The organism is Cytobacillus gottheilii, from assembly GCF_001636345.1.
GTDB classification, from domain to species: domain Bacteria; phylum Bacillota; class Bacilli; order Bacillales; family Cytobacillaceae; genus Cytobacillus; species Cytobacillus gottheilii.
In genome coordinates this window covers 3,603,647-3,660,232 of sequence record NZ_KV440945.1, presented here as the reverse complement: position 1 = coordinate 3,660,232, position 56,586 = coordinate 3,603,647, and the positions used below count along the sequence as shown (strand labels likewise).

Annotated in this window: 63 protein-coding genes and 4 pseudogenes (1 of these 67 running past the window's edge); 50 read left to right on the top strand and 17 right to left on the bottom strand. The window is 37.2% G+C overall.

Annotated features, from left to right (window positions below; all coding sequences use genetic code 11):
- Window positions 1-342 precede the first annotated feature (342 nt).
- Window positions 343-1,182, bottom strand: a complete 840-nt coding sequence (locus A6754_RS17720) for a YitT family protein (RefSeq protein ID WP_066448928.1) — start codon at window positions 1,180-1,182, stop codon at window positions 343-345.
- Window positions 1,183-1,526: 344 nt separating this feature from the next.
- Between A6754_RS17720 and A6754_RS17715 the strand changes: the two genes are divergently transcribed.
- The 6 genes from A6754_RS17715 to A6754_RS17690 all read left to right on the top strand — a co-directional run bounded on the left by A6754_RS17715 (window position 1,527) and on the right by A6754_RS17690 (window position 7,105).
- Window positions 1,527-2,516, top strand: coding sequence for a ZinT family metal-binding protein (locus A6754_RS17715; protein ID WP_066448924.1), 990 nt, complete (start codon window positions 1,527-1,529; stop codon window positions 2,514-2,516).
- A 105-nt stretch (window positions 2,517-2,621) separates the two neighbouring features.
- Window positions 2,622-4,280: a metal ABC transporter solute-binding protein, Zn/Mn family gene (locus A6754_RS17710; RefSeq protein WP_066448921.1), complete on the top strand. Its 1,659-nt coding sequence runs from the start codon at window positions 2,622-2,624 to the stop codon at window positions 4,278-4,280.
- A 392-nt stretch (window positions 4,281-4,672) separates the two neighbouring features.
- Entirely contained in the window at window positions 4,673-5,386 is a 714-nt protein-coding gene (locus A6754_RS17705; protein ID WP_371806968.1) for a metal ABC transporter ATP-binding protein, read from the top strand.
- Window positions 5,332-6,165 (top strand): metal ABC transporter permease, encoded by an 834-nt coding sequence (locus tag A6754_RS17700; protein ID WP_066448918.1) that lies wholly within the window; start codon window positions 5,332-5,334, stop codon window positions 6,163-6,165. Before A6754_RS17705 ends, A6754_RS17700 begins: the two co-directional genes overlap by 55 nt.
- A 264-nt stretch (window positions 6,166-6,429) precedes the next feature.
- A complete protein-coding gene (locus tag A6754_RS17695) occupies window positions 6,430-6,765 on the top strand; it encodes a PadR family transcriptional regulator (protein ID WP_066448915.1) in 336 nt (111 codons plus the stop codon).
- Window position 6,766: 1 nt separating this feature from the next.
- A complete protein-coding gene (locus A6754_RS17690) occupies window positions 6,767-7,105 on the top strand; it encodes a DUF1048 domain-containing protein (RefSeq protein WP_066448912.1) in 339 nt (112 codons plus the stop codon).
- Between the two features lie 258 nt (window positions 7,106-7,363).
- On the opposite strand, the gene A6754_RS17685 is transcribed toward A6754_RS17690, so the two are convergent.
- On the bottom strand, window positions 7,364-8,611 hold the full coding sequence (locus A6754_RS17685) for an IS4 family transposase (RefSeq protein WP_066442575.1): 1,248 nt from the start codon (window positions 8,609-8,611) through the stop codon (window positions 7,364-7,366).
- A gap of 423 nt (window positions 8,612-9,034) precedes the next feature.
- Between A6754_RS17685 and A6754_RS17680 the strand changes: the two genes are divergently transcribed.
- Window positions 9,035-9,547, top strand: a complete 513-nt coding sequence (locus A6754_RS17680; protein WP_257298470.1) for an AAA family ATPase — start codon at window positions 9,035-9,037, stop codon at window positions 9,545-9,547.
- 334 nt (window positions 9,548-9,881) lie between these two features.
- On the opposite strand, the gene A6754_RS17675 is transcribed toward A6754_RS17680, so the two are convergent.
- On the bottom strand, window positions 9,882-10,493 hold the full coding sequence (locus A6754_RS17675; protein WP_066448908.1) for a YdhK family protein: 612 nt from the start codon (window positions 10,491-10,493) through the stop codon (window positions 9,882-9,884).
- 301 nt (window positions 10,494-10,794) lie between these two features.
- Between A6754_RS17675 and A6754_RS17670 the strand changes: the two are divergent.
- A pseudogene (locus tag A6754_RS17670) lies at window positions 10,795-11,274 on the top strand (GyrI-like domain-containing protein); the annotation flags it as partial.
- 128 nt (window positions 11,275-11,402) lie between these two features.
- Window positions 11,403-11,828: pseudogene (locus A6754_RS17665) on the top strand (cupin domain-containing protein); the annotation flags it as partial.
- Between the two features lie 47 nt (window positions 11,829-11,875).
- On the opposite strand, the gene A6754_RS17660 reads toward A6754_RS17665, so the two are convergent.
- Entirely contained in the window at window positions 11,876-12,505 is a 630-nt protein-coding gene (locus A6754_RS17660; protein WP_066451714.1) for a homoserine/threonine efflux transporter, read from the bottom strand.
- Window positions 12,506-12,644: 139 nt separating this feature from the next.
- On the opposite strand from A6754_RS17660, the gene A6754_RS17655 reads away from it, so the two are divergent.
- The 6 genes from A6754_RS17655 (at window position 12,645) to A6754_RS17630 (ending at window position 16,448) form a co-directional block, all read left to right on the top strand.
- A complete protein-coding gene (locus tag A6754_RS17655; RefSeq protein WP_066448899.1) occupies window positions 12,645-13,472 on the top strand; it encodes a TrmB family transcriptional regulator in 828 nt (275 codons plus the stop codon).
- A gap of 424 nt (window positions 13,473-13,896) precedes the next feature.
- Window positions 13,897-14,277 (top strand): DUF4181 domain-containing protein, encoded by a 381-nt coding sequence (locus A6754_RS17650; RefSeq protein ID WP_066448895.1) that lies wholly within the window; start codon window positions 13,897-13,899, stop codon window positions 14,275-14,277.
- Between the two features lie 72 nt (window positions 14,278-14,349).
- Window positions 14,350-14,820, top strand: a complete 471-nt coding sequence (locus A6754_RS17645; protein WP_066448888.1) for an SRPBCC family protein — start codon at window positions 14,350-14,352, stop codon at window positions 14,818-14,820.
- Between the two features lie 225 nt (window positions 14,821-15,045).
- A complete protein-coding gene (locus A6754_RS17640) occupies window positions 15,046-15,513 on the top strand; it encodes a MarR family winged helix-turn-helix transcriptional regulator (RefSeq protein ID WP_180320245.1) in 468 nt (155 codons plus the stop codon).
- On the top strand, window positions 15,506-16,141 hold the full coding sequence (locus A6754_RS17635) for a nitroreductase family protein (protein ID WP_257299215.1): 636 nt from the start codon (window positions 15,506-15,508) through the stop codon (window positions 16,139-16,141). Before A6754_RS17640 ends, A6754_RS17635 begins: the two co-directional genes overlap by 8 nt.
- Before the next feature lie 13 nt (window positions 16,142-16,154).
- Window positions 16,155-16,448, top strand: a complete 294-nt coding sequence (locus tag A6754_RS17630; protein ID WP_066448868.1) for a putative quinol monooxygenase — start codon at window positions 16,155-16,157, stop codon at window positions 16,446-16,448.
- Window positions 16,449-16,528: 80 nt separating this feature from the next.
- On the opposite strand, the gene A6754_RS17625 is transcribed toward A6754_RS17630, so the two are convergent.
- Window positions 16,529-17,488 carry an arsenic resistance protein gene (locus A6754_RS17625; RefSeq protein ID WP_066448863.1) on the bottom strand — a complete coding sequence of 320 codons (960 nt, stop codon included), beginning with the start codon at window positions 17,486-17,488 and terminating at the stop codon, window positions 16,529-16,531.
- A gap of 385 nt (window positions 17,489-17,873) precedes the next feature.
- Here A6754_RS17625 and A6754_RS17620 point away from each other — a divergent pair, with 385 nt between their 5' ends.
- The 5 genes from A6754_RS17620 to A6754_RS17600 all read left to right on the top strand — a co-directional run bounded on the left by A6754_RS17620 (window position 17,874) and on the right by A6754_RS17600 (window position 20,688).
- Window positions 17,874-18,284: a DUF4275 family protein gene (locus A6754_RS17620; protein ID WP_066448860.1), complete on the top strand. Its 411-nt coding sequence runs from the start codon at window positions 17,874-17,876 to the stop codon at window positions 18,282-18,284.
- Window positions 18,285-18,567: 283 nt separating this feature from the next.
- Window positions 18,568-19,032, top strand: coding sequence for a hypothetical protein (locus A6754_RS17615; RefSeq protein WP_066448856.1), 465 nt, complete (start codon window positions 18,568-18,570; stop codon window positions 19,030-19,032).
- A gap of 161 nt (window positions 19,033-19,193) precedes the next feature.
- Complete coding sequence (locus A6754_RS17610; RefSeq protein WP_066448853.1) at window positions 19,194-19,376, top strand: hypothetical protein; 183 nt, start codon at window positions 19,194-19,196, stop codon at window positions 19,374-19,376.
- A gap of 241 nt (window positions 19,377-19,617) precedes the next feature.
- Entirely contained in the window at window positions 19,618-20,124 is a 507-nt protein-coding gene (locus A6754_RS17605) for a DUF1648 domain-containing protein (RefSeq protein ID WP_066448850.1), read from the top strand.
- A 90-nt stretch (window positions 20,125-20,214) separates the two neighbouring features.
- Window positions 20,215-20,688: an SRPBCC family protein gene (locus A6754_RS17600; protein WP_066448849.1), complete on the top strand. Its 474-nt coding sequence runs from the start codon at window positions 20,215-20,217 to the stop codon at window positions 20,686-20,688.
- Window positions 20,689-20,752: 64 nt separating this feature from the next.
- Here the strand turns inward: A6754_RS17600 and A6754_RS17595 are convergent, their stop codons facing one another.
- Window positions 20,753-21,832, bottom strand: coding sequence for an aldo/keto reductase (locus A6754_RS17595; RefSeq protein ID WP_066448848.1), 1,080 nt, complete (start codon window positions 21,830-21,832; stop codon window positions 20,753-20,755).
- 195 nt (window positions 21,833-22,027) lie between these two features.
- Window positions 22,028-22,774, bottom strand: a complete 747-nt coding sequence (locus tag A6754_RS17590) for an SDR family oxidoreductase (protein WP_066448846.1) — start codon at window positions 22,772-22,774, stop codon at window positions 22,028-22,030.
- A 187-nt stretch (window positions 22,775-22,961) separates the two neighbouring features.
- Here A6754_RS17590 and A6754_RS17585 point away from each other — a divergent pair, with 187 nt between their 5' ends.
- On the top strand, window positions 22,962-23,507 hold the full coding sequence (locus A6754_RS17585) for a TetR/AcrR family transcriptional regulator (RefSeq protein WP_066448844.1): 546 nt from the start codon (window positions 22,962-22,964) through the stop codon (window positions 23,505-23,507).
- Window positions 23,508-23,683: 176 nt separating this feature from the next.
- Here the strand turns inward: A6754_RS17585 and A6754_RS17580 are convergent, their stop codons facing one another.
- Window positions 23,684-24,166 carry a hypothetical protein gene (locus A6754_RS17580; RefSeq protein ID WP_066448842.1) on the bottom strand — a complete coding sequence of 161 codons (483 nt, stop codon included), beginning with the start codon at window positions 24,164-24,166 and terminating at the stop codon, window positions 23,684-23,686.
- A gap of 276 nt (window positions 24,167-24,442) precedes the next feature.
- Here A6754_RS17580 and A6754_RS17575 point away from each other — a divergent pair, with 276 nt between their 5' ends.
- The 3 genes from A6754_RS17575 to A6754_RS17565 all read left to right on the top strand — a co-directional run bounded on the left by A6754_RS17575 (window position 24,443) and on the right by A6754_RS17565 (window position 25,847).
- Complete coding sequence (locus A6754_RS17575; protein WP_066448836.1) at window positions 24,443-24,820, top strand: SET domain-containing protein; 378 nt, start codon at window positions 24,443-24,445, stop codon at window positions 24,818-24,820.
- A 339-nt stretch (window positions 24,821-25,159) separates the two neighbouring features.
- Window positions 25,160-25,423, top strand: coding sequence for a CPCC family cysteine-rich protein (locus A6754_RS17570; RefSeq protein WP_066448833.1), 264 nt, complete (start codon window positions 25,160-25,162; stop codon window positions 25,421-25,423).
- A gap of 211 nt (window positions 25,424-25,634) precedes the next feature.
- Entirely contained in the window at window positions 25,635-25,847 is a 213-nt protein-coding gene (locus A6754_RS17565; RefSeq protein ID WP_066448830.1) for a hypothetical protein, read from the top strand.
- A gap of 204 nt (window positions 25,848-26,051) precedes the next feature.
- Here A6754_RS17565 and A6754_RS17560 read toward each other — a convergent pair whose 3' ends face one another.
- On the bottom strand, window positions 26,052-26,861 hold the full coding sequence (locus tag A6754_RS17560; RefSeq protein ID WP_066448827.1) for an AAA family ATPase: 810 nt from the start codon (window positions 26,859-26,861) through the stop codon (window positions 26,052-26,054).
- 185 nt (window positions 26,862-27,046) lie between these two features.
- On the opposite strand from A6754_RS17560, the gene A6754_RS17555 reads away from it, so the two are divergent.
- The 3 genes from A6754_RS17555 to A6754_RS17545 all read left to right on the top strand — a co-directional run bounded on the left by A6754_RS17555 (window position 27,047) and on the right by A6754_RS17545 (window position 29,367).
- Window positions 27,047-27,487 (top strand): YfmQ family protein, encoded by a 441-nt coding sequence (locus A6754_RS17555; protein ID WP_066448823.1) that lies wholly within the window; start codon window positions 27,047-27,049, stop codon window positions 27,485-27,487.
- A 610-nt stretch (window positions 27,488-28,097) separates the two neighbouring features.
- Complete coding sequence (locus tag A6754_RS17550) at window positions 28,098-28,712, top strand: TetR/AcrR family transcriptional regulator (RefSeq protein WP_066448817.1); 615 nt, start codon at window positions 28,098-28,100, stop codon at window positions 28,710-28,712.
- Between the two features lies 1 nt (window position 28,713).
- Window positions 28,714-29,367, top strand: a complete 654-nt coding sequence (locus A6754_RS17545) for a CPBP family intramembrane glutamic endopeptidase (protein ID WP_066448814.1) — start codon at window positions 28,714-28,716, stop codon at window positions 29,365-29,367.
- Window positions 29,368-29,575: 208 nt separating this feature from the next.
- On the opposite strand, the gene A6754_RS17540 is transcribed toward A6754_RS17545, so the two are convergent.
- Window positions 29,576-30,715, bottom strand: a complete 1,140-nt coding sequence (locus A6754_RS17540) for a zinc-dependent alcohol dehydrogenase (protein ID WP_066448811.1) — start codon at window positions 30,713-30,715, stop codon at window positions 29,576-29,578.
- 433 nt (window positions 30,716-31,148) lie between these two features.
- Here A6754_RS17540 and A6754_RS17535 point away from each other — a divergent pair, with 433 nt between their 5' ends.
- A complete protein-coding gene (locus A6754_RS17535) occupies window positions 31,149-32,021 on the top strand; it encodes a cation diffusion facilitator family transporter (protein WP_066448809.1) in 873 nt (290 codons plus the stop codon).
- An 88-nt stretch (window positions 32,022-32,109) separates the two neighbouring features.
- On the opposite strand, the gene A6754_RS17530 is transcribed toward A6754_RS17535, so the two are convergent.
- A complete protein-coding gene (locus A6754_RS17530; protein ID WP_066448807.1) occupies window positions 32,110-32,547 on the bottom strand; it encodes an Rrf2 family transcriptional regulator in 438 nt (145 codons plus the stop codon).
- A 185-nt stretch (window positions 32,548-32,732) separates the two neighbouring features.
- Here A6754_RS17530 and A6754_RS17525 point away from each other — a divergent pair, with 185 nt between their 5' ends.
- A complete protein-coding gene (locus A6754_RS17525; protein WP_066448799.1) occupies window positions 32,733-33,596 on the top strand; it encodes an SDR family oxidoreductase in 864 nt (287 codons plus the stop codon).
- Between the two features lie 117 nt (window positions 33,597-33,713).
- On the opposite strand, the gene A6754_RS17520 is transcribed toward A6754_RS17525, so the two are convergent.
- Window positions 33,714-34,160, bottom strand: coding sequence for a hypothetical protein (locus tag A6754_RS17520; protein ID WP_066451712.1), 447 nt, complete (start codon window positions 34,158-34,160; stop codon window positions 33,714-33,716).
- A gap of 350 nt (window positions 34,161-34,510) precedes the next feature.
- On the opposite strand from A6754_RS17520, the gene A6754_RS17515 reads away from it, so the two are divergent.
- The 6 genes from A6754_RS17515 (at window position 34,511) to A6754_RS17495 (ending at window position 39,034) form a co-directional block, all read left to right on the top strand.
- Window positions 34,511-34,720, top strand: a complete 210-nt coding sequence (locus A6754_RS17515) for a hypothetical protein (protein WP_066448796.1) — start codon at window positions 34,511-34,513, stop codon at window positions 34,718-34,720.
- Between the two features lie 792 nt (window positions 34,721-35,512).
- A complete protein-coding gene (locus A6754_RS17510; RefSeq protein WP_066448793.1) occupies window positions 35,513-36,193 on the top strand; it encodes a response regulator transcription factor in 681 nt (226 codons plus the stop codon).
- Window positions 36,194-36,439: 246 nt separating this feature from the next.
- Entirely contained in the window at window positions 36,440-37,357 is a 918-nt protein-coding gene (locus tag A6754_RS17505) for an ATP-binding cassette domain-containing protein (protein WP_066448790.1), read from the top strand.
- Window positions 37,350-38,099, top strand: a complete 750-nt coding sequence (locus tag A6754_RS17500; protein WP_066448781.1) for an ABC transporter permease — start codon at window positions 37,350-37,352, stop codon at window positions 38,097-38,099. The genes A6754_RS17505 and A6754_RS17500 overlap by 8 nt, the downstream gene beginning before the upstream one ends.
- Window positions 38,077-38,256, top strand: a complete 180-nt coding sequence (locus tag A6754_RS23260; protein ID WP_257298437.1) for a hypothetical protein — start codon at window positions 38,077-38,079, stop codon at window positions 38,254-38,256. Before A6754_RS17500 ends, A6754_RS23260 begins: the two co-directional genes overlap by 23 nt.
- On the top strand, window positions 38,210-39,034 hold the full coding sequence (locus A6754_RS17495; RefSeq protein ID WP_257298435.1) for a sensor histidine kinase: 825 nt from the start codon (window positions 38,210-38,212) through the stop codon (window positions 39,032-39,034). The genes A6754_RS23260 and A6754_RS17495 overlap by 47 nt, the downstream gene beginning before the upstream one ends.
- 206 nt (window positions 39,035-39,240) lie before the next feature.
- On the opposite strand, the gene A6754_RS17490 is transcribed toward A6754_RS17495, so the two are convergent.
- The gene (locus tag A6754_RS17490; protein WP_066448779.1) at window positions 39,241-40,203 is read right to left on the bottom strand and encodes a helix-turn-helix transcriptional regulator; all 963 of its coding nucleotides are present in this window, start codon (window positions 40,201-40,203) and stop codon (window positions 39,241-39,243) included.
- Between the two features lie 100 nt (window positions 40,204-40,303).
- On the opposite strand from A6754_RS17490, the gene A6754_RS17485 reads away from it, so the two are divergent.
- Window positions 40,304-40,783 (top strand): GyrI-like domain-containing protein, encoded by a 480-nt coding sequence (locus A6754_RS17485; RefSeq protein ID WP_066448777.1) that lies wholly within the window; start codon window positions 40,304-40,306, stop codon window positions 40,781-40,783.
- Between the two features lie 326 nt (window positions 40,784-41,109).
- Window positions 41,110-42,024 (top strand): Mph(B) family macrolide 2'-phosphotransferase, encoded by a 915-nt coding sequence (locus A6754_RS17480; protein ID WP_066448775.1) that lies wholly within the window; start codon window positions 41,110-41,112, stop codon window positions 42,022-42,024.
- A 225-nt stretch (window positions 42,025-42,249) separates the two neighbouring features.
- Here A6754_RS17480 and A6754_RS17475 read toward each other — a convergent pair whose 3' ends face one another.
- The 3 genes from A6754_RS17475 to A6754_RS17465 form a co-directional block, all read right to left on the bottom strand.
- The gene (locus A6754_RS17475; protein ID WP_066448771.1) at window positions 42,250-42,723 is read right to left on the bottom strand and encodes a DMT family transporter; all 474 of its coding nucleotides are present in this window, start codon (window positions 42,721-42,723) and stop codon (window positions 42,250-42,252) included.
- A 13-nt stretch (window positions 42,724-42,736) separates the two neighbouring features.
- Entirely contained in the window at window positions 42,737-43,165 is a 429-nt protein-coding gene (locus tag A6754_RS17470; protein ID WP_066448768.1) for a DMT family transporter, read from the bottom strand.
- Between the two features lie 78 nt (window positions 43,166-43,243).
- A complete protein-coding gene (locus A6754_RS17465) occupies window positions 43,244-43,558 on the bottom strand; it encodes an ArsR/SmtB family transcription factor (protein ID WP_066448763.1) in 315 nt (104 codons plus the stop codon).
- 226 nt (window positions 43,559-43,784) lie between these two features.
- Between A6754_RS17465 and A6754_RS17460 the strand changes: the two genes are divergently transcribed.
- The 12 genes and pseudogenes from A6754_RS17460 to A6754_RS17405 all read left to right on the top strand — a co-directional run bounded on the left by A6754_RS17460 (window position 43,785) and on the right by A6754_RS17405 (window position 54,328).
- Window positions 43,785-44,063: an ArsR/SmtB family transcription factor gene (locus A6754_RS17460; protein ID WP_066451709.1), complete on the top strand. Its 279-nt coding sequence runs from the start codon at window positions 43,785-43,787 to the stop codon at window positions 44,061-44,063.
- A 60-nt stretch (window positions 44,064-44,123) separates the two neighbouring features.
- The gene (gene glxB, locus A6754_RS17455; RefSeq protein ID WP_066448758.1) at window positions 44,124-44,513 is read left to right on the top strand and encodes a methylglyoxalase; all 390 of its coding nucleotides are present in this window, start codon (window positions 44,124-44,126) and stop codon (window positions 44,511-44,513) included.
- Window positions 44,514-44,522: 9 nt separating this feature from the next.
- Complete coding sequence (locus A6754_RS17450) at window positions 44,523-45,068, top strand: hypothetical protein (protein ID WP_066448756.1); 546 nt, start codon at window positions 44,523-44,525, stop codon at window positions 45,066-45,068.
- Between the two features lie 592 nt (window positions 45,069-45,660).
- Complete coding sequence (gene ltrA, locus A6754_RS17445) at window positions 45,661-46,923, top strand: group II intron reverse transcriptase/maturase (protein ID WP_066441994.1); 1,263 nt, start codon at window positions 45,661-45,663, stop codon at window positions 46,921-46,923.
- Between the two features lie 275 nt (window positions 46,924-47,198).
- On the top strand, window positions 47,199-47,546 hold the full coding sequence (locus A6754_RS17440; protein WP_066448754.1) for a hypothetical protein: 348 nt from the start codon (window positions 47,199-47,201) through the stop codon (window positions 47,544-47,546).
- Between the two features lie 164 nt (window positions 47,547-47,710).
- A complete protein-coding gene (locus tag A6754_RS17435; protein WP_066448750.1) occupies window positions 47,711-47,986 on the top strand; it encodes a hypothetical protein in 276 nt (91 codons plus the stop codon).
- Between the two features lie 180 nt (window positions 47,987-48,166).
- Window positions 48,167-48,451, top strand: coding sequence for a hypothetical protein (locus tag A6754_RS17430; protein ID WP_066448746.1), 285 nt, complete (start codon window positions 48,167-48,169; stop codon window positions 48,449-48,451).
- A gap of 250 nt (window positions 48,452-48,701) precedes the next feature.
- Window positions 48,702-49,247: a DUF5412 family protein gene (locus A6754_RS17425; RefSeq protein ID WP_257298426.1), complete on the top strand. Its 546-nt coding sequence runs from the start codon at window positions 48,702-48,704 to the stop codon at window positions 49,245-49,247.
- A gap of 355 nt (window positions 49,248-49,602) precedes the next feature.
- Window positions 49,603-50,405, top strand: a pseudogene (locus A6754_RS17420) (MBL fold metallo-hydrolase).
- Between the two features lie 215 nt (window positions 50,406-50,620).
- Complete coding sequence (locus A6754_RS17415; protein WP_180320244.1) at window positions 50,621-51,448, top strand: dihydrodipicolinate synthase family protein; 828 nt, start codon at window positions 50,621-50,623, stop codon at window positions 51,446-51,448.
- A gap of 190 nt (window positions 51,449-51,638) precedes the next feature.
- Window positions 51,639-52,934, top strand: coding sequence for an IS110 family RNA-guided transposase (locus A6754_RS17410; RefSeq protein ID WP_066448737.1), 1,296 nt, complete (start codon window positions 51,639-51,641; stop codon window positions 52,932-52,934).
- Window positions 52,935-53,482: 548 nt separating this feature from the next.
- A complete protein-coding gene (locus A6754_RS17405) occupies window positions 53,483-54,328 on the top strand; it encodes an AraC family transcriptional regulator (protein ID WP_066448735.1) in 846 nt (281 codons plus the stop codon).
- 270 nt (window positions 54,329-54,598) lie between these two features.
- Here the strand turns inward: A6754_RS17405 and A6754_RS17400 are convergent, their stop codons facing one another.
- On the bottom strand, window positions 54,599-55,834 hold the full coding sequence (locus tag A6754_RS17400) for an IS110 family RNA-guided transposase (RefSeq protein WP_066448733.1): 1,236 nt from the start codon (window positions 55,832-55,834) through the stop codon (window positions 54,599-54,601).
- 368 nt (window positions 55,835-56,202) lie between these two features.
- Between A6754_RS17400 and A6754_RS22495 the strand changes: the two are divergent.
- Window positions 56,203-56,586: pseudogene (locus tag A6754_RS22495) on the top strand (IS256 family transposase); it runs 753 nt beyond the window's last position.

The following is a 56,586-nucleotide window of genomic DNA, read 5'->3' as shown; positions in this document are numbered from 1 at the left end:
GAGATCAAGTGTATTTTCATAATGTCAAAATTGATTATGTAAAAGGATTTTTTGGAGGCGGGCAATTTAAAGTTATTAACCTTTAAATCTGTAAAACGTCTTTTAAGAGATTCATGCATAAATAAAAATCCCGGAACAAATATCGGCTTCCCGATATGTTCCGGGATTTTTATTTGTCTTCATGGATTCTGTTCGTCTGCTAATATTCGGGTTCTTTGCAGGGGAAGAACTATAGGAGGATTTTAGTAACAAAGATTCTAGCAATGATTTAATTGCAAGTACCAGTGAACATTGCCATAGAAAAAACTGCCTCCATTTGTTTTAGACAGGAGGCAGTTACAATTACGTCTTTGAAATATCCAGAAAACCTTCACCAAATACATCGCGCACATCATGGATGGTCAAAAAGGCATTTTTATCAGTTTTTTGTACAATTCTTTTCAATTTTACAACTTCCTGTTTACTGATGACGATATATAAAATGTCTTTTGATGTTTTTGAGTAATAGCCATGGCCGGAAAAAACGGTCACCCCGCGGTCCATTAAGCTGTTTACCTGCTGCGCAATAATGTCTGGTTTCTCCGAAATAACGGTAATAGCCTTTTTCGGGTTGACCCCTTCAATGATATATTCCATTACTTTTGTACCTATATATAACATGACGATCGTAAACATGAGGCTTTCCATCCCAATGATAAAATAAGATGAAAATGCCACGATTAGGTCAAAAAATAATAACCCATAGCTGATGCTCCAGCCAAGATATTTATTTGTGATTCTTGCAAGAATAGTAGTTCCGGCCGTTGTTCCCCCGACTCTAATAATTAACCCGATCCCTACTCCGGCAAAAATGCCTCCAAAAATGGCATTAATCATAATTTCATCTGAGGAGATACTCCAAAACATGGTCAGCTGCAGAAAAAGGGAGTGAAAAACAACCGCAATAATGGTATAAATCGTTGTGATTTTACTTAAAAATTTGTATCCTGCAATAATTAAAATTCCGTTTAATAGTAAACTGACCAACCCGGGTGACCATTCAAACAGGTAATATAAAATAATCGTAATTCCTGTTACGCCGCCTTCACCAAGATCATTTGGAATAATAAATAGATTTACAGCTAAGGCAAAAATAAATGCACCTAGTAAAATATAAATGATATCAATAACTCTTTTCTTCACGGTTAACCTTCCTTCTCAAGATGTATATCTCATTTAGTCCCTACCTATCTTACTACAGACCACAGCATGCGGAAACACCTCAATCAACTTCTTACAGAATAAAAACATAAATGAACTTCTAGAGACATAGTATTGATTTGGGTATGGACCGTAAAGACATGAAAGTTGGCCGCATCCAGAAGAAAGAACCAACTATAATCAGAATCAATTTGATTATATATTCCTAATTTACTATTTTTACCATTATAACCCCAAAAAAAGCTTGACAGATGATATGATCAAGTGTTAGTTTTTAAAACGTAATAATTACGATTTAAATACATATGAGATGGGGAGAGGGAAAGATGAAGAAACTATTATTTAGTTTGCTGTTCCTGACTGTTTTCTTAGCAGCTTGCCAGGGAACGAATGAGCAGGTTGATGGAACAGAGGAAACAGAAGCAGAGGTACATGAAGAAGAGGATCATCAACATGATGAAGAAACGAATCATCAAGATGCCCCTGAAAATGTAAAAATAGAGGGACTTGGTGATCATTACCATACTGGTGACGAAATTAAGTTAACAGCTGTCCTGGATGAAGAAACAGAATATGATCATTGGCATTGGTATAGCAGAGAATCAGCTGATGATGAATGGGTAAGCGTTGAAGGACAGGAATCAGAAGTATTTACGGCAGAAGCAGAGATTAATGGATTAGAAGTCAAAGCCGTTTTGCTAGATGATGACCACAATCCAAGTGTTCAATCCGCTCCTGTGACAATTGTTATTGATGATCATCACGGAAACGATGAAGCGAGCAGACAAATTTATAATGGTTATTTTGAAGATGAGCAAGTAGAAGATCGCCCATTGACTAACTGGGAAGGTGATTGGCAGTCTGTATATCCATATCTTGTATCAGGAGATTTAGATGTTGTATTTGAACATAAAGCAGAAAGCGGAGATATGACCGCAGAAGAATACAAAGAGTATTACACAACAGGTTATATAACAGATGTAGACCGCATTACGATTGAAGATAGCGTTGTTACTTTTTATGAGAATGGCCAAGAGAGTTCAGGAACATATGAGGCAGACGGCTATGAAATTCTTCAGTATGAAAAAGGGAACAGAGGAGTTCGTTATATCTTTAAATTAACAGATGGCGCAGAGAACATGCCTCAATTCATTCAATTTAGCGACCATAGTATTTTCCCAGTTGAATCCTACCATTACCACTTATATTGGGGAGATGACCGCGCAGAATTGTTAGAAGAAATGGATCATTGGCCAACATACTATCCTTCCGATTTGGATACAGACGGTCTAGTGCGTGATATGTTAGCACATTAATTCTGCAGGTTTTAAAAAAACACCATATAATTTTGTTGAAATTAGGAGAATTCTAGACGTTAAATCGTAATTATTACGTTTTTATGCAGTTGGAGGGAAAGAGAAATGAAAAAATGGTTTGGTTTAATGCTGGTCATGTCTACTATTCTATATGGCTGTCAAAGTTCCGACGAAAACAGTGAAGAAAATACAGAAGGTAAGCTATCTGTTGTTACATCCTTTTATCCGATGTATGAGTTTGCCCGCCAAGTGGCAGGAGAGCGAGCCGAAGTCTCATTAATGGTATCAGCTGGTGAAGATGCCCATCATTATGAGCCAAGCGCTAAAGATGTTGCAAAGGTAAATGAAGCAGATGTGTTTGTCTATAGCAGTGAAGAGATGGAACATTGGGCTGAAAGCTTATTAGAAACGACTGAGAATGAGAAATTAGTTGTTGCGCGTACAGCGGATGGTGTGGAATCAGCTCATAGCCATGAACATAGTGGTGGTGAAGAACAAGAACCTGTAAACATTGAAATCCAAGGTGCTGCTGAACATTACCATACTGGTGATATGATCAAATTAAGTGCAGTAACAGATAATGGTGCAGAGTTTGAACACTGGCACTGGTATACGAGGAAAAGTGCTGACGATGAATGGGCAGCAATACCAAATGAATTTTCCTCCGAACTTGAATATTTAGCATCCATAGACAATTTTGAAGTTCGTGCAGTCTTATTTGATGATAATCATAGAGAGTTTGCAGAATCCGAGCCTGTAAAAATTGTTATTGATAACCATGGCGAAACACCTGGCCACGGGGAAGAAGAAGGACATGAACATGGCGAAGAAGAGCAAGAGCATAGTCATGAGCATGGTGATGAAGAAGGTCATGAGCATGGCGATGAAGAGGGACATGATCACAGTCATGGTGAAGGTGAGGAAACAAATCACGATCATGAACATGGAAGTGCAGAAGGTGTTGAGTCTGTAGAGATCATTGGATTAGCAGATCACTATCATACAGGTGATGTCGTTACCCTTGTGGCAGAACTGCAAGGTGAGGCGGACTTTCAGCATTGGCATTGGTATTCACGCTCAGGAGAAGACGAGGAATGGGAAGCTATTTCTGGTCAAGAAACCGATCATTTTGAATATAAAAATACAGGAGAGAGCTTTGATATAAAAGCAGTCCTGCTTGATGATGATCATAATACGTATGCTGAATCAGAGCCGATTTCCGTTTTAATTGACGACCATGAAAATAAGGATCCCCATATTTGGCTTGATCCTGTTTTAGTGCAAGAGCAAGTGAAAATCATCCGTGATGCTCTTATCAAAGCCGATCCAGATGGAAAAGAAGTCTACGAAAAAAATACAGAGGCTTTTAATAATGAATTGCAAGAATTGCATGAGGATTACGAAGCTGCGCTAGAAGATGCAGAAAAACGTGTATTTGTTGTACAGCATCAGGCTTTTGGCTACTTAGCAGATCGGTATGATTTAGAACAAATTGCCATTGGCGGCTTATCAACAGAAGTGGAACCAAGTCCTTCACGTATAGCAGAGATTGGAGACTTAGTAAAAGAACATAAAGTGCCGATCATCTACTATCAGCAGGGAGCCAACTCAAGCATAGCTGAAACGGTTGCAGCTGAAACTGGGACAGAAACAGCAACATTGTTTGATTTAGAAGTACTCTCTAAAGAATTAGAAGAAAAAGATTTAGGATATATTGAAGCAATGCGGGAAAACCTGGAGTCTTTGCAGCTGAGTGTTCAGTAATGGAGCAGGGTGGCGTGGTTCGGAAATCGATAAGCGGCGTATCTCTGCGTCAGCTCTTTCACTGCGCTTCTCACGTACGATGTACGTTCCGGTGCTCGTTCGGTCGCTTCCTTGATCTACTTTCTTCTCGCTTCCCTCACGGTTTGGTAAAAAGATGAGTTTGCTACACATGCTTTTTACGCTCTTGGGTAAAGCCTAAAATCCGGTGGGATCTTGCAGATGGGTGGTTAACCGAGGCTATAAACGCCCGAAGTAACATGGAACCCGCAAGTTGGGTGGTTAATAACAGCCAGTAACTCCCCAAAGTCGGGGAGTTACGCCACTATTCTAAATGGTCATATTCCCTCACAGCCAAAATATAAATATACTAGAATCCCATAAAGAAAGGTCGCATGATTGTGCATTATATTGAAGTAGAGAATCTTGCCTTTCATTATAAAGAAGAGCCTGTTTTAGAGAATATCTCTTTTGTGGTAGGTCCAAAAGATTTTGTGATGCTCACCGGAGAAAACGGTGCAGCGAAGACAACGCTTTTGCGAAATATTTTGGGTCTATTAAAACCATCAAAAGGAAGGGTTCAGCTTTCAAAGAAAAATCAATACGGTGAGAAGCTGGTAGTTGGTTATGTATCACAGCAGATTGCCTCTTTTAACGCTGGTTTTCCGAGCACGGTTCTGGAACTGGTTCAATCCGGACGTTATCAAAGAGGCAAATGGTTTAAACGACTCGATCAAGCAGACAAAGAGCATGTTCGCCGTTCTTTAGAATCTGTTGGAATGTGGGACATGCGCCATAAAAAGATAGGGGAATTGTCAGGCGGGCAAAAGCAGCGGATTTCAATTGCGCGTGTGTTTGCAACTGACCCTGACTTATTTATTCTGGATGAACCTACAACGGGTATGGATGTCCATTCCCGAGAAGAATTTTATCAATTATTAAGGCACAATTGCTTAGAGCATGGCAAGGGAATTCTAATGGTTACGCATGATCATGAAGAAATTCGCCATTACGCTAATAAGCATATTGAGTTAGTGCGGAAGGAGGGCTCGCCTTGGAGATGTTTCTCTATGGATTCATGCAAAGAGCTTTCCAAGCTTCCATCCTAATTTCTCTCATTGCCCCCATATTAGGTTTGTTTTTGATTCTCCGCAGGCAATCGCTTATGGCGGACACTCTATCACATATCTCTTTAGCGGGAGTGGCACTAGGTCTGTTAATGGGTGTGAATCCTACATGGACCAATATTTTAGTAGTGGCTGTCATAGCTATTTTATTAGAATTTTTACGGCAAATGTACCGAACCTATTCAGAAATTTCAGTTGCGATATTAATGTCTGCTGGAATGGCTCTGGCACTGGTCTTAATGGGGTTAAACGATGGTGGAGCAACACTTAGCATGACGCAGTTTTTATTTGGCTCCATTGTGACCATTAGTGAACAGCAAATCTGGATGTTAATCGCCTTAACAGCTATTATTGGTGTCCTTTATTTTATTTTTCGAAAGCCTATGTACATTCTTACGTTTGACGAGGAAACAGCTTTTACTGCAGGTTTGCCTATTAAAATGATGTCCATATTGTTTAATGTACTAACAGGAGTCACGATCGCGATCATCATGCCAATCGTCGGGGCTTTGCTTGTCTCGGCTATCATCATTTTGCCCGCGGCCATCTCACTGCGGCTAAGCAAAAGCTTCATGGGTGTCATTTTTCTAGGAATGGTTATCGCCCTTGCCGGCATGCTGAGCGGGTTGGTCGCTTCCTATGAATTAGGTACCCCGCCTGGTGCTTCCATTACCTTAATTTTAATGATCATCTTTGCGGCTGCCACCTTGTTAAAATTTTTATGGCGCCAGGTAAGATTAGGCCGCTTGAAAAGGACATAATATCATTAGCTGAATAATACTCATCCTAAAATGAAATGCCTTAGCCAGCTATATTCTTCAATAAAATAGTGTTTCAGAAGTCTTATAGAATGCCTTCCTGTCTTGCAGGAAGGTGTTTTTTTTCCAAAATTTTAAATTATCCATTTGAAGATAATTGATTAAGGTTGTTGACATCTTTTAGTACTTTGTAATACTATATAGTGGTAGTTAGTAATACAGAATACTGTTAATACAGAGTACTTAAATATAATGGAGGATAAAATTTTGGATAATATTACTGAAATGCTGAAAGGAGTGCTGGAAGGGTGTGTGCTCGAAATCATCAGCAGCGGCGAAACATATGGCTATGAGATCACACAGCAGCTGCGGGAACTCGGCTTCACCGATGTCGTTGAAGGCACGGTCTATACGATTACAATGCGGCTCGAGAAAAACAATCTGGTGAACATTACGAAAAAAGCCTCCACTAAAGGACCGCCAAGAAAATTCTACACACTCAATGAAGCCGGCCAAGAGCATCTCCAGACGTTTTGGAGAAAATGGGAATTTGTTTCAAGTAAGATTACGGAGCTTAAAACCAAAGAAAAAGGAGAGAAATGATATGAGCATTTTTGAAAAATTGATTGGAAGTCTGGAAGACAAACGGGAATGGAAAGCGCTGGAGAACCGTGCAAAGGCACTTCCAAGCGAATATCACAATGCATATGAAGCCATCAAAAAATATATATGGACCGCAGATGGTCCTTCTGACTGGCAGGACACGAATCGTATTTTTACAGGAATTATTGATCTTTTTGAACAAGGCGCGGCAGAAGGCAAAAAAGTAACGGAGCTGACCGGAACGGATGTAGCTGCATTTTGTGATGAACTGTTGAAGGACACGAAAACGTGGAGAGACAAATACCGCGATAAATTGAATGATACGATTGGCAAAGGGTAATCTCATGCAGCTTGGGCGCATATACGAAAGTAAGGCGTCTGCTGAAAAAACTGCTGGGTTTCTCCTTATGCATAACAAAGCTATTTCGAGAAGTAAATAAAGGGAGGAATTCCACTAGCATTGCAAAAATATCCACAATGGCGCACCGGGATTGTTTTATATTACTTTTATGTATGATTTTCCCATTCTGATTTCTTGGTTCTGAGCCAAAAAGTCAAGGGGGGTTGTAATTGAACCCAGTTACCCAAAATTTGGATATTATTTTCTTTTTTTCTTATATTTTGCCATCGAGCTAGTACTTACCCCCACTGGTTTTACAATGGCCACACCTGCATCATCAAGTTCAATTTCATTTGGTGGGTGCTGGCTCTTTTGTCTTCCTTTCGATGTTCTTTTTGGTATACGGTGTAACTCTTGGAGAAAACTTTTCCATGTCCTATCGGAATGGATGCGGAGTAAGGTAAGTACTTTCCAGGTAGTCTTTTTCGTTTTCTCAACTAACCGAATATATAAAGTGACACAGTACGCCGTCATCGCAAAGAAAATCTGATTCCAAATTCCTTGTGGTTGGGTACTTTGTAGTTTAACTAGACGCAAATGCTGTTTCATCCACTTGAAAAACAGTTCAATGATCCAACGATGCCGGTACAATTCGGTTACTTCTTCTGATGTCAAATCCCATCGATTGGTTACAACACGGTATTCTTTCCCCTCTTCATCCGTAAATTCAACGAGACGAAGGGGTTGTTCCATGGATCTGAAGTTACTCCCCATGACGACTAAGGCGTCTAGCTTAACCCTGCCCCCATCGGGGGCTTCATAGGATTTTATCACGTTAGCCTTATGCTTAGCTTGGATACGCATCGCGAACGGAATCTGGTTTTCCACCCAATAGTCCATTTTTTTGTAATCCACATACCCGCGGTCCATCACATGGGTCGCATGAGCATCTGTCACGAGCTCAAGCATAACTTCACGATCATCCACATTACCTGTAGAAGGAATGACCATGTCAGGATAAGCTGTACCAGGATCCGTTATGACAATCCGAGTATGGAGCTTCACACAATTACTGTGCTTTGTAAAATACGTCCATTTTCCGAGTGTAGGTCCAAGAAGTAGAGAAGAAGAATCTACAAGATGAAGACGTCCCAAAGAAGGGATCCCTTTGCCGTTACTTGTTAGCTTACTCAATTGGCTAACAGCGGCAAGAAATAACTGCCGTGGAAGTATGGAAGGTAAAGCATTGACTCGTCGACATAGTTGAGAAGCACTAATACTAGTGAGACCAAACAGTTCCTCTGTCCCTTCCATGGCACGAATACGTTCTTCTGTTTCCTCATAGGATTTCCAATTTCCCAATTGCATGGTGACACAAATCTTCATTAAATTTGCGGTGGTCAGTTTTTTTACACCATTGTCTAAAAATGAACACTTAAATGTTTCAAACGGTAAGAAAGATAGGAATTTACTAAATACGTTCTGATCTGATATAATGTTATCCATGAAAGTCTCCTTTAGTAGCAGTCACGGATAACGTGGGTTCAGCTTCTACTTTAGGAGACTTTTTTGTTTGCGTCCATAAAATAGCCTCCTATTTTTTCAATTAATAGGAGGTAATTTTTGGCCTGTGGATACATATGCAATGCTAGTGGAGGAATTCCGCTTATTCCGGGAAACGACCTTAATTCCTGCAAAATAAGCGGAGTTTTTCCGACTATTTGAACAAAAACCTTATATTTCGTTACAAATTTAGCTGTTAACCGGAATATTTCCGCTTATTTCCTCCATTTTAACCTCTTTATACAAATTAACCGGAATTTCTCCGCTTATGAATAGGAATGCAGGGTTGTTTGACGCCGTTTATCAAAAGCAAAAGGGAAAATATACACCATTGTAGAATATGTGAATGAATCCCTGTTTGAGGAGGTGCCATTTATAAAAACAATCCCGAAGAAAATACATATCATTGGGTCGGTGGGAAGCGGCAAAACTTCTCTGGCTAAAGAGCTTTCGGCAAAGTTCACAATCCCATATTACGAGTTAGATAATGTGGTATGGATCAGGCATAAGTCAGGTGATAAAAGAAGGACTGAAGAGGATAGAAAAGATTATTTAAATAGAATTATTCATTCTGAAAGCTGGATCATTGAGGGTGTGCATAATGAAGAATGGGTTGCCGAAAGCTTTCGGCATGCAGAGATCATCATTTTTCTTGATACAAACTATTCAATCCGCACCTATCGGATCATAAAGAGGTTCTTGCGGCAGAAACTGCGTTTAGAACAGGCTCACTACAAGCCCACGGTAAAGATATTCTTTAGTATGTTTAAATGGAACCGACATTTTGAAGACGTTGGGAAACCGAACTTTTTTAATAGGTTTATGATATATCGTAATAAGACCATTGTTGTGAATAATAAAAATCACTTGCACTTATGAATGAATCATACTAGCGAAAATGTTAAGCTGAAATTATGAAACTTGTACGAAAGGGCTGTTTTTATGGAACCAAATTTAAAAAAGAAGAAACCATCTTTTCTATACGCATTAGGTTTATTTCTCGTAATATTTATAGTTGCCTTTCTTGTGTTGTTTGTGTTTGGTGAATGAATTAAAATTTCAGAAATAGGAACCCGTTCAGCGGAAGGGTTCCTATTTTAATGTTAGATGTACAGGAAGATTTAAGGGCTAAAAGTACCAACAGCACTCTTGAACTGTAACCCTAGAGCGGTTTATTTCTTAATAGTTATAGCAATGAAATTCTACAGAGTTACTATAATGAGGATAATTCGCCTTCTGTCACCCATTTATGATAGGTAACAGCTTCTTCCGTTTCAGTGTCAATATAATCAACCATATATACTGTAGTTTGCTCAGCAGAATCAATAACCGCTGCTGCTCCATTCATCCCATCCATATGATCAGCATTTAAAACCACTTCATCACCAGGCTGAAAGGGTGCGGAGCCCTCATTTTCAAGCTCTTCATGTACTACCCATTTATGATCTTTCACTAATTCACCGTCGGTTGTTGAGGTATACGTTACAGAATAAACTGTTGTATCAAAGGCACCGGATATTTCTGCTTCAGCACCGTTCATTCCAGCCATGTGCTGTGCGTTGATAATCGCCTTGCTGCCAACAGGATAGGCTGGTTTTTCTGCTTCTGTCAAACCTTCTGGTACTTCACTAGAACCAGAGTGGTTCATTCCTTCATGATCAGAATGAGCATCTGACTCTTCATCTATCACTGTATCCATCTCTTCATGTGAATGAGAGTCGCTGCCGTTATTTTCGTCTGAGACATTCTCATCACTTCCGCCGCAAGCTGATAAGCCGAACACTGTTAGTAAGGTCAGTATTCCTATTAATACATATTTGTTCATCTGAATTCCTCCATTCAAGCATTTTTAAGTCAGCTAAAAGCTATTTTATTTATAATACCCCCATGAGGTATAATTGTCAAAAGACTTTATAACCACTGGTTTGTTTAATAAGAAAACTAGCTGGTTTCTCAAAAGATGAGAACATGACATGGACGGTTAAGTACTGCCTGAAAAAATAGAGTTCTGGAATAGTCATGGAATCGTACAATGAGAGAAGGAATATGAAGGATTTTAAGAGAAACATTAAATGACTATATTCAGAATTGATCAGTTAAAATAGGTGCTCTTCAAAATTCAATAAAAGAGAGGTAATGAAATGGAGTATCGAATAGAACATTTGGATTTACATATAAAATTGATTGGCAGAGGAACGCAGGTTCAAACAAGCAAAGCGTTTCAAGCAATTCCAGCGATTTGGAATACGGCAACAAAGGATGGCTTTGTACGGAAATTGGTGAATCTGTCGTGGGAAAAACCTAAATGTAAGCTAGAAGGTCTGTTGGGGGTTTGTGGAAAAGAGGCTGTCATTCTAGATGATGAGTTTTCATACTTTATGGGTGTAAGATACGATGGTGAAGTGCCAAGTGATATGGAATCCCTAATTATTTCACATCGAACTTGGGCAGTTTTTCCTGACATAACCACTGCATGGAAGGGATTATATACAGAATGGGTTCCAAGCTCTGGCTACGAACTGGCTAATGTGCCTTGCATTGAGTGTTATTATCCGCCAGAACGTCAACCTAGTAATGAGCTTTGGGTGCCTGTTATAGATAAATAATATACAGCAGCTAAGTTAAATTCCGCTGTTGGGGTGGAATTTTTTTAGATATAAATTCTAGAAATTCTCCATAATATTTCTAATATAATTCCAAGTTCATACAACCATAAAGAGCTGAATCATTTGAGGGTTTGGCGAATCCATCTATTCAGACACTGAAGGTGTTGGCGAAAGCCCTTAATGTTCCCACCTTTAGTTTTTTATTAGAAGAATCTAATACCGAAGAGTTAATCGTTCGGCACAATGAGCGTAAGCAAATGGTGGTTGAAAATCTTTCGTATGAATTGCTTTCTCCAGATTTTACAGGAACATTGGCAACAGCAATTATGAATGTTCCCCCTAACTCATCCTCTTCTGAAAAGCTTCTTGAACATAAAGGAGAAGAAGTAGCATATGTCTTGCAGGGGAAAATTAAAGTGTACCTAAACGATCAGGAGTATATTTTAGACACCGGAGATAGTGTCAAAATTCCAGCATATATGAAGCATAAATGGGAAAATCATTTCGAGGAGCATGCTTCGATTCTTTTTTCTGTCACTCCGCCAGCGTTTTAAGTTATTCGATATTGCAGAAAAAAGCTGCCTAACTTGAGGCAGCTTTTTTAAATCCCTGTCTTAACACCAAATCCAACTAAAATGATGCCTGTTGATTTTTGGAATGCTTTTTGGAATTTAGAATTATTCAGCCATTTTTTGGCGTAATCAATCACATAGACAAGGGTTAGAAACCATAAAACGGCAAGTAAGGTAAGAATGGATGCTAACAGGATTAATTGCTGATTAATGTGTCCGTTTAAATCAATAAATTGAGGCATAATTGTTATATAAACCAGTACGGTTTTTGGATTGAGCACATTACTCAGTAATGCTTGCATAAAGGATTCTTTATTGTGGGTCTTTGAAGAATTCACAGGTGAATTGGCTTGTTCTTTCATTTCCTCTAGAGAAAACACACTTTTAGCAAAGAAGCTTCTGATTCCCAAATAAATTAAATAAGCAGCTCCCAAATACTTGATTGTATTAAAGAGTATAACAGACTGTGCAATGACAACAGATAATCCAAGAATCGCGATTAGCGTCCAAAAGGAGAGTCCAGTAACCATTCCGAGGACCGTATATCGTCCAGCTTTTGTGCCGTAGCTTAGTGTGTTTTTCACCAGAAGCATCGTATCTGCACCTGGAATAATGACCATCATTGCAGCAATCGATATGTATGTAAGTAAACTATCCATCATGTTTTCCCTCCTTTTAATTAGTGACTACCAAGGTAACTACTTTTATGAGTATAGCAGAAGGATTTGGAAATGATCAATACGTTTTGATAAAATAATAGTTACTATAGTAGCGACTAATACTGAGGGTGAACAAGTGATGAAAGAAATTATTTATGAAACATTAAAAAATCTGCATTTTACGGAATATGAAGCGAAAGCATATCTAACCTTATTGGAGGAATCTCCATTAACAGGATATGCCGTAGCGAAAAACTCTGGTGTACCTCGGTCGAGAATTTATGAAGTTCTGGACAGTCTCGCTTTACGCGGAGATATTTTAGTAAGTCCTGGAAGCACGCCGCAATATACCCCTGTTCCTGCTAAGGAGTTAATTAAAAATCGCCGCAGGGAAGCGGAAGAGAATTTTGAACTGGCCGAAAAATCATTAGCAGAGTTTGAACGTTCTGCTAATGACCGGGAAAATATCTGGAATATCACAGGAAGCAGTGAAATCCTTGATAAGGTAAAAGAGTGTATATGCTCTGCCAAAAAGAGAATTCTTTTAGAGGTATGGGATGAGGAGTACGAGGCGTTGGAGCATGAACTAAGGCAGGCAGCCAAAAAGGGTGTGGATATAATCATCATCTCTTATGGTGAAATCACGTCTGATTTTGCTTATGTGTACCATCACTATATGGGAGATGAGATTACTGAAGAGTATGGCGGGCGATGGATCGTTATTAGCTCAGATGATACAGAAGTCGTAGCAGGAATTGTTTCTTTGGGAAAAGATAGCCGTGCAGCATGGACAAGACATGTCGGTTTGGTGATGCCAATTACAGAGTTTATCATTCATGATTTGTATCTCATGGAAATAATGGAGAAGCACAGAGGTCTATTAGAAGAAAGCTTTGGAGATAACCTTATCCATTTACGCCACAAGTTTTCCATGCATCCAGACTTTAAAAAACATTATATAAAATAATGATTAAACGAGATATTGGATTTAGGTCTGTCCCAATTAAATCTTGTCACATTTAACCTAAGCTGCCTCGTTTGGCAGCTTTTTAATTTTATAAAAGGGCAGGTTACTTCATAAGTCACATAGAATTTAAATATAAGGAAATGGAAAAGGTGGTTTATATTTACATGATTGATGTGACACAATGCCCTCAGGTGCAATAATAATGTGAAGCACGGATATATTTTTTTAACTCGCCGAATTAGCTGGTCAGATTCTCCAGAGTCCATTTTTGCTGATGATGATCATGAAGCATTAAGTAAAGGTGCATTTCTAAGATGAAAAAAAATCCACGCTGTTAGATGTGAAAAATGCAGGTTAGTACTGTTTAAACATGAGTAAGTACAGTAGATAAATATAAAATATAGGTGAATGGGGGAAAGTTGTGATGAATTATTTTATCTTCTTCTTATTCTTTTCTGTAGTGTTTTTTGCACTTGAAAGAGTACTGGTTAAGGTATTCGGAATTAAGAGGAAAAGCCTTTCTGAAACAGCTGGTAAAAAGATAGATCAATGGGGACGGGGCATTCTTTTAGTTGTCCATCTGAGTGTGCTGCTGTTTATACTTCAAATGGAATTAAATATTAAATGGTATTTAATTAGCTTCTTTATAACCTCTTTTGGTTTTCAAATGGTCTTGGAGTGGGTGTATTTAAAAAAGACTAAGCAACATATTTTAACCCTTATATATCTAGTGATCTCTGTCCCTATTCTCTATAATAGTGAGATCATTATGGAACAGATTGATTTTATCAGAAATGGTTTCTAACTAAGAACGTTTAAAAAGGATATAGAGATGTAGATGATTCACAAAAACCTATAAAATCCGAGGTGAATTACGTTGAAAGAATGGACAAAGACCATTGAAATAGATGCACCAATCGATTATGTATGGAGCTTTTTAGACGGGCCGGTTGAGAACATGCAGAGGATTATGCCGGGAGTCCTCGAGAATAAACCCGTTAAAGTGACAGAAGAAAAGGTAGGAAGTATTTATCGCCAAAAATATAAAGAAGGCAAAAGAATAGAAGAATACGATATTGAAACTTTAGAATACCTCAATACTCCCGACGAGAAAAACCTGAAAGTTGGTTTCACGTTAGCAAAAATGTTCGAAATTACCGCAAAGTATGAATTAAGAAAAATCAACGATCAGAAAACACAGTTTACATACACTACCAGAAATAAGCCGCTAAAAGCGTTCCTCAAACTATTTTTATTTTTTGCAGGCGATCGAGTTGTAGTGAAGTTTTGTGAGAAGGTGAAAAAAGAGGCAGAGGCTGACTATAAAACTACGTCTGCTATAAGGTGAAAAGGCAATCTGACAAAGAATTTTATGAGTATAAGAGAGATTTTGTGTGAGTTACATAATCTCTTTTTTTATGCAGGTGTTATTGTTTGAAGACATACCCTGCTTAATCAAAATGCGTGTTAGATTTGTTTCTGGTGTGCTCTTTGTTTGACAGTTAAATAACAGCACTGTATTATTGACGTATCAAACATTGACGTATCAATTATATAGAAAGGAGTTCTGCCTGTGAATGCTTGTTCTGTCCGATTGCAGATTTTCCTGCAGCTGCAGGCTGTGAATAAGGAGCTCTGTTCAAAGTTCGAGTCTTGCTTAGGAGCCAGTCCATCTCGAATAGAGATTCTTCATTATTTGCTGCAGCATGAGGAAGTGACTCAATCCGCACTGCAAGGCGAAGTGAATATCGATGCTGCCGCTGTTACCCGCCACTTGAAGCAGCTTGAGGCTGCAGGTACGATTGTACGCTACAAAAAAGCAAATGATCAGCGAGCTACATGGGTAAAGCTGGAGGAAGAAGCGAAGAGACACATACAGCAATCTTTTCACGAAAAGAGTCAATTTGTAGACGAAACTCTTGCCGGCTTTTCAGACGCAGAGCTAGAACAATTTCTGCAGATGCTGAGTAAAGTGAGTGAAAATGTGTCCCTTGTTACAAAGAAACAACTTGGAGGAGAAAATCATGAGCCAAATGTCTAAATATAATAAAGAAGCTTTTCTGGAGATCATGCAGGATCGCCGTTCTATACGCACATATGATGAAAAAGTAAAAATCAGTAAAGAAGAAATGTCTGAGATTCTCGCAGCAGCTACGAAGGCGCCATCTTCAGTTAACCTGCAGCCTTGGCGTTTTGTTGTGATTGAAAGTCCTGAAGCAAAAGCAAAGCTTGCTCCGCTTGCCAAATTTAATCAGCAGCAAGTGAAAACTTCCTCTGCTGTCATAGCTGTTTTTGCTGATCTGAATAATCTTGACTACTTGGAGGAAATTTACGGAAAGGCAGTCGAGCTTGGGTTAATGCCTCAAGATGTAAAGGATAAGCAAGTACCTTCCATCCGCGGGTTGCTTTCTGGGATTACTCCGCAGGCGAATAAGGAAACCATCTTAATAGATAGTGGTTTAGTATCCATGGGAATCATGCTGACTGCAAAGGCATTTGGATATGACACATGTCCGATTGGCGGATATGAGAAGGATCAAATTGGAGAAGCATTTGATTTAGATAAAGACCGGTATGTTCCAGTCATGCTGCTATCTATTGGAAAAGCAGCAGATGCAGGCTACCAATCCTACCGCATGCCGGTTGAACAAGTTGCAGAATGGAAATAAGGAGGAAAAAACAATGATTATTATTCATGCTAGAATGACAGTGAAAGAAGAGAAAAGGGAAGAATTCCTTCAAGAAGTAGAGGCAGTCTTGGAAGGAAGCCGTGCCGAAGAGGGCAATGAATACTACGACTTATTCCAGGATCCAAAAGAGGCTAACAGCTTTATCATGGTGGAAAACTGGAAAGACATGGAGGCTGTTCAAAACCATAATACCAGCAGCCACTTCCAAAAATTCAGCACAGCTGCTAAAGAATTACTGGCTGCTCCACTTGCAGTAAATGTTTATCAAGGTGAGAAATTAAATTGATCGAAAAAGGATGACTAACACAGTCATCCTTTTTATATATAAATTATTTCTTAGGATGGAATTAGTACTAACCCAAACCATCAATTCATGCCTTTACTCCTTTTCATCTTCAACAATACTTGAGCCACAATGGCCAAGACAGGCAATTCAATCAATGGACCGATAATAAGTGCAAGAGCAATTAAAGGCTGGTCGGGAAATGCCGTAAGAACAATCGCGAGTGCAACAGGTGAATTCCGTGCAATGATCGTCATGCTTAAGCTTACCGTATCTTCATAACTATATCGAAAGACTTTTCCAGTTGCCTGCGCCGCTATAAAATTGATGATATAAAAAATCGCAAGCGGGATGAGCATAATCCAAATGACTTCTATATTTTTTAAGAGGTAAGATCCTTGTGATGCAAACATGGCTACAATCGCTAGACATAAAAACAAAATTTGGGTGGAGGCAAAGAATGGAATGATTATTTTTTCTAATCTTTCATTTTGCGTCCGAAAGAAATAGCGGGTAAGACATGCCAGGATAAAGGGAATCAGCAAGACCAATACGACACTTTCTAGAATGGCTGCCATTTCAACAGTTTCCATTGTTCCAGCGAAGATGAGTAAATAGATTGGCAGCAATACAACCTGTAAAATTAAATTAACAGGCAGGACAGAGGTTGAAAGTGAGATGTTGCCTCTGGCAATGGAAGTGAAAATCAAATACCAATCTGTACAAGGAGTCACTAATAGCAAGATAAAACCGAGCCAAAGAGCTGGGTGCTCCCATAAGAAAACCGCTCCTAATCCCCATGCTAAAAGCGGAGTCCAGACAAAATTTAAGATAACATCCGTACTCAGAAACTTTATATTCCTAAAAGCGTTCTTTAGCCCTTTTAATGGAATCGTTAAAAAGAGTCCAAATAACATAAACAGCAGAAAGGGCAGAATGAACCTTTCTGCATGGTTTTCAAAGACAGAAAACTGCCCTAATAAAAGGCCAATTCCAACAGCAATTAATATGATAAATGTTTGAAACTTTTCTATGAAATTCATTTTATGATTCCCCTTTAACAGAATAAGGGCAGATGTGCACAACGTACCGCTCTGTATTAATTTACAACAATTAAATTTTTAATGCATTATGAATATGATCTAGAGATAAGGTATAAGAATCGGCTTTCAGCTAAAAAAACTCTCATTAACAGATATTGCACTGGAAGTGGATATAATGACAGCACTCAATTTTCGGTGGAATTTAAGGAATATACAGGGGTTTCTCCTTTAAATATAGAATTTTTTGATTTTCCTTGAAATCTTTCTTTTGTGTCTTGGGGGCATTATTATATAGTTAATTTGAATGTATATTTAATTGCTTAGATGGCTTTTATATTTGTCTGCAAATTAGTTCAAATGAATGCAGAGAGGAAATAGATATAGAATGAGAGATAAACGGATGAAGAAAATCGAAATACCGAAGTGGGGGAATTATTTACGGAGAACATGGCGTGAACGCTTTGGAAATTCTCTTTCCAAAGAGGAACAAGACGAGATTTGGGTAGATGATTTTCTCTGGCATATATGCAGCTGGGATAAAGGTAGATGCCTGAAGAAAGAGAAGGCAATAACTGCATTTTTACAGCAAACAAAGCCTAAATGTACGATCTTTTATCAATTTAACGACGATGCTTATCTTCTTGAAAATGCAGACACACTTTTAATCAATGATCTGCCATACATCCAAGATAACATGGATTATAACGACCTTTATGTGATGGATTGGAAGGGGAAATGGACCTTTGTGATGACTCATGAACCAGAGTGCGGTCCATATTTTATTCAGATTGATTAAATTACATATTCAAAAAACTCGCGCTCTTGTGAAAAGGATAGCGAGTTTTTTTATGCTGATGCTTCTGTAAAGGTTTTTAAGTTAACATCCTAGGCACAGTAATTACCTGGTATTGGAATTTAATATGCAGCAGATAATTTGCACAATGGGGAGATTGGGAAAATTGGAAACATTATTATTCAACTATCCAGCTGCCATTTAGGTTAAGCGAAAATATAATTAAAAAACAACGAATAATTAACTTGGAAAGTGGGTTATTCTAAGAAAAAAAGGATTGCTTAATATGATTGGACTAATAGCTTCAGTTATTATATTTAACTTTATAGCGTTTAAAACAAATAAGAGGCTAACCCTTAATCAAATTGTCCATATATGGGCATTTACCATTGCGTTTCAACAGGCTTTTGACATCATGGTTGAATTTAAATACCATGGCTACTGGTATTTTGATCAGGAAATTGATTGGAAAGGGCTTATTCCTCATACAATTCTAATTCCACCAGTTAATATGATGTTTCTCAATTGGTATCCTTTTCGAAAAAAAAGGAGTAAACAATTCTTATATATAGTTATATGGAGTGTAGGGATATTGGTTTATGAGTCAATTACATTACTGCCTGAACCATGGGGATATTTCAATTACGGCTGGTGGACATTATGGCACGCTGCTGTAATTGACCCCATTCTTTTCTTGATACTGCTGTTATACTACAAGTGGATAACCAAGTTGGAAGGTCAGTTGCACTGAAGGTAGCGATTCAAAACACATTCTTTTAAGAACCGGTATTTATTTTTATGTATGATTGATATGCAGCACAAATAGCCTCTCTTTTATGAATCTTTTTTGAATATAGAAACGTATAAAAAAGTAAAGAGAACATTATTAATTGAGAGGAGAAGAAAACGGAGATGGAGAATAAGGAGTGTCTAAAATGCGGCAGCACTGAATTTGCAGAGGGTACAGATTATATGCCTATCAAAATCAGCAAAATGTCTATGAGTGGCGGTAATAAAATCTATACATTTTGTTTAGAATGCGGAGAGGTTGATTCGATTCGTATTGAAAATACAGAGATTTTTAGAAAGAAATAGAAAATGTACATATTGAGCTCCTCCAAACGGAAGGGCTCTTTTTTTAGAGGGAAAGCCTAATAATAACAGACCAACGGAATATTAAGTTAATTTGTAAAAGAAGATAATTATTCATTTCATCTAATTTTTTATATAAATGAATGCTGTAAGCAAAAAATGAAACCCTTTCAAAGTTCAAACGTAATTAATTATATGCCATTATAAACTGATATAATTAAGTTTTTGATAGGGGGGTATCAGAATGTTAAATTCGGGGAAAAGGCCAAAAATCAAATTAGCGAAAACAAAGAGCGAATGGGTTTGGGATATTATTGGATATACTGTCTTCTTAGGTTCAATTATCTTTTTAATTTATCATTGGAATGAGCTTCCAGACAGGGTCCCGGCGCATTATAACGCGGTTGGGGAAGTGGATCGCTGGGGTTCAAAAATGGAACTGTTGATTTTACCGGCAATTGGTGTGATTATGGGTGTTATGATGCAAGTGCTGGAAAAATTTCCAGAGGTTCATAATTATCCTGAAAGATTGAACGAGAACAATGCAAAAGCATTCTATCTGGTAAGCCGGAAACTTTTAAATCAAATTAAAAATATCTGTTTTATGATTTTTGCTTTTATTTTATTTGAATCCGCATCTATTGCACTAGAGAAAAGCGATGGATTTGGAGTTTGGTTTTTGCCGGTCGTACTAGTGAGTACAATGATTCCGATTGTGATCGGGTTTATAAAACAGAGTAAAATTGAATAGAACTGCATCTTATTTCCACTTCCTAAAAACAGTAGATTATGTTATTTATAGGATAATGTTATTTATATTATTATGATTAGGAGTAAGAACGTGAGAGAAATTGAGTGTTATACATTCGAAAATGAAATTGAAGCGGACATACAGTTAGTTTTTGAATGTTTAAATGATGATGAGCATGTTTTAAAGTGGAATTCACTTATCATTGAAAATATTTCAGAAGTTCCAAAAGATGAGATCAAAGTAGGCTCTACTTATATTTCAAGACAAAAATTTGAAAAAAAGGTACTTGAAGCAAAAGCCACCTATACAAAATACACCCCCCCATATAAGGTAGCTGTTGAAACGGATACGAAAGAAGGAATCAGCAGGACTGAATATACATTGAAGGAGTTTGATGAAGGAACCATTCTTCAGGTGAGAGTTACCCTTCTTCCTTCAAATTGGTACTATAAAATATTAACAAACCTAATGAAATGGTCTTTTAAGTTTATTTATGATGACCAATTTAAGAGCTTCATTGATTATGTTTACGACGTTCAATATGAAAGAGACGTAAGAGGTTAACCCCTATTAAAGGCAAAAAGACGAGCGATCTATTCAATGATCGTTCGTCTTTTTGTCTTTATTCTTATAGATCTCGCTTTTTGCTTTCCATTAATTTATGGTAATCCTCGAAGTACACTTTCTCTGCATTGGAAGCACGATCAGCTGTGTTCATCACGCGATGCCAGAGCGGGTAGAGCGGTTCAAGTGCTGTTAAGTCATTAATTTGTCTGAAATCATCATCTGTTAGCTTAACATTATACGATGCAATGTTTTCATGCAGCTGTTCTTTGTTTCTGGCAGCAATTACAACAGAATCGACATTTGGGCGATCGCGGAGCCATGCCAAAACAACTTGCGGAACGGTTGCATTGTGTTTGGACGCTACATCTTGCAGGGCATCGACCAGATCGTAAAATAAATCGAGATCTTTAATATATGGTTCCTGCCAGCCTTCACCTTGCCGTGTTCCTGGTTCGGCTCTCTTAGTTCTCGTAATTTTTCCGGTGAGAAGCCCTGAGCCAAGTGGAGACCAAATGCTGTTTGCCATGCCGAGTTCTTTGCCTGCCGGCAGAAGTTCATACTCTGCTTCTCGTGCCTCCGGCGTATAATAGATTTGCTGGGAAATTGGCGGGATCAGCTTGTTTTCCACTGCCATTGTATGTGTTTTCGCAAGAGCCCAGCCGCTGTAATTGGACACTCCCCAATAGCGGATTTTTCCTTTTTTAATCAGATCATTCATCACTTGGATCGTTTCGGAAACGGGTACTTGTCCATCCCAGAAATGAACATAGTATAAATCAATGAAGTCTGTACCGAGCCTTTTTAAGGATGCATCAATGGACGCTTCAATCTGGCTTCTGGTTGCACCAATATCATTTGGCTGATCGTTTATCTGAAAACCTGTTTTACTGCTGATGACTAACTTATGGCGCTTATCCTTAATGGCTTTTCCTAAGACAATCTCTGAATCGCCTTTTGCATAAAGGTTTGCGGTGTCAAAATGATTTATGCCTTGATCTAGCGCGTAATCTACCATATAATTGGCTGTTTCCTGATCCATATCAGCCGCTTTTTCAAATCCGTTTGTCCCGCTGAAGGGGATCGTTCCTAAAGCATATTTTGAAACTCTTAAACCTGAATGACCGAATAGATTATAATCCATCACCATTCCTCCTCATTTATAATGGATTGCGGTGTCATTGGGACTATACCCTGGAAAAAGAGCGTATAAAACGGCAAATTCTGTTTCGGTGTTTGGATTTCTGAAAATTATCCGAATTGTGAGCAAAAGAAAAGACTATCAAAGCTTCACTCTGATAGTCCTAATTTAAGCATGTATCTAAATGTTATGATGATATTACCAAGGTTGGCTTGTTGGTCCAATGGTAAATTCATTAATGTTTGTATCTTCTGGCTGATCTATTGCAAATGCTACTACATTGGCAACTCGGTCGGCAGTAATTCCATATTGTTCATATAAAGCGGTCATTCCATCCGAAGTTGTTTTATCAGTAATCGTTTCTAACAGTTCTGTGTTGATTGCTGCAGGATAGATCGTAGCTGTTCTGATATTCGTGCCTTCCTGAGCAGATTCCATGCGCAAGACCTCCATTAGATTCCTAACCGCCCACTTTGTTGCTCCATATACTGCACCGCCTGGATAAGCTTTTAGGCCAGCGACGGATGACGTCGTAATGATGTGCCCAGACTTTTGTGATGTAAAGGCGGGCAATATGGCAGCAATCCCATTCAATACACCTTTTATATTAACATCAATCATTTTGTTCCACTCATCTGTCTTTAATTCAGAAAGCGGTGAATTAGGCATGATTCCAGCGTTTAAGAAGATAACATCGACTCCGCCAAATGTGTCTAGTGCTAATTGAATAAGCTGCTGATTATCTTCTGGATTCACAACATCTGTAACACGATAAACGGCTTGACCGCCTTTTGATTTAATTTCTTCTACTAGTTTTGCTAACTGATCTTCTCGTCTTGCCCCAAGTACAACTTTTGCACCTTTCTCAGCCAGCAGCTTAGCAGAGGCTTCTCCAATGCCTGAACTTGCGCCTGTAATAATAACAACTTTGTTTTCAATTGCCATGTTTCTTTCACCCTTTCAAATAAAATATTTTAATTACAAATGATGTTTTTACGACACCTGTCAATAATTTATAATATAAGGATATAGATAACGATACTTATAAATCGTTAATTTTCTTTAATCTGTCGTATACACAACAGATGAGTTAAAATTGTCGTTTTTTAATTAATGGGGGGCATCTTTAAACATGGCAAAAGTAGATAGAAGAATTGCTAGAACACAAGAAGCAATCAAAAAGGCATTTCTTGAATTAATGGCAGAAAAAAAGTTCGATTACATTACGATTCAGGATATAGCTGATAAGGCGGACATTAACCGTGCAACAGTATATCTTCATTATCTGGATAAATATGATCTGCTGGATAAAGTCATAGAAGGGCATATTAATCATATGTCTAATCTCTGTGAACTGGAAGCTGATCTCGATTGGATTGAATCAACAGTGCACTGCATGGAATATCTTGAAAGCAATTATTTATTTTTTTCGACCATGCTGGCAAGTGAAGGGGCACCATATTTTCGAAGCCGCTTTGTTCAGCATAATATCAAAGAGTTCAAAAAAGAGTTGGATGTATTATCAGGGAAAAACATTGGCCAAAATGAAGAAATCGTTGCCGAATTTGCTGCCAATGCATATGTAGGTGTTGTAGAGTGGTGGCTGAAAAATCGAATGCCTTATACACCGAAGGAAATGGCTGAAAAGTTAGGAGATCTGTTAGATCGAATTCTATAGATACCTAAAGGTGGGACACTTCATTCAATAATTATGTATTCCCTTATTAAAAGAAAGAATATTATTCAAAATAAATAGTTAAAACTTTAATCAATAAAGGATTTAAACGGTGTAGATGTGTTCATTTTTATGATTAAAAAACAACATTAAGCAAGAAAAAAATGACCATAAAATGATCATCTCTGCCTAATGATTTTTAATTGAAGAGGCAATAAGAAAGCAAAAGTAATCAGATAAAGAATCAGTGTTGCATATTTAAACCAATTTTTAGTGTCCATATAACCAGTGAACTCCATCCCTACTTCAATAGCAAAGGAGATAGCAGTGAACAAAACCACTAAAATCCATTTGTTTCTGCTGTCTAAAAAGCATAAAAATATGCATGCCAAGGATGGCGGAATGAATGTATAAGATAAAATGTCTCCTAAACCGGGTTTATCAGGGGCACCTAAATCAATTAAGTCGAAAACTCTTAAAACGATTCCATCTGAAAGCCATGTAAAAAACGCAACGATACAAAAAATGATATATATTTCTACAATGTTCATTTTCTGTTTGGGAATGAAGCAAAGAGTTAAAAATAGAGCTATGCTTATAATAATCGGAAACCATAACCCCTTTGCCCCAAGATCGAGATTTTCCAAAGCTGTAGAAAACATGCTGATTTCTCCTTTAATTCGTCCTAGCAATAGTTTAGACAATCTGTAGAAAAAAATGCAAAGACGAATATGGTGTCAATTTTTACGCTACCTCAAGTTTAGTTTCCGTGATCGTGACAAAGAATAAGATTTTACTGAAAATACTCTTGATAAAAGTTTACACCTTGCAGAAAACTACTGAGTGTTTTGCTTTAAAAGGGAACTTTTTAGAGTTCCATCTTGAATTTAATGTTAAAATAGAAAGATCAAGTCTTAAAATGCGAGTAGGTGAACAACATGATTGAAATTAAAACATCTCCACTTAGTGATGGGGAATTCAATAGAGGGGTATTTGCTACACGTGACATTCAAAAAGGTGAGCTTTTACATGCAGCACCTGTTATTGCTTATCCGAATGACCAGCACCAGCATATCGAGAAAACATTACTCGCTGATTACGCTTTTGAATATGGGAAAAACCATTCAGCTATCCTTCTAGGTTATGGAATGTTATTTAACCATTCTTATGAACCTAATACCTTTTATGAAATTAATTTTGAAGGCCATACATTTGATTTCTATGCTTACACAGATATTAAAAAAGGCGACGAAATTCTAATCAATTATAATGGCGATGTGGATGACAAAGATCCACTTTGGTTTAATCAGGATTAAAAGAATAGGTAAGTGAATAAATCATTGCCTCTTAAAACAATAATCTTGCTTAGGCTGATTAAAAATAATATGGTAAATGCAATCGGATGAGGTTCTTGAATGATTGAGTAAGTCGATAAAGAGCAGGACATAAATATGTAACAACTTGCTGCATATTTTCCAAAAGTATCGTGGGTAAACGAGGTCACTGTCATACGAAAACAGAGTCAGCACTACTGCTGACTCTGTTTTGTTTTCAGTTGTTAATTCTCAATAATGATAGGAAGAAGCATTCACTTCCTCTTTGTTTCAGCATATACATAGTCAAGAAGTAAGACGTTTTAATCATGAGGTGAGAAAATGAGATTTACTTGTCCATGTTGTGGGTATAAAACATTAAATGAAGAACCGCCAGGAACGTTTACTGTATGTGAAATTTGCTATTGGGAAGATGATAACATTCAATTTGAAGATCCAGACTATGAAGGAGGCGCGAACGTAGTATCCTTAAGGCAAGGTCAACGAAATTATATAAAATTTGGAGCGAGTGACTGTAGCTACTTAAGGTCAGTTAGGATCCCAAATGGTTCAGATTTAAAAGATCCAGCTTGGAAAAAACGATAATCTATAAAAAGTGGTGCGGATTTCTATTTCAAATGGCATTCGTAAATCACTTTTTATATTGGATGAAATGAAAGATAGTTAAGCTGATTTTTGGCTTCTTATGATGTAACCATGATATTCTAAAAAATATCATAATGATAGATTATTGCATCCCCTTTAATGGCATTTTAAACGGGACAATCTTCAGTTGACATAAGGGAGGTTAAATGAAATGCAAAGATTCTTATTTGAGTACGAAATAATCTCAAGCGGTATTTCCAGGGAGCATAGCATAGTAGCAAAGGATGAAGCTGATGCAAAAAATGTAGCAGTGGAGCGAATAGCGGATATGGAATTTACTGATGTTGAGGATATAAAATTAGGAAGATTAGTAAAAGCGATTGAATTAAAAGACACCTATTATGAGTGTGAAGGTTGTACTTGATCGATAGACATTGAATTTATCGCAGCAGTTAGGGCAAAAGCAGTGAATGTTACACGAAAAGAGGAGGATGGCGTTATCAAAACGTATTCTCCTCTTTTTTTGCGAACTACTTAATATATTCAAATTTAAAACAATTACTTATTGGTGGTATTTTACAATAGACCATAAATGCAATTAAATTGCACATAAATCAACTTCCATCATTTATTCAAATTCACTTTTCCGGTCTCTGAAAAAGTCATAGAAATACTTTACATTTTCAAGTTCCGTCCATCTATAGGTTCTTAAAAACGGAGCGTCAAGGTTATAAATTTTAGTATCTAGTGTTCCAAGCATAAAAGGTGAATGTGTCGCTATAATAAACTGGCAGTTAAAAAATCTAGCCAGTTTATTGATTTCTTCAGCTAACAGAATTTGATTTGTCGGCGAAAGAGATGTTTCAGGTTCATCGAGCAGATATAATCCATCAGGAGTAAGATACTCATCAAATATTTGCATGGATGTCTCTCCGTTAGAATACTTCTCATTGGCAAACTTCATAATCTCGATTTCTTTGTACATTTTTGAAGAGTCTTTCAGCTTTTCCAAGTTTTCCTTTGTATACCCCAATTTAGAGTGCTGGTACAGGTAACCTTCCTTAAGAACTGCTTCCTGCTGAATCTTCTTAATCTCATATAAAATATCTTCACTTTTGATGTACTGGCTATTAGACGGTATTTGATTTGACTCTCCGTCACTCATCACTTCGCCAAGGCTGTGCGAACATTCCATCAAATAATCTGTGGGGTATGTATTGTAACCATTATTCGTAAGATCTTCCGCTCCAGCAATATTTAGCTTGTTTGCCATTAAATTTAAGAGTGTAGACTTACCAGAACCATTGCTGCCATACAATACTGTAATATTATGAAAGACAAACACTTCTCCAGTTATTTTTTTAAACACATTGTACGGATAGGCATTTGGATTCCTGGCTGTATGAGGGGAAAGTTTAAAGCTTTTTAAATAGATCATTTTGGTAAACCTTCCTTTGGGAAAATGAATAGCTATCATTATTTTACCACATTTGCCCAAATATAGAGTGAAGTGTAAATATAAGCTTGTTCTTAAAGTTTAGGATTACTTAGTTTATGAGGTATAATAAGTATGAAAAAAATTCATATCTCACTATAGACATCAAGAAAAAGAGGCTGATATAAATGACATGGTATGTAATGGCTATCATACTTGCCGGTATCCTTAAATTCGCAACAAATCCTCCGAGTGCTTTTGTTGCATGGATCTTAAGCAAATTTGAGCTTCAGCCAAAGTTAAGTGCGAACAATGTTCATGTCACATACAACGGTAAGTTATTAGAAGAGAGAGAGAAATTGGAGTTTATAGATGGTTTTAATAAAGCTACGTTTTTAAATAAGTATTTTATGATTACGGGCAGTGAAGAGGCATTTTTAAATCCAAAGACTCATATTATTCCGTTTATTATTCAAACAAAGAGCGAAAAGAATGATATGAAATTTACTATTTATTGTTACAAGGAACATATTGATGTAGTGAAGTTATACAAAAAGAAAGTGATTCCATACCGGATTAGTTCTAGTAATTTACTAGCATTTTCAATACAGAATAGTGATATTAAATAAAATGAAAAGGGACTCGGCTGATTCAATTTAGAATGCTTTTAAAATTGAACTTTGATTATTCCTGAGAAATTGGATGAAATTACGATGCTTTCACTAGTGCTTTAGGATGCTTATGTTCAAGTGGTTTGGACATAAGTATTTAACACTCTTATTGAACCGAATGGTTAGGAAGGTAATCTTTCTAATCATTCGGTTTTTTATTTATAATGTTAAAATATATTTTATTTACTTGAGTGAAATGGAGCGGAGGGCCCTCGACTCCTGCGGGCTGCAGAGCAAAGGGTGAGATCCCGCAATGAAGGAAATGGAACATTCAATCGAACAAAGAAGAAAAGCTTTTATTGGTATAAAGAAGTGATTGAATCAAATGGAGAAAAATTATAAAAAACGACTAATAGGTGTTTATTTTATAAAAAGCTGCCAAAAAGGCAGCTTTTTTCAATTCAATTATATCTTGCTTCAACCTATTTTTAGAAAGAAGAGTTAAATAAGAGATAAATATTATCTAGAGTATCTTTTTTTCGGAAATATTTATAGAATTTAAGTATTGCAAATATGAATTATATATATTAATATTGACTGATTAATCAATCAAAAAGGAGGTTTATAAATGCCGAGAGACAATAATAAAAATTTAGAGATTAGAGATGCAAGAAAAACACAAATATTAAGTGCTGCAGCTAAAGTGTTTGCTCGTAGAGGAATGGTGGCTGCAAAAGTTAGTGATATAGCTAAGGAAGCTAAGTTAAGCTATGGACTTGTTTATCATTATTTTGAATCTAAAGAACAAATCTTTGCTACATTAGTTAAAACAGCTACTGAAAGCTCACTAGAGGTTGTAAATGAAGCAAAGCTATATAAAGGAACTCCTATTCAAAAATTAAAATGGATGACAGAAACGATTTTAAATAATATTTCATCTGGAGATGGGATCTATCTTTACTTAATCATGATTCAGGCAAGTACATCCGATTCAGTTCCTGATGAAGTTAAAGAGTATTTAATGGGTGGCAATGCTAACTCTCCTGTGTCAGCGACGATTCCTATCATAATAGAGGGACAAAATAAGGGTGAGATTATTAAAGAAGATCCCGTTAAATTAGCAGTAGCTTATTATGCATTTATTCAAGGGTTAGCCATAAACAAAATTCAATGGAATGAATGCCCTATACCTGAAGCTAGTATACTGTTAAATATATTTTTGAATAGAGGCGAGGTTTACTAATATGACTTTAGAAATTAGTAAAATGAAGAGAATAGCCGTTCTGTTATCGCCTCCACTAATCATTATAATTGGATATGTAACAGCAACTTTTTTTTCTAGTTTCTTAGATGAATGGGCATGGATTCCACTGGCCCTCGTTTATTGGACTTCCCTTACGTTATGTATAGTCAATTTCAAGGGAGATAAAAGAGTTAAAGATTGGTTGGAAAAATCGAAGCCCTCAAAATTATCCATTAGTTTGGCTTTAATATTTGGTTTGTTTCCCATGTCAGTTTTAATGATGAACTATCATTTATTTGATTCTGCTCTTATTATTGTTCTTTGGATAGCATTCGCTCTCGTTAACCCTTGGTTTGAAGAGCTTTATTGGCGAGGGCTTTTACTAGATGCTGCAGTGGAGTGGCTTCCTAAATGGATAAGTGTGGGTTACTCTACTTTATTTTTTATCCTTAGTCACCCATTGATGTGGGGTGTATTCTCAATTGCAAATAGCCATTATCATGTGTTTATTACATTATTTTTATTAGGGATTGTATGGTCAGTAATCTATTATAAAACTGGGAGTTTAAGGTGGGCAATATTTTCCCACTTTTTAGTGAATATAGGAATTATGACAGTCCCTGTTTTCTTAAATATTTATGTACCGCCAATCTGAATGTGAGAAAAAATCGTGTTCTAGCTGAATAAGAATCTACAACAAAATGAATTATTTAAATGTATAGATAGTATTCAAAGAGTAAAGCGCCTTGCTGCAATAAACGTAGCAAGGCACTTAATCTTCGAAAACTTTATCATGTGAGAAATAGGGAGAAAGGGTAATCTGCATCGCATTTGGAACAAACATACTTGAATATAAAAACAAGTTAAGGCTTCAGCACCACTTTAATACACTCATCTTCATGATCATTAAATGTTTTATATGCTTCACTGGCCATGTGTAATGGAAGATTATGCGTAATGATTTCAGTCGGGTCAATCTTGCCTTCCTTTATCATGTCAAATAGCATTGGCATGTAGTGAATGACAGGGGCCTGTCCCATTTTAAGGGTGATGTTTCTTTCAAACAGATTGCCGAGCGGGAAATGGTTGTACATGGAACCATATACACCCGTAACCTGTAAGGTGCCAAACTTTTTAATGGCCTTCATTCCAATTCGAATCGCACTAGTTGTACCGCCTGAAAGTTTTAATTTTTGCTCAACAACTTCCAGTGGATTCTTTTTGCCATCCATTCCGACACAATCAATGACCACATCTGCTCCGCCTTTTGTGATTTCCGCAATATATGCACCAGTATCCTCATGATCATCAAAGTTGATGACTTCGACTTGGTTCATTTTCTTGGCATGATTTAAGCGATACGCTACGTTATCCACAGCAATGACACGTTTCGCGCCTTTCATCCAGGCAAATTTTTGCGTCATTAAGCCGATTGGACCACAGCCTAAAACAACGACTGTATCTCCTTTTTTCACTCCGCCGCTTTCAACACTCCAATAAGCTGTCGGTAATACATCCGACATAAAGAGCAGGGACTCATCTTCAAGCTCAACCGATTCAGGGATCACAAAGGGCACAAAGTTACCGAATGGCACACGGAGCAATTCGGCTTGTCCGCCTTGATAGCCTCCATATCGTTCTGTAAATCCAAAGTAACCGCCAGTATCCACATGTGGATTTGTGTTGGAGTTGTCACACTGACTTTCCATATCATTGGCACAATAGTGGCAGTGACCACAGGAGATATTAAAAGGAAGTACGACACGATCGCCTTTTTTCACTTTCTCCACACTCGGTCCTACTTCTTCAACAATTCCCATCGGCTCATGACCAATCACATAATCTTTGGATGCCGGAAGAGCTCCTTGATAAATATGAAGATCTGAACCGCAAATAGCTGTAGAAGTTACTCGAATAACGAGGTCATCACTTTTTTCAATCTTTGGATTCGCTACCTCTTTAACCTGAATATCTTTTGCACCTTGGAAAGTAACAGCTTTCATATTAAAAATTCCTCCTGATGTAAGTGATTTTTAATAAAATTGAAACTTATAACTTTTACTTCCCTTATTTTCGCAAGGGTAATCAGGTTAATTTATTTCTTTGGTATGTATTAAATAATTAGGATATTTTACCAGATTTTTTGTTTCTGTTAGTGATGGAGTTAGGCCGGCGTATTGCCAGATTCTAAATGATTGGAATCGAGGAACCTGTTCCTGAAACCCAACAATGGGTCGAGGAACCTGTCCCTATAACCCACAATCCCAATCATAGTTGAATCTATTAAAATAAATCAGCCTAAGCAAGAAATTTTGACCTCAACCAACTTAGTTACCCCCTTCTATCTTTTATATAAACGGTCAAAAAGGTTTCTCTAGACCCACACGATCATGGCTTGTTACTATATAGTTCGATGGTTGACAGGGAGTTGATTGAATGGAAGAACAAAAATATAAGGATCTGAAATTAGGGGAAAGAGGAGCAATTATTAGTATAGTTGCTTATATTGTCCTTTCCATATTCAAGCTTCTAGTAGGGTACATGAGTGATTCCGCTGCGTTAAGAGCAGATGGATTGAATAATACAACAGATATCATTGCTTCGATTGCAGTGTTAATTGGGTTAAGAGTTGCACAAAGACCGCCAGATGGGAATCATACATATGGCCATTGGAAAAGTGAAGGCATTGCTAGCATGGTTGCATCGTTTATTATGATGGCTGTTGGAATTCAGGTCCTGATCGATGCGGGAACTTCTGTGTTTGAAGGGGAAAGCGAATCACCCGATATCATAGCAGCATATGTAGGTTTAGTATCCGCGGTTGTCATGTATTTTGTGTACCGCTACAATAAAAAGCTGGCCGAAAAAATAAACAGTTCCGCTGTTATGTCAGCCGCGAAAGACAATATTTCAGATGCATGGGTAAGTATCGGAACCGCAATAGGCATATTTGGCTCCCAATTAAACATGCCCTGGTTAGATCCCATTACGGCATTTATTGTGGGACTTCTTATATGCAAAACAGCTTGGGACATATTCAAGCATGCGACACATGAATTGTCTGATGGATTTGATGAAGAAAAATTGAATGTATATAAAACAGAAATTTTAAATGTAGATGGTGTCAAAGGCATTAAGGAAATAAGAGGACGAAGCTATGGAAACAATGAAGTTGTAGACGTTGAAATCCTTGTAAACTCCACATTAGACATAAAAAAGGCGCATGACATCGCAGATATTATCGAACATACCCTAATGGATAAGCATGGTGTATATAATGTGCACATTCATATAGAGCCGAATAGCTAAAGAAAATAATTCTATAGATAAAAAAAGAAGCCGTTGCAGGAATACTCAATGTATTGTTCAACGGCTTTTTCGTTTTTGTACCTGGAATCTATTGAATCTGTTCTTTACGGTCAATGTCCCTAACAACATCTTCAATCGTCACATTTTTTAATACCTTTTCCATTGCCAGCTGTGCTGCTGTGAACAATGGTTCAATCGTATTTTGAATGTTTTTGCCGACAGGACAATCAGGAAGAGGACTTTCATGCATGCTGAACAATTCATTCTCCTGTACCACATCAACAGCTTTATAAATGTCAAAAAGAGTAATATCAGATAAGCTTTTTGCAAGTTTAGCCCCAGCAATACCTGGATGGACCTCAATCAGACCAGCTTTTTTGAGCATTCCCATGATTTTTCTGATCACAGCTGGGTTCGTGTTAACACTTGCGGCTATAAATTCAGAAGAGGTTACACCTTCTTCTCTTGTCATTTCAATTAGAGTTAATATATGAATACCAACAGCAAATCTGCTACTGATGGGCATCCTCAGTCACCGCCTTCATTATCATTCATCCATTTTTATCATGTAATAAACTTAATTACAAGTTTATTATACTAAATTATTTTTAAAATCAAAATCATACCTGTTGACAATGCGGTTACATGTAACTAAAATGAATACATGTAATCAAGGTTGTTACAAAGTAAATTCTATTGGAGGCAATGATCATGAAAATTTTAGTTACTGGAGCAACAGGAAAATTAGGTTCAAAGATTGTAGAATCTTTATTAAATACAGTACCTGCAAGCAATCTGGCAGTGAGTGTCCGTGATCCTGAAAAAGCAGAAGGATTCCGCACCCGTGGAGTGGAAGTTCGTCATGGGAATTTTGATCACCCTGAAACCCTCGATGAAGCCTTTAAAGGCATTGACAGATTGCTGATTATTTCAGCTGATGGTGATAATGACACAAGAATCCAGCAGCATGCAAATGCGGTTGCAGCGGCTGAACGGGCAGGAGTAAAGTTTATTGCATACACTAGTTTAGCTAATGCAACCGAAAGCAAAAACTTAATGGCACCACCACATATTGCAACAGAAGCAGCCATTGTAAAAACAGGCATTCCTTATTCATTCTTACGCAACAACTGGTATTTGGAAAACGAAATGGGAAGTATTCAAGGTGCAATGGCAGGAACTCCATGGGTAACATCTGCTGGAGAAGGGAAGGTAGGATGGGCACTGCAGCAGGATTACGCAGAAGCTGCAGCAGCAGTACTTACTGGGAACGGTCATGAAAATACAGTATATGAACTTTCTGGTCCTCTTTTAACGCAAGAAGAATTGGTAACTGCGCTTGGGAATGTCATAGGAAAAGAAGTCCCTGTGCAGCATGTGAGTGACGAACAATATGCAGAAGCTATGAAAGGCGCAGGTGTACCTGATTTTGCTATTCCGATTGTAGTAGGAATACAGGAAAGCATTCGCAGCGGATCATTGGCTGTGGATAGTCAAGATTTTGAAAAAGTGCTTGGCCGTCCAATTACTCCAATAAATGAAGCACTGGAACAGCTTGTTAAAGCAGGTTCATAAAAATAATGGGTCTCCATATGAAAAAGTGAAATCATTCTAGATTTCACTTTTTTATAAGGAAAGGGGGGAGGAAAACATAATCATCATGCCTATTCACAGGACAGAACCCTCAAGAAGTCAGACAAAACTTCTTCTTTGGGATACCTTTAGAATAATTGCCCTCAGCGTAAATCCAATCACTAAACCAGGGATCACAAAGAGCATCGGAATAAATACAGGACCAATTAAAGTGCCGAATAATTTAAATTTCGTGCAATAAAAAACTCCTACTGTTACAAAATAGGCAGAGAAAACGAATGGGAGAAAAGATAACTTTTCTTCAGGAGGCATCGCCGTTCTGTAGCCATCCCACATCGCAAAAAAGTATAAACAGGCATAAAATAAAAGCCATTGAAAATCTGTAACAGAATATGCACGATCAAACTCTCCAATAAAGCTAAACATGATAGCAAGATTGAAATTGCTGTTCATATTTATAATGACTTCTGAAAGAACAAAAAAGATTCCTTTAATATAATGGCCAGTTAATAGTTGACTAAACCCCGGAAAGGCAATACTCCACATAATCGATTCAAATTTTCCAATTTGCAACGGCTACTCAACTCCACTCAACCTTTTTAGATATAAGGTTAGTTTGTTTAAGGGAATGGAAATTCATTCATAGATTATTTACGATTAGAGGCAATGCCAGCTGAACCTCATGTACATAATCAAATAATGGATTATATTTAGAGCAGCTTCTGATCGTAGAATTTTGCACTGTAAGATGAAGGTTTGATGTATAAGCTTCTCCCATCTGTTTAATTGTATGACCGCACATGTTATAATGAGGAGCTTAATAAGATTAAGACTTTTCCTTATACGGATACCATTAAAAGCTTCCGCATAACGATCAACTATAGAGGTGTATGAAAATGAATAAACGATGGACTATTAGTAAAATTAAAGAATTTGTTGAGAAAAATTCAGAAAGTAAGCTGCTGACGACGGAATATCATGGTTTTTCGCAAAAGCTTCAATTTCAATGTGCCTGTGGGAGCCAATTTGAAAAAACATTTACGAAATTTAAAAATAACCACCAGCGCAAGTGTGAAACGTGTCAGCCGCCTAAAGAGTCACGCTAGATATCTGTGAAAACGAAGTACCAGTTTCTTTGAAAAAAGAAGTGGTGCTTTTTTTATTTGTTAAAAATTTACATTTGTTAGCACAAGGAAAGCTATCTACAGTAAATAACAGAAAATTTGTGATATAGTAATTGAAATTGAGGATTGATAGTGAATTAAAATGGGAGCTTAGCTGATGAGTATAATGAATAAGGAGGAAACACCGCTCTATAATCAAGATAAAAAAACGTGTCGCGATTAAGGGAGAAACACCCCTTTGAAATCCAGAAAAAGGGAAAACGAGTCTTGATTAAGGGAGAAACACCCCTTTGAAATCCAGAAAAAGGAAAAACGAGTCTTGATAAAGGGAGAAACACCCCTCTATAATCCAGATAAAGGGAAAATGAGTCTTGATAAAGGGAGAAACACCCCTCTATAATCCAGAAAAAGGGAAAATGTGTCTTGATAAAGGGAGAAACACCCCTCTGAAATCCAGAAAAAGGGAAAACATGTCTTGATTAAGGGAGAAACACCCCTCTGAAATCCAGAAAAAGGGAAAAAGAGTCTTGATTAAGCCGAGAAACACCCCTCTGAAATCCAGAAAAAGAGAAAGTGTGTCTTGATTAAGGGAGAAACACCCCTCTATAATCCAGAAAAAGGGAAAATATGTCTTGATCTAAAAAAAGCTTTAATATATTAATATGAAATTGATAGATCAATCTTGTTTTTCCATAGTTACTATTCTCTAAATAACACAAAATAGTTAAACTCAAAGAAGTTACATATAAAAGCTATCCAAAAAGGCGTGATCAAATGAACGCAGGCAAAAGAATCTTAATAATTGAAGACGATCAGGAGATCAGCAGGCTCCTGAGTGTGATTTTGAAAAAATCACAAATGGTGCCGGTGGCGGCGTACTCTGGAACTGAGGGACTGCTGCAGCTGCAGAATAATTCCTTCGATTTAATATTGCTCGATTTGATGCTGCCAGGCAAAAGCGGCGAGGAGCTGTTAACGGAGATCAGAGGGGAGAGTTCCATTCCGATTATCATCATTTCTGCAAAAGTTGATGTTGAGGATAAAGTGAAAGTCTTGAAAATGGGTGCAGATGATTACATAACGAAGCCATTTAATCAGGATGAAGTGATGGCTCGAATTGAGGTTCAATTAAGAAAGGCTGGAATTTATCCGCAGAAATCAGCGGAAATGGATTGGCGCGAGCTTAAAATTCATACAGAAAAAAGATTGGTAACATTAAATGAAAAGGAAATGCAGCTTACGAATGCTGAATTTGATCTTTTAACATTTTTCGTGAATAATCCAGAGCGTGCTCTTTCCAAAAAAGAGATTTACGAAAGTATCTGGAAAGGGACCTACTATGGCGACGATAATACTGTCAGCGTTCACGTTTCGAACCTGCGCAAGAAAATAGCGGAAGTGACGGATACAGAATATATTAAAACCGTTTGGGGAGTTGGATTCATGTTTGTTTAACTTGAAAGACTGAAAAAGCGCCTTCCACATTTCTTTATGTCTAGCTCCAGGCCCTAGGGACTCGAGGTCTTAAGCCAATCTGTCCTAAGGTTAAAGAACAACCTTTATGCCAGCTAGTCTTAAGCTTGTCGTCCCTGGGCGAGCGCCTTCCGCTTTTTTTTATGATTTCTTTATGTTTTGCTTAAAGGTTTTTAAAGACTTCTCCGTTAAACTGAAAGTAGAACATTTAGCAAAGGAGTCAAAAAGATGGATTCTATTATACAGACGTATCAATTAACGAAAAAATTTAAGAATGAAACCGTCCTTAAGCCTCTGGATTTCACATTAAAAAAAGGTGAGATTTGTGCCCTGATTGGTAAAAACGGGGCAGGTAAATCGACGTTTTTTAAAATTCTGGCTGGTCAGCAAATGCCTTCGTCCGGTGAGGTTCATTTGTTTGGAAAATCGGGCAGAGAGCTGGAAAAAGCGAAAAGAAGAATTGCTTTTATGGTAGAAACACCAGCATTCTTCCCGGACTTTACGGCAGTGCAAAACCTGGAGTATTTTCGGATTCAAAGAGGAATCGTTGACAAAAAGCGTGTTTATGAAGTTTTGGAGATTGTTGGTTTAAAGCAGGAAAAGAAAAAAAGATTTAGAGACTATTCTATGGGCATGAAGCAGCGCTTAGGCATAGCTCTTTGTCTTTTAGGTAATCCAGATTGTTTAGTGCTTGATGAACCGATCAATGGTTTGGATGTTGAAGGGATTATGGAAATCCGCCAATTATTGAAAAAGCTGAGTCAGGAAAATCAAATAACGATCCTTATTTCCAGTCATATTTTAACCGAATTGAATCTGCTGGCAAACCGTTTTGTTTTTATCAAAAATGGCGTTATTGTTGAAGATTTAAGCAAAGTACTGCTTGAAGAGAAGAGTAAAAAGCAAATTCTGATCACAGTAGATGATTCAGCTAAGGCAGTCCAATTATTGGAGCGGGCCTATGCTGACATTCAATTAAAAGTCCTTCCTGATCACGAAATTGCGATTCAAAATCATGTGGAGAACAGTGGAAAACTTAATCGCTTGTTAGTTGAAAATGGCGTAATGGTGAAGCAGTTCAGCATCAAAACACTGGATCTCGAGGAATACTTCTTAGGGTTAGTGGGAGGTGATCAGCATGGTTAATTATATGAAAAGTGAATATTACCGTTTGCTGCGCAAAAAAGGTCTTCATTTAACGGGCATACTTTGTTATATTCTGATTGCCTTTGCTGCTGCTGTCCTTTATTTTTTTGGTGAGAATGAAGCAAATTTCCCTTATGCAACAGATCGATTCTTCTATTCAAATGTTACGGCAGCAGGACTAGTTATTATCATTATTGGTTTGCTTTATAATATGGCCCTTACTGGGAAAGATCGATCCCTGATTAAGCAATCAATTTCGTTTGGGATTTCCCGCAGTATCATTTTTTGGTCAAAGCTGATTCTTACTCTAGGGTATTTTCTTTTGGTATGTGTGATTGGTATGTGTTTAATGCTTCTTTTGGGTGACACCCTATTGACTCATGAACCTGAAGCAATGAGAAACTTTCTAATAGTGAGTGTCAATATGATTCCAATCGTGCTCAGTGGATTTTTCCTGGGACATGCGCTGAAAATGCTGAAAGTAGGAGACGTTTATATCATTATCGTAATGTTAGTGATTTTTGCAATATTAGGGGATTTGCTGCGCTTTCTGCTTCGTCCGTTTGCAGCCTTAGACGCGGTATATAAATACGCACCAGATACCCTGCTGAATGATAATTTAATGAGCTTCGTGGATGGTGCACCTCAATTAGGCATCCAGTATTGGATTGTCGGCTTGATGATATCACTGGCTGCATTACTGATTGGAGCAAGAATGTTTGCAAAACAAAACATCGATTGATGATGAAGGGATGAATGAAAGTGAGCAGCTGGCTGATTATAAGCATCTTGGTATTCCTGCTGATTGCTGCGGTCGTCATGCTTCTGCTTTTCCATTGGGATGTCAGAAGGATGACGAGGCAATTAGAGGATATCAACGAACATTTCGGAACAAATGAGTTAGTCCGTACGAATACCCATAATAAAAACCTGGCGAAATTTGCTGCGAAAATCAACCAGCTTATTCATCTTTATAAACAGAATCAACAGTCAGTCGAAAGAAGAGAATTGGAACTAAGACAAGAAATCACAAACATCTCCCATGATCTGCGAACCCCTATCACTTCAATCAAGGGGTTTTCAGAGTTATTAACAGACCCGTCTTTATCTGAAGAGGAGAGAAAGGAATTCTTAACCATTATTCAAAAGAAAATTGATAATCTCACCTTAATTGTGGATTTATTCTATGAACTTTCACAGCTGCATTCATCAGACAAAAAGCTGCACATAGAAAAGCAATTTCTGGACCAATCACTCGTGGATACCATGCTTTTGTTTTATGATGACTTTGAGAAGAAACAATTAAAGGTAGATATAAAAGAAGCTGTTGTCTCTCCAATTTTGGCTGATCAAAAAGCGACCGTTCGTATGATCACCAACATCATTCATAATGCATTAACCTATGCCAAGAGTCATTTTACCATTACATTAACGGAGGAAGAAGACTACGTTGTGCTAAAGGCAGTAAATGACGTGGAGACAATGAATACTGCCGAACTTGAAATGATCTTTAAACGAACATTTCGGTTAGACCAAAGCAGAACCGGCACCCACCTTGGGTTGGGATTGCATATTGTTCAGGAACTTGCTGAACAGCAAGGTGGGAAAGTGGCTGCTGATGTTCAGGGAAGTGAATTTATTCTTTCGGTGTACTTTAAGAAATGGGATTTGGGTTAAGGGGACAGGTTCCTTGACCCAAAATTGATAAAAGATTGGATAAATGCAGCGGCCATGAGGCAGCTGTTTTATTTTTTGACAGATTAAAATTGAAAACAACTGCTTCCTCCTATGGGGTATAACCCAATATAGAATTATAAAATTCTTCCAAAAGCAGCTACAGCAAGCTTTGGCTATGATTAAAAACTAGATAAACTCGCCGTTGCTTATTTGAAGTAAGTACTTGATCTCTCTTGTAAGCATTTTTTAATTTCTTTTGGCACGATCTTGAACTTGATATCCTCACCAAGGAAAAGCAGCCAATTTGTTATATCTGACAATTCTTCGGGCATACTCACATTGATATGAGTTTTTAATATAGCTGTGGTTTGGTAGGGATTTGTATAAGCAAGTGAGAATTTTAGAGGGTGATATTTTCTAAACTGAGCAATTGCCTTTGGACCTAATTCAATGACAAGATTGTTTACTTCTTCCTGCTTCCTTAATTTTTCTAATACCTTTTTTTTATTTACTCTCTTTTTCATGGGACTTAATTCTACATTGGTGAGGTGGTCTACAAGAAAAATCTTCTTTCTCTCTTCTTTTAAGTCAAATCCCTCAATCTGCCAAAAATTCTTCTCACGATAGAGGTGCAAGAGATAAATCGGATACGAGCTTATTAAATTCCCTTCTTTGACGGTAACCAATAAATGCCGATCCAATAGCAGGATTTGGATGAGCTTTTCTAACATCGGATGAGGAAGGTCAGACAGGTCAAGCAGATCAGGATTATTTGGATTGGTGCCTTCAAAAAGCAAGATTTGATTTAAAAGGACAAGGTTCTCTTGTTGTGTCTCTGGAATGAGACCAAGTAATTTTTCAGCTAAAGACTGCCGGCTTTTTAGATAAGGAAGCTGTTGATTCCTTGATGCCATAAACGCAATAAAAAGAGCTTTAACCTCGTTATCAGTAAAACGAATAGAAGGAAGGACAGAATTGTTCATGACTGAATACCCTCCATCTCTTCCAACTTCAGCTTCAAGCGGCATTCCCATCTCTTCAATTTCTCTGATATCCCTAATTGCAGTCGAACGAGAAATGTTAAATTCCTGCATAATTTCAGAGATTGTAAAATAGGAGCGGTTATTGATATATCGCATGATGGTATTAATCCGTTCAACTTTCTTCATCGTGTCCTCCTAAACAGTATCATTTTTTGACATGATTTAACGCTAGTATAAACGTAGCAAGACCAAATACAAATGGTTTATTTTAAAAGGAGGAATTATAATGGCAAATTATATTTTAGAAGAAAAGGACAGTTTTACCGTTTTAGGCATTGGTACAGAACTTAAGAGTGATTACACCGATTATGTAGGGATTAATAACGAAAAGGCAGAATTCTGGCAGACAATCAATCAAGATGGAACGCTTGATAAACTAAAAAAGATCGCGGCAAATGATTACCTTTTTGTCGTAAACGAAGCAGTGAATAACAAAATGATGCATTATGCGGGCGTGATGACAGAGGCGTCATTGCCAGAGGCATCCAGACTCATTGAATTTCCTAAAGGTGAGTACATTGTTGTTAAAGGCGAAGCAAATACAGACCAAGAGTTGAGTAATCTGCTCACTGGTATAGCGTTTGGTGAAGTTTTGATGGAAGTAACAGACGTATCCTATGTTGGGGGGCCGAATGCAGCTGTTGTGATGGGACAGAAAGATGGAGTAGTATTTGGTGAAATGTGGATTCCGGTTGTTAGGAAGTAGGATCTAGGGGACAGGTTCCTTGGTTCTCTCTGTTAAGATAGACTGTTTTGCTAAGCTATTTTTTTTCATAGAAAATATAAACTTAATGAGGGTTTCCTATTATTAATAGGGAGCCTTTTTTTGCCGCTAAGGTAGCAGGTTAAGGAAACAAGAAGGAATCATTTCCTGCATAACGAATTAAACTATTATGGCTAAGTTTCTAGGTGATCGTCCGAACCTAATAATAAATCTTATTGGTAGGGCGGTTTGTAAATGGTAATCTACCATATGAAGTCATCTAATTATAAGAATTTTTCCATTGAAAAAGCTTTAGGGAGTGATTTTAAATGACGATAGATATTAAACAAGTGATTGAAGTAACGAAAAAGCATCATCTTTTATTAAAGGAAGAAACGATGAAGGTTAATGAATCAGGGTTAGATTTTCAAGTGGTTTTTGCGCAAGATGAGAATGGGACGGAATGGGTCCTAAGATTGCCGAGGCGGGAAGATGTAATGCCTAGAACAAAGGCAGAAAAAAAAGCATTAGATTTGGTGAATCAGTATGCTGATTCTTTCCAATCACCTAACTGGATTATTTACACAAATGAGCTAATTGCTTACAGGAAGCTGGAAGGGGTGCCAGCAGGAACGATTGATCATAATATCGGCAATTATGTTTGGGAGATTAATGTTAACAACGTTCCAGAATCCTTCCATCAATCTCTTGGCAGAGTATTAGCTGAGCTCCATAGCATACCGAGTGATAAAGCCAGGGAGCTTGACCTAATCGTGCAAACACCCGAAGAAGCAAGAACGTCAATGAAGCAGCGAATGTTGAAGGTGAAAGAAACGTTTGGTGTGGGGGACGACTTATGGCACAGATGGCAGGCATGGTTGAATGATGACGATATGTGGCCGAAAAAGACTGGTCTAATCCATGGGGATGTGCATGCCGGCCATATGATGATTGATAAAGATGCGAATGTGACCGGATTGATCGATTGGACTGAAGCTAAAGTGACAGATATATCAAATGACTTTGTTTTCAATTATAAAGCTTTTGGAGAAGAAGGGTTAGATGCACTAATCCTTGCCTATAAGGAAGCAGGCGGTTATTACTGGCCGAAGATGAAAGAGCATATTATTGAACTTGACGCAGCTTATTCAGTTTCACTTGCTGAGTTTGCATTAGTTTCAGGCTTAGAGGAATATGAACAGATGGCAAAGGAAGCGCTAGGTGTAAAAAATGACAGAGGCTGAGACTCAAGTATTTAACACGATCATAAAAGCAAATGGTTAGGAACTGAAACTAATCAATCGTTGTTTGATTTGTTAATTTAAAATCTTTTTGAAAAGGAGTATTTGCAGCGCAATGAAACGGGCTAGTATCCATGTAGTATTCACATAAAATGAAAAGAAGCCAATCTACCTAATTAGGAAGATTGGCTTCTTTTGCATTGACCAATGTTTGCAGTTTTATATTCATTAAATAGTTTTTGTATTGGTTTCTATGTTTAAGCGTTTATTCCCTTTATAAATAAAATACAGGGAAATCAACATAAATAATAGAGCAAAGGCACGTTTCAGATCAAATTCTATAACTAAACTATTGAACCATCCAAAATGATCGATAATAATTCCAATGATCAGCTGACCAGCAATACCAGCAATATTGGCTGCAATTACGCCAATTTTAGGTACTGCCATTATAGTGAGAAGCAAATACATGGTGCCCAAGAAAGCTGCACTTAATTGCCATTTTGGCGCATCTAAAAGGGCCAAAATATTTCCACTGCCAAAAAATAAAATGAGAATTGTAAGAAACATTGTACCTGTGAGGAATGTTAAGAATGTTGTTTCAATTGTTCCAGCTTTTTGACTAAGTGTTCCATTGATTGATGATTGAGCGCTTAAAGTAATACCGCCAATCAGGGTAAATAAAATCATAAAAAAGCCCATAATTGCAGACCTCCTAGTTTATTAATATAAGTGCGATAATCATTGAAATAACGGCGAAAACTTTTTCCTTATTTATCCTGTTTTTCTTACTGCCAAGCCAGCCAAAATGCTCAATAATCATACTCATGGCTAATTGTCCGATAATAACAGCAACCATTGTGATCCCCACACCAACAAATGGAACACTCACAACAATGGAGGTTAAATATACGACACCTAAGGCACCTCCAAGTAATGACCATTTTGGTGCTTCAAGTGTGTAAGTAAGTCTTCCCTTACCAAAAAAAAGCCAGATCAGCCCCATGATAATTGAACCCATAAAGAAGTTATAAAAACTTGTTTCCAGTTTCCCAATGGTCTTGCCCAGTTCAGCATAAATGCCTCCTTCAAAGCTAAGTGCTGCTCCAGCTAATAGGGCCAGGAAGTAGAATATAATACGCATAAATAAATCTCCTTTTCTAAAAAATTATATATCTAGAAATATAGATATATTACTTCAAAAAAAGAAATCCAACCTAAATTAGATCTCTGTTTTAAAATATTTAGCTAACTCTTGAATAAATTCTTCATTACGTCTGTAGTATGTCCATTGCCCATGTCGAATCGATTCAAGTAAACCAGCTTTTTGCATCATGTTTAGGTAACTGGATACTGTTGATTGAGATATTTGAGCTTTTTCTTGAATATCCCCAACACAAACTCCGCCTTTATAACTTACATCCTTTGGCAGATGAGCACCTTGTTTGGGAAAATTCTTCTCTGGTTCCTTTAACCATTCTAAGATCTTGAGCCTAGTTTCATTTGATAACGCCTTGAATACATTAATCGGTTCCATGTGTGTAATTATATATCTGGATTTTTCGATATGTCAAGTGAAGTCAAATCAAGTTAAAGGAAATGCTATCATGAGAAATCCATGCTGCCCCAAGATGAGCTTACTCATTAGAAAATACAAAAAATACCGATTTTTGAGGTACAGCCGTTTTAATCCAGTTATTGTTACGCAACTTTTTAGTTGCCTCTACTTGACGAGCAACTATAAGGTTGCATATAATACATCTATGAATTGGGATAAAGACGCTATATTTAAAGCACTAAGTGATCCGAATAGGCGAGTTATACTAGACGAGCTTTCTGAACGTGACGAATTAACTTTATATGACCTTACCACACGGCTTATTATGAAGCACAACCTTACCATTACACGACAGGCGATAGCAAAACACCTTTCTGCATTGGAAGCAGCTGGGCTTGTTATGTCAAAGCGAAATGGTAAATTTCGAGTGCTTATTTTTAACAGGGAACCACTCAAAGATTTGCTGAAAGGCTGGGTAGAATAAGTTTTAATTAATGATTATTGTTTAAGACTTTACTGTGGAAATACTAAGGGAGGATTCAAAATGTTAAACATCATTATTACCAGTATATTTGTAGAAGACCAGGACAAAGCATTAAAATTTTATACAGAAACTTTAGGATTTATGAAAAAGCATGATGTTCCTTCAGGAGCACATAGGTGGATCACTCTTGTTTCTTCAGATAAAGAAGAAGCAACTGAGCTTTTACTTGAACCGAATGTACACCCTGCCGCAAAAGAATATCAGCAGAAATTGATGGACGATGGCATACCAGTAACCATGTTCGGAGTTGCAGATATTCAAAAAGAGTATAGCCGACTAGTGGAAAAAGGCGTGCGGTTTACGATGGAGCCTACAAAAATGGGCGATATCCAAATAGCTGTCTTCGATGATACTTGCGGCAACCTTATACAGATTATACAGCAAGATTAGGGTGTGAAAATGGATAGTCAGATGAAGCTGGAGTTTGAAAAATCTAAATCAGGCGATAAAGATGAGCGTTATGAAGCATATCAGAACATTTTAAAGGCAACTGATCAAGTAGTGGATTGGGCGTATGATGTATGGAATCAATTAATAGAGGATCTGACTCATAAAGATCCGCATCAACGCTCGCGTGCAGCACAATATCTGGCCAATCTGGCTAAAAGCGATCCAGAGATGAAAATGATGCAGGATTTCCCTAAGCTGTGGGAAGTAACAAAAGATGAAAAGTTCGTAACAGCTAGACATAGCCTCCAGTCGATTTGGAAGGTGGGAATTGCAGGTTTTCCTCAAAAAGAAATGGTTATGACATATATGGTTGACCGTTTTAAAAATGGAACTGACGAAAAGAATTACACGTTAATTCGTAATGATATCCTTCAAAACATGAAATACCTATATGAACATTTTAATGACGAGACAATCAAACAAACCGCTATGGATTTAATTGATACAGTAGAAGACAAAAAGTACAATAAAAAGTATAAGGATATATGGAAGTAGAGTTACGAATTTAGCTGAAGACGTGAGCGTCTTCAGCTTTTTATTGTGTGCCCGGCATGGGTGCAGGCTCTAGGGTGCGAGTCCCGAACGGCGAAGGCAGTAGTAGCCGTAGCTTAAGACAAGGATATGCGGGGTGACCCTCCTATCTGAAGGAAGTCGGCGGCAAACTTCCGCTCTGAGGAACACGAATCTCATATGAGGCTAGATGACATTGGGTGAGTCTGCAATACAAGACAAAGTCCATACTGCCAAAGGTGTCACATAGTAAATGAGGCGGAGACATGGAAGGAAAGTCTGTACTCTTACCCGGGGAGAACCTGTCGATATGCCGTACTCATGCGGTAAGCCTATCCGTGAGGATAAGTTGAACGACAGGCGTCAGCAGAAGCCATAGTACTTATTCGCTTAAGAGGATAAGGAAGGGCTGAACCGGTTATGGAAAATAGGAACTAGGCGTATCTTTCCATTCGATGAAACAGAAAACATAGTACCTGTTTAATGAAAGAAACGGTGAATCCGCGGGGGTCATTAAACAGGGTGGAGAATGAAAAGGACACAAACAGAACACCTATTTACGCGGGAGGTTATATCAATGTTAATGGAACGAATCATGTCACGGGAAAACCTACTTAATGCGATTAAAAGAGTAGAAAAGAATAAGGGAAAACATGGAGTGGACGAAATGCCCGTCACTGCTCTTCGTGGACATATTATGCTCAACTGGAGCGAACTGCGAAAATCCCTCTTCGAGGGAACCTATATCCCATCCCCCGTCCGTCGAGTCGAAATCCCGAAACCAGACGGCAAAGGGAAGAGGAAACTGGGAATCCCAACCGTGACAGACCGTTTCATTCAACAAGCAATCACCCAAGTGCTTACCAGAATGTATGACCCTAGTTTCTCTGAATGTAGCTTCGGCTTTCGCCCTAACAGGCGAGCGCACCAGGCTGTTAAATTAGCCCAAAGCTATATAGAAGAGGGTTATCGATGGGTAGTCGACATTGACCTTGAAAAGTTCTTTGACAAGGTTAACCACGATAGATTAATGAGTAAATTAGCCATGAGGATAAAGGATAGTACTCTCCTCAAACTAATAAGACGGTTCTTAACCTCTGGTGTTATGGAAGGCGGACTTGTCAGTCCTAACCTTGAGGGGACACCGCAAGGTGGACCTTTAAGCCCTTTACTTTCGAATATTGTGTTGGATGAACTGGATAAAGAACTGGAGCGCAGAGGACATCGCTTTGTCCGCTACGCCGATGATTGTAATATCTATGTGAAATCTAAAAGAGCTGGAGAAAGAGTTATGAAGGCAATGACCCATTTTATCGAGAGGAATCTTAAACTGAAGGTTAACAAGGATAAAAGTGCTGTAGACCGCCCTTGGAAAAGGAAATTTCTTGGGTTCAGTTTTACAAGTAATCTAAAACCGAAGGTGAGAATATCTCCCCAATCAGTTAAACGGTTTAAAGATAAAATAAGAAAGCTTACAAGCAGACGAAGGTCAATTGCCATGGAAGATAGGATTCATAACCTTAACCAATATCTAGTGGGATGGGTTAATTATTATCATTTAGCAGATACCCGTTCAGTAATCGCAAAACTCGAAGGATGGCTTAATCGAAGGTTAAGAATGATTCGATGGAAGGAATGGAAACTTCCCCAAACGAAGGTCAAGAAACTTATTAAACTAGGTGTTTCGAAAGGGAAAGCATATGAATGGGGAAATACAAGAAAGGCTTATTGGAGGATATCCAAAAGTCCAATTCTTCATAAAACATTAGGGAAAGCCTACTGGCTTTCCCTTGGGTTAAAAAGTATTTCTGCTAGATATGACTTACAGCGTTCGACTTAATCGGAACCGCCGTATACGGAACCGTACGTACGGTGGTGTGAGAGGGATAAATGGAGGTTAATCGCCTCCCCCTATCTCAATTTTCATTAAAAATATTATTCTTTTTAAAACCAACAGGATGAATTAGAAGGAATTGGTAATTAAAAGGAGAACTTATATTGGAAATAAATTATAAACGGAAATTTCACATCGAAAAAATGAAGAACTGAAGTCAACGGTAATGAGGTTTTTTCCATCCGTTAAGACATAAATTCATATCTTATAGAGGTGATCAAATGTATTGGGAAACACTGCCTAGTTGGGTGTGGGTAATTTACTATTTATTTTTATTTCTAACAATAGGAGTGGGAATTTTAAATGCTAGTCGAAAAAGAATGTTTGCCTTATCGATTATGACCATTTGCCTTGCGATTACTATTCCAATAATTAGTACAGTTAATAGTATAGGAAGAGCGGAGGGGGTCAATGAGCTTGAACACTTAGTTGCTCAACTTCAACAAGGGGCGATGTGGTCAATTTACACCGTAGTAGGGAATCTATACTTACTTGTATATTGTGTTTTATTTTTCATTAAAATGAAGGAACATAATTCCCACTTAGGTTTTAATTATAAACAAAGATAAAATGTAGGAATTGGTTTTCCTCGAGTTTATTGCGTTTGTTCAAAAAGGATGATCTCTACTCAGAATTACATTACTAACGTTTTCTCCAGTACATTCAGCTAAACTAATTATTTTTCCATAAAGTAAGATCGCTTAAACAAATAAAATATAAGGGTGTCTTAGAATTGGATATTGTCATCTTGTCATTTTCTTTTATCGTTTCAACTATTGTGTCGGTTTTAATATTAAAAAAGACAAAAAGTAAATGGAAAAGCAGGTTGTCAGCATTTATTATAAATACACTAATTTTAGCGACAGCAACATGGTTGTTATACATAACAGATGAGGAAGCAAAAATGTTTGGATACGTGCATGTTGTCTTGGTAATTGCGATTCCAATCATTAGCTGGATTAACTTTATAATCCTAGAGATTAGTAAATATAAAAAATGGGTTGCATGAAGATATGACTGACTAAAGATATTCACTATAATTTAGGCAGAATTACAGACAAGGAGAACTTTTCTTAGAAATTTTGAAACAAGATTAGAAAGATTAACGTCTAATAAAATAATACCAAAAATTAGGATGAAGTGAATTGGTATGATCACATGACTATAAAAAAATATTTGGAGGTTAGCTATGTGGATAATATTAGGCGTTATGGCTATAATAGCGACTTTAGTAAATCTTTTTATGTATAAAGCTGGAAAGGACTATAAGCTTGCAATGGCGCTGGGGTTATCATTTACAGCATTAACACTCTGTGCAGAATACAGTCTTGTATCCCGGTGGGTAAAAGTGGAAGATTGGGCAGCTTTATTGGATGTAGTACCTGGTATGGAAAGGGCATTATGGTTTTTGACAGCTGTTTCTATTTTACTGAATATAGCACCCATGCTTTTAGAAATAAGAAGTAAGAAATAAATTATTTTTGTTACAAATATGGACGCAGCATTAATCAAATTCTAAAAGCAATTGTCAGTATAGTTTCAGAAATTTTGAGATTAAACAAATCCCTGAGTAAAGGGTTAACATTGAAGAAAAGGAAGACCAAATCATAAGAATAATAGAAATGGCCTTGTAATCTAACACAATAAAAAATCTGGTTTAACAAAGGAGTAAACTACTTTGTTATTGAGTTAGTATTAAATAAAACAGGGGGATTATAAATTTAATGTTATTTGCTTTATTAGCACTTTTAGTTACCGCTATATTATTAAACTTATGTGCAAGGATAATATTTTCTTACATTAAAAAGAAACCTTTTCCCAAAAAACTACTGATTGGAACACTTTCTAGTGTTATTTTGGTTTCTTTGATTTATTTGTATGATTCGTACTTTTTTACTTTTAATGCAATTGATAGAGAAAACATTCAATTTGGACCTGGACCTGTAACATCACCCACTGAAGAATACACAGCTAATGCTTATTATGAACCGTATGGTGGCGCAGCAGGCGGTGTTAACGTATGGGTCGAAATCAAAAACAATAATGAGAAAAATAAAGCTAAAACTATTTACTATGGTGATGCAAAAAGTAACTTTTCTATGGAATGGTTGGATGAAGATACGTTGTATATTCTAAATGACGAGCCTGATTTCCCTAATTCAAATAGAAGTATTAAATTAGAAATAGGTAAAGAAATTTATCACGAAAATGGTTTGGCATGTAAAAGTTTGTTAATGAAAGACCAATATGAAACTTGCTATCAAAAGTAATATCATAATTCTGTGTTTGAATCAGCTGCCAAATCAGACAACTGACCTTATGTAACAAACGGGCAGGTCAATAGAAAAATCAACTTGGTTTTATGTTAAGTTAAGCTTCTTGGCAGCCATTGACTTGTATAACTAGTTGACTAAGCTTTAATAAATATTTTTAAGTTGGATAGTAGAAAGGCCTTTAACACATTTTCTATTAGTCTTCGCTTTACATAACAGATGGTCTATACTCTTTGATGCTATACAATAGGTCTGGAAAGTGAGTACTTAAATAGACATTATTTTAGTTCGCAAAAAATGAATTTTAATTCACTTTTTGTTATTACAAAAATAATCAGAGGGAGCTGAGCCTATGCTATTCAAAAAAAACTTTATCCAAAAAACAATAAATGGAGTACAGATGGGAAACGGATCAATCTCATTTCAAAATGTGAAATTAAATGTCCATAGTTTTTACCTCGATGGAGTACTTATTGATACAGGGGCAAAGTCGTTAGAAAGTGAATTTATCGCATTTTTTAAAAAATTCAAACCTCAACAAGTTGTAATTACACATTATCATGAGGACCATACTGGCTGTGCTGATTATTTTCAAAACATCAAGTTCCGCTTTTAATGGATAATAAAATGATTGAATATTGCAAAAATAAACCCGATTATCCATTTTATCGTAAATTATATTGGGGGAGACGTCGTCCTTTTCAGGCGGGATCAATTGGAGATTCTTTTTCTACAGCTAATGCTTTATGGCATGTGATCAAGACGCCAGGTCACTCGCAAGATCACATCACTTTTTTAAATAGTGAAACTGGTCAGCTTTTTACTGGGGATCTATACTGTCAAGAGAAAACAAAGGTAACCTTAAAAGAGGAAAGTATTCCCGAGATTATCGATTCATTGCGAAAGGTATTAACTCATGATTTTAATGATGTATTTTGTTCCCACGCTGGTTTCTTGAATAATGGCCGTTCTGCTTTAAAGTCAAAGATGGAGTACCTTTTGGATCTTCAAGGAAATATTATAAAGCTATATGATGAGGGCAAAACACCTAAGCAAATTAACGAGATTCTGTTCCCAAAAAAATATCCGATTACTCGTTTTTCGTTGGGTGAATGGGATTCTATACATATTGTTAATTCCATTCTGCAGAAATAATGATTTTGTTTCTTGTGTTATCAATTGCAGACAGATTTAGGTGAGTCAACTTTGTTAAATATAAGGTGTTAAAATGGTGTACTTAAATAGATGGTTGTTTAAACTTAGGACAACTGATATTTAAAACAAGGAAAAAAAGATCATGCGTCATTTCTTATTCCTTAAAAAATCTGATTAGTTGAAATATAAAATAAATGGATCAAGGAGATCATATTGTGCTAAAAGAAACTTATCATATTGCTGTTCCGACTGCATTTTTTGAAGATGAATCAGTAAATATTCAAGGGACAATCGCTCATATAAGAGACCTGTATAAACAAGGGGTAAAGTCTGTTCTTGTATCAGGATCTACTGGTGAGCAACATAGTCTTAATCTAGAAGAGAAAATTGAAATAATAAACAGTTTAGTATTGGAAGAAGAACTCATTAATAATATGGAAATTTTATTTGGAGTGTCATCTATTAGACAGAGGGAAGCAGAAGAACTAGCTAAAAAGATTCGTACTACAAAAATATCAGGTATTTTGCTTGGGTACCCGCCTTATGTTCTGCCAACACAAGAAGAGGCATTAGTTTATACAAAAAGCATTATTAATTTGAGTAATAAGCCTACTATCTTATATAACAATCCAAAAAGAACTGGATTTGATTTATCAGTGAACAGTATCATTCAGTTAAGTAAGATAAAGTTAGTAGTTGGATTAAAAGAAGCTGGCAATATAGAAAAAGTTGGACAACTAAAAAACAATATTCACAGAAGCAACTTTCATTTTTATGCGGGTGGAGAATTGGAATTAGAGGAAAAAGTATTAATGGGGTTTGATCGTCTTTCTTCAATCGCCGGAAATATTTCACCTAATGAAATCAATCAATGGTTTAATAAAATGCTTACGAAAAAAACTATGACTCAACAAGAAAGAGTAAAGATAGAAACTATTATTCAACAAGTTTATAAAGGATCACCTATAGTGAACCTAAAGAAAAGTATTAATCAAAAGGGATTTTCAATGGGAATTTGCAGAAGACCAATCGGAAATATTTAATAAGAGAGCATTATTTTCTTAAACTAGTGAAAACTACAGAGTGCTTCCTATAAATAATATGTAGCTAGAGGGGCAGCATTCCTGTAATAAGTGAAAATGAGATTTGATAGAAAAAAGACCTCTTGATAAGATAAATGTGTCCTGAGCTGGCCAGCTAAAAGGGACAAAATATCTACTCGGAGGTCTCAAAATGAATTATAACCAAAATCATAAAATAGCTCAAATTACTCCTAAAACCTTAGTTATTGGTATTGATATTGCCAAACATCATCACGTAGCTAGAGCACAGGATTATCGTGGAATGGAGTTGGGTTCTACTTGCTCTTTTGATAATACTCAAGAAGGAGTTCGAACATTTATTAATTGGATTAATCAAATAAAAGATTCATACGAAATGGAGTCTGTCATTACTGGAATGGAGCCAACAGGCCATTATTGGCTTAATTTAGCTCATATTCTAAAGGAGGAACAGATTAAATTTGTCACGGTCAACCCCTTACATGTCAAGCACAGTAAGGAACTAGACGATAATTCTCCAACTAAAAATGATGTTAAAGACGCAAAAGTCATTGCACAACTAGTCAAAGATGGTAGATACTCCGAACCAACAATACCACAAGGAGTTTTTGCAGAACTGCGTGTGGCTAAGAAATTACGTGATCTATTAAATGTAGACTTACAAATAGTGCAAGGACAGGTACACAACTGGATTGATCGATATTTTCCAGAGTTCTTTACCGTTTTTAAAAGTTGGGAAGGGAAGGCAGCTCTTCATTTATTAAAGCTGGAAGCATTACCGGAAGAACTGGTGAGATATACAGAAGAAGAATTACTAGAATACCTTAGGCAAGCAGTGAAACGCAGTATAGGGATTAAGAAGATTCGTGCCTTAAAAGAAGCAGCCAATCGCTCGATTGGCATCCGTCAGGGTGCCATGATGGCTAAAATGGAGTTAAAAACGTTAATCCAAAAGTACGAACTCATTCAAAACAAGTTCGAAGAGCTTGACCAAACTCTGGATACACTACTTCAAGATATCCCAGGCGTTGATCAAATGTTAGAAATAACAGGAATTGGCCGTGATACAGTGGCTTTTTTCTTCGCTGAAGTAGGCGATTTGAGTGAATACAATCATCCTCGCCAGATAACTAAACTGGCAGGACTTAGCTTAAAAGAAAATACATCAGGTAAGCATAAAGGGAGAACCAGGATAACCAAACGTGGTCGAAAGAAATTACGAGCATTGTTATTCCGGGCATCTATGATTCTAGTAGCCAAGAACAAAGCCTTTAAAGCCCTCCATCATTACTACACAACGAGACCTGAAAATCCGTTGAAAAAGATGCAGTCTTTAATTGCTTTATGTAATAAGATCATCCGTATACTCTTCTCTATTGGTAAGAAACAGTTTGTGTTTCAAGAAGAGAAGATGTTGAAGGACATCCCCCATATGCATGCATTTATCCAAGAACCAATAGCAGCTTAATCACTATTAAACGAACGATTAACCATTAGATTTGAAAAGATGAACAGACAAAATCAGCATGGGATTAGTTGGCAAAGCAACTAACGTAAGGACTTAGATCCTGTGGGGCAGCATGACCAACATCCACCTTATGGAAAGGTTGAACGAAGGAATGTAGGAGCGTAGACTCTGTGAGACTTGGGAGGGTAGACCCCCATAAGAAATGTGGACATCCATTGGTGCGTACATACCTATTTATCCAACTTTTAGAAATTAACCGAAGGCTGGCTAGTTTCTTGCGCTCATTTTCTTCGTAAACAGCTTGATTGTGTTCTTTTCTCTCTAGTAAAAATCTGTAAAGTAAAACAAGTTAGATAGCAATACGGTGAAAAACTGCGTAATTAAGAGATAAGTGTTTGTTTATTGAGGGAGGTTTGTGGAAGAAGGAGTTTCTTGAAAGAAATAGAATTAATTCATTGGTATTGAAATAACCCGACATATTTGTGCATGAAATGTCGGATAATTAAATACCTTTTCCAGTAAATTTAAAAAGTAGAAGGAGAGGGATAATGGATTGGATAGATAGAATGAATAGTGCTTTGGATTACATTGAAAAAAATCTTGAGGACGAAATAAATTATAAGAAAATTGCACAAATAGCTCACAGTTCCGAGTATCACTTTCCAAGAATGTTTTCATCAATTTCGGGACTATCTCTATCTGAATATATTAGACGGAGACGCTTAACCCTTGCTGCATTTGATATTCAAAAAAGTGACATCCGAATTATAGACGTAGCCATTAAGTATGGCTATGAGTCGGCTGATTCTATTTCTCGTGCTTTTCAAAAGACACATGGAATTAAACCTTCTGAAGCCCGTAATCAAGGGGTGCAGTTAAAAGCCTTTCCAAGAATCACCTTCCAAATTTCAATAAAAGGGGATACTGAAATGGAGTACCGGATTGAAAATCTTGATTTTGATTTAAAAGTTATAGGAAAAGGTGAGGTAGTCAAAACAAGTAGAGCCTTTAAAAAAATACCCACGCTTTGGAGCAGTGCTAAAAAAGATGGATTTATGCAACAATTGATTGATATGTCCTGGGAGGAACCAAAATGCTCTCTTGAAAGTCTTTTAGGCGTTTGCGGAAAAGAAGCTGCCATTATGGACGAAGAATTTACATACTTTATGGGTGTCAGATATGACGGAGAGGTACCGAGTGATATGGAAACGCTAATTATTACCCACCGCACTTGGGCTGTTTTTCCAGGCATAACAAATGCTTGGAAGCGATTATACACAGAGTGGGTTCCAACTTCTGGATATGAACTTGCTGATATTCCTTGTATCGAATGCTATTACCCACCAAAACATAAACCGAGAAACGAACTTTGGGTTCCGGTAATCCCAACATAATTTCATGTTATAAAAAGGAATCAGAGATAGAAGAAGGAGATTCCAGGAAATTGGAAGTCTCCTTTTTTATCATCTCTGTATTAATTATTTTCATAACTTACATAAGTAATTAATATTGTGAATTTTATCACTTAAACTAAACCAGCTAATAGTTTGTCAATATATATATTTTAAATTTATAATCACTAAATGCTATACTAAAAATGCACAACTCAAATAACCCTCCTGATTCATTTTGGAAGGTTTTAGTTGTATAGGAAAATGCTGTTACTAAATAGTTTCTTGGAATGGAGTTTTCGTTTTTAACATCGCATAAAACCAGTGTAAAAGCTTATTAGCACATGCAATAATGGCTACCTTATAAGGCTTACCTTCTTCACGTTTTAAATCGTAGAAGGCACGTAATCGCTTATTTCGTGCAATGGTTTCTTCAGTTGTTTTCTTTTTACGACTATCTCGAATGGAACACCGAACTGCTGTGAAAAGCATGTGGCGAAGCCTTGCAGAGCCTCGTTTAGTAATATGATTCTTCGTGCCTTTAAAGCGACCTGATTCAAATACACTAGGATCAAGTCCTGCAAAGGCAACTAACTTTTTGGGATGACTAAACCGATCAATTTCCCCAATTTCAGAAATAATCGTTGCAGCGATTTTTTCACCTACACCGGGAATTGTTTGGAGTAGTTCATATTCTTCGAGTTGTACTGCTAACTGATCAATCTCACGCTCCAACGTAGAAAGCTGTTGGTGGTACACTTGAAGTAAATCAATATACATATTCAGACTGACAAGAAGGCTTTGATAAAGCGTTGACTGATATGGGTTGCGTTCTGCGGCTGCGATTAATCCCTCTGCTTTTTCAAGCGCCCAATTAAACGATCGTGCTTTACAATGCCTATCAATAAATTGTGCAATTTCCTCCACACAAGCTTTTAAGACAGTCTCCGAGGTAGGGAAAGTTTGTAAAGTTCTTAATGAAACCTCGGCATACAGATCGCCAAAAACGCCTTTATACTCTGGAAATACTTGATCTAACACAGATTGAAATTGAAGCTTTGTTTGAACCATAATTCCCGTCATATTTTCATGTTGTCTTGTCAGATACCGAAGGTTTAATAACTGAACACCACGCTTTTTCTGCGGCTCTAAATCCTCTTTGTAATACAGTTCGCCTAAGTGATAAGCATCAATGGCATCTGTTTTGGTTTTTCTTAAACTAGAACTTTTTGCTCGGTAAGATACCAATGGATTTACGATAATGACAATGTACTCTCTTGCTTCTAAAAACTGTACAACTGGGGCATGATAGTGACCCGTTGATTCCAAGACAACTGGTGGTTTCATCCCTGTTTGATGCTCTAAATCTAGTAAATAAGAGTATAACTCTTTTAAACCATCCACCGTATGTTCAACTTTCACACTGTTTTTATAGGGTATTTTTTTATCCAAGAACATTTGAACCTGACTTTCACCTTTAGCTACATCCAGACCAACAACTGGATTCATAAATTATCTCCTCCTAGTGTAGTGGATTGACCGGTAACCTCTATCTAGCTTGTCATTCATATCTTCGCTTGTTATACGGGATCATCATGTCCCAACCAGCCTAATCATGTGTTAACAAGTAGAGGGCGAACAGTTTAGTTGTCGGGATCAAGTCCCACGGGTGCTTCCGTTCTACCCCGGCTACTATCAATCTATAAATTGAATAAAAAATAGTCAACCAGGTTTCTCTGGCTGACCTTATAATACGAAGGGTACTTATGTTCAAGATCAGCTGCCGAATCAGGCGGCTTTCTTATGTGCGCCAGGCATGGCGACTATCTAGGTGGTGAAAGTCCACTGATCCGAACTCCGTAGAATTAGCGAACAAGATTATTGAACAGTATCAACCCAACTCTGTAAAGGATATGCAAAAAGCATTAAAAGATATATCCTATGTTTGAGTCTATGTTAAAAGGTGAAATGAACCATCATTTGGGCTATGAAGCAAATGACAAAAGAGATAAGAAAGCAAGCAATAGGGAGAAAGTCCGTAAAAACAACTGCTGGAGATGTTGAAATTTCTGTACCGCGTGATTGAGATGGCTCTTTTGTAACGCAGCTGTGCGTAAAAGAGACGTTTCAGCAATCGAGGATAAGGTGATTTGTAAGTATGCCGGAGGAATGACTCAACGAGATATTTCTTCCAATAATGAGGAAATCTATGCTTCACCGTGTCTCATGAAATGATTTCTGATATAAAAGACACTGTTCTT

Coding starts and splice junctions, on each gene's coding strand:
- A6754_RS17430 (WP_066448746.1), top strand. CDS start 48,167: ATGTGGATAATATTAGGCGTTATGGCTATAATAGCGACTTTAGTAAAT.
- A6754_RS17550 (WP_066448817.1), top strand. CDS start 28,098: ATGCCGAGAGACAATAATAAAAATTTAGAGATTAGAGATGCAAGAAAA.
- A6754_RS17495 (WP_257298435.1), top strand. CDS start 38,210: ATGACGAGGCAATTAGAGGATATCAACGAACATTTCGGAACAAATGAG.
- A6754_RS17685 (WP_066442575.1), bottom strand. CDS start 8,611: ATGGATAACATTATATCAGATCAGAACGTATTTAGTAAATTCCTATCT.
- A6754_RS17405 (WP_066448735.1), top strand. CDS start 53,483: ATGGATTGGATAGATAGAATGAATAGTGCTTTGGATTACATTGAAAAA.
- A6754_RS17450 (WP_066448756.1), top strand. CDS start 44,523: ATGGATAGTCAGATGAAGCTGGAGTTTGAAAAATCTAAATCAGGCGAT.
- A6754_RS17485 (WP_066448777.1), top strand. CDS start 40,304: ATGGCAAATTATATTTTAGAAGAAAAGGACAGTTTTACCGTTTTAGGC.
- A6754_RS17540 (WP_066448811.1), bottom strand. CDS start 30,715: ATGAAAGCTGTTACTTTCCAAGGTGCAAAAGATATTCAGGTTAAAGAG.
- A6754_RS17465 (WP_066448763.1), bottom strand. CDS start 43,558: ATGGAACCGATTAATGTATTCAAGGCGTTATCAAATGAAACTAGGCTC.
- ltrA (WP_066441994.1), top strand. CDS start 45,661: ATGTTAATGGAACGAATCATGTCACGGGAAAACCTACTTAATGCGATT.
- A6754_RS17625 (WP_066448863.1), bottom strand. CDS start 17,488: ATGAATTTCATAGAAAAGTTTCAAACATTTATCATATTAATTGCTGTT.
- A6754_RS17610 (WP_066448853.1), top strand. CDS start 19,194: ATGGAGAATAAGGAGTGTCTAAAATGCGGCAGCACTGAATTTGCAGAG.
- A6754_RS17400 (WP_066448733.1), bottom strand. CDS start 55,834: ATGAATCCAGTTGTTGGTCTGGATGTAGCTAAAGGTGAAAGTCAGGTT.
- A6754_RS17715 (WP_066448924.1), top strand. CDS start 1,527: ATGAAGAAACTATTATTTAGTTTGCTGTTCCTGACTGTTTTCTTAGCA.
- A6754_RS17590 (WP_066448846.1), bottom strand. CDS start 22,774: ATGGCAATTGAAAACAAAGTTGTTATTATTACAGGCGCAAGTTCAGGC.
- A6754_RS17595 (WP_066448848.1), bottom strand. CDS start 21,832: ATGGATTATAATCTATTCGGTCATTCAGGTTTAAGAGTTTCAAAATAT.
- A6754_RS17690 (WP_066448912.1), top strand. CDS start 6,767: ATGAGCATTTTTGAAAAATTGATTGGAAGTCTGGAAGACAAACGGGAA.
- A6754_RS17660 (WP_066451714.1), bottom strand. CDS start 12,505: ATGGATAGTTTACTTACATACATATCGATTGCTGCAATGATGGTCATT.
- A6754_RS17505 (WP_066448790.1), top strand. CDS start 36,440: ATGGATTCTATTATACAGACGTATCAATTAACGAAAAAATTTAAGAAT.
- A6754_RS17460 (WP_066451709.1), top strand. CDS start 43,785: ATGAATTGGGATAAAGACGCTATATTTAAAGCACTAAGTGATCCGAAT.
- A6754_RS17560 (WP_066448827.1), bottom strand. CDS start 26,861: ATGATCTATTTAAAAAGCTTTAAACTTTCCCCTCATACAGCCAGGAAT.
- A6754_RS17480 (WP_066448775.1), top strand. CDS start 41,110: ATGACGATAGATATTAAACAAGTGATTGAAGTAACGAAAAAGCATCAT.
- A6754_RS17605 (WP_066448850.1), top strand. CDS start 19,618: ATGTTAAATTCGGGGAAAAGGCCAAAAATCAAATTAGCGAAAACAAAG.
- A6754_RS17705 (WP_371806968.1), top strand. CDS start 4,673: ATGATTGTGCATTATATTGAAGTAGAGAATCTTGCCTTTCATTATAAA.
- A6754_RS17515 (WP_066448796.1), top strand. CDS start 34,511: ATGAATAAACGATGGACTATTAGTAAAATTAAAGAATTTGTTGAGAAA.
- A6754_RS17440 (WP_066448754.1), top strand. CDS start 47,199: ATGTATTGGGAAACACTGCCTAGTTGGGTGTGGGTAATTTACTATTTA.
- A6754_RS17635 (WP_257299215.1), top strand. CDS start 15,506: ATGTCTAAATATAATAAAGAAGCTTTTCTGGAGATCATGCAGGATCGC.
- A6754_RS17620 (WP_066448860.1), top strand. CDS start 17,874: ATGAGAGATAAACGGATGAAGAAAATCGAAATACCGAAGTGGGGGAAT.
- A6754_RS17630 (WP_066448868.1), top strand. CDS start 16,155: ATGATTATTATTCATGCTAGAATGACAGTGAAAGAAGAGAAAAGGGAA.
- A6754_RS17470 (WP_066448768.1), bottom strand. CDS start 43,165: ATGCGTATTATATTCTACTTCCTGGCCCTATTAGCTGGAGCAGCACTT.
- A6754_RS17570 (WP_066448833.1), top strand. CDS start 25,160: ATGAGATTTACTTGTCCATGTTGTGGGTATAAAACATTAAATGAAGAA.
- A6754_RS17675 (WP_066448908.1), bottom strand. CDS start 10,493: ATGAACAAATATGTATTAATAGGAATACTGACCTTACTAACAGTGTTC.
- A6754_RS17530 (WP_066448807.1), bottom strand. CDS start 32,547: ATGCCCATCAGTAGCAGATTTGCTGTTGGTATTCATATATTAACTCTA.
- A6754_RS17710 (WP_066448921.1), top strand. CDS start 2,622: ATGAAAAAATGGTTTGGTTTAATGCTGGTCATGTCTACTATTCTATAT.
- A6754_RS17520 (WP_066451712.1), bottom strand. CDS start 34,160: ATGTGGAGTATTGCCTTTCCGGGGTTTAGTCAACTATTAACTGGCCAT.
- A6754_RS17535 (WP_066448809.1), top strand. CDS start 31,149: ATGGAAGAACAAAAATATAAGGATCTGAAATTAGGGGAAAGAGGAGCA.
- glxB (WP_066448758.1), top strand. CDS start 44,124: ATGTTAAACATCATTATTACCAGTATATTTGTAGAAGACCAGGACAAA.
- A6754_RS17545 (WP_066448814.1), top strand. CDS start 28,714: ATGACTTTAGAAATTAGTAAAATGAAGAGAATAGCCGTTCTGTTATCG.
- A6754_RS17580 (WP_066448842.1), bottom strand. CDS start 24,166: ATGTTTTCTACAGCTTTGGAAAATCTCGATCTTGGGGCAAAGGGGTTA.
- A6754_RS17425 (WP_257298426.1), top strand. CDS start 48,702: ATGTTATTTGCTTTATTAGCACTTTTAGTTACCGCTATATTATTAAAC.
- A6754_RS17525 (WP_066448799.1), top strand. CDS start 32,733: ATGAAAATTTTAGTTACTGGAGCAACAGGAAAATTAGGTTCAAAGATT.
- A6754_RS17655 (WP_066448899.1), top strand. CDS start 12,645: ATGAAAGAAATTATTTATGAAACATTAAAAAATCTGCATTTTACGGAA.
- A6754_RS17475 (WP_066448771.1), bottom strand. CDS start 42,723: ATGGGCTTTTTTATGATTTTATTTACCCTGATTGGCGGTATTACTTTA.
- A6754_RS17650 (WP_066448895.1), top strand. CDS start 13,897: ATGAATTATTTTATCTTCTTCTTATTCTTTTCTGTAGTGTTTTTTGCA.
- A6754_RS17585 (WP_066448844.1), top strand. CDS start 22,962: ATGGCAAAAGTAGATAGAAGAATTGCTAGAACACAAGAAGCAATCAAA.
- A6754_RS17615 (WP_066448856.1), top strand. CDS start 18,568: ATGATTGGACTAATAGCTTCAGTTATTATATTTAACTTTATAGCGTTT.
- A6754_RS17575 (WP_066448836.1), top strand. CDS start 24,443: ATGATTGAAATTAAAACATCTCCACTTAGTGATGGGGAATTCAATAGA.
- A6754_RS17555 (WP_066448823.1), top strand. CDS start 27,047: ATGACATGGTATGTAATGGCTATCATACTTGCCGGTATCCTTAAATTC.
- A6754_RS17500 (WP_066448781.1), top strand. CDS start 37,350: ATGGTTAATTATATGAAAAGTGAATATTACCGTTTGCTGCGCAAAAAA.
- A6754_RS17565 (WP_066448830.1), top strand. CDS start 25,635: ATGCAAAGATTCTTATTTGAGTACGAAATAATCTCAAGCGGTATTTCC.
- A6754_RS17490 (WP_066448779.1), bottom strand. CDS start 40,203: ATGAAGAAAGTTGAACGGATTAATACCATCATGCGATATATCAATAAC.
- A6754_RS17410 (WP_066448737.1), top strand. CDS start 51,639: ATGAATTATAACCAAAATCATAAAATAGCTCAAATTACTCCTAAAACC.
- A6754_RS17510 (WP_066448793.1), top strand. CDS start 35,513: ATGAACGCAGGCAAAAGAATCTTAATAATTGAAGACGATCAGGAGATC.